The sequence below is a fragment of the Thetidibacter halocola genome (genome assembly GCF_018224955.1).
Lineage (GTDB): Bacteria > Pseudomonadota > Alphaproteobacteria > Rhodobacterales > Rhodobacteraceae > Thetidibacter > Thetidibacter halocola.
Genome location: NZ_JAGTUU010000012.1, coordinates 1 through 57671, shown reverse-complemented (window position 1 = coordinate 57671; position 57671 = coordinate 1). Strand labels below are relative to the sequence as shown.

Sequence of the window (57671 nt, the reverse complement as noted above, 5' to 3'; positions counted from 1 at the left end):
GGCGAGGCCATGACACGATGATGGATGCGCCTCGGTCCGAGGTCCGTGCGATCCTGCTGGAGCCGGTGAACGGGGTGCGGAGGCTGTGCAACGCGGGCCGCCTTTGGGGAACGGCTATGGCACTGACCTGCTGATCGGGGTGGAAACCGGAATCTTCGGCGCCGACACGATGCGGCTGGACGGCCCGAACAATGCGCCGGTCCTTGGCGAGGACACGATCACCAAGGACGAGGACAGTTTCACCCGCTTCCAGATCCGTCCGGCGCTGAAAGCCCTGGCCCCCGGACGCCTGTCTGCCGGTGACGCGTCCTGATGACTGGGGCAGCGCGGGGGCAAGTTGTCTGCGGGCAGTTTCCCAAATCCTGCGGGCGAAGGTACCTCCGGCGCGTAAGGGCACCTTTCCGAGGACGAAACCGCCACCGTCGATTTCACCCAAACGGTCGATGACGGGCGTGGCGGCGTGACGACTGCCACGGTCACGGTCTTAATCGAGGGGTCGACGATCCCTGAACCCCGGGCGCCGACACGATCGCGACACCGGTCTCGCGAACTGACACGCTGTTGTGGAACGAGTTCACAGGACGCTTTATCCAGATGCGCCAGCAGTTCCGCATCCATGATTTCGCTTTTCTCGAGACGATCGGAAGCACGGCGTTTTCTCTGAACGGGGGGCAGGCCGAACGGTGCCGGGCGCATCCTTTGGCCCCTATGGCGGCGACCTGGCCTGGACGGTCGGAAAGGATTTCGGAATGGCCTTTCGCTCGATTGCCGAGCGCGTGGATCTTCAAATGGACTACTTGGTCAAGATCGTTGCCGATCCCGTGGCGACTGCGGGACTGCGCGGACAGCACGGCGGCTGTCGCCCAAGATATCTGCAACATCGACACGAACTGCGGCGACTGGAACAATCACTGCGCCACGCGCCAACGAACTTCGTCTTGCGGGTCGAGATCGGGCAAGTGGACATCGATCAGTATTTCCGTGTCGTCATAGGCTGGAACGGCATCGCCCGATCCGAACGCTGTGCCCGGGACAGCGGTGCGGGCGGGTGGCGGACATGGCCTTGGCGTGCGACGCCTGGGCTCAGTGCCGCAGCGCGTCGATCGGGTCCAACCGTGCCGCCGAGCGTGCCGGGACAAAGCCGAAGACGATCCCCACCGCCGCCGAAAAGACGAAGGCCAGCGCGATCACCCCCGGGTCCGGCACGAAGGGCACCTCCAGCAGCCCCGCGCCCAGTGCCGCGAGAGCCAGGCCCAGCGCAATGCCCAAGAGCCCGCCCAGCGCGGACAGGACGATGGACTCGACGAGGAACTGCATCAGCACCTGGTGCGCCTGCGCGCCCACCGCCATGCGGATGCCGATCTCGCGCGTCCGTTCGGTGACAGAGACCAGCATGATGTTCATGATGCCGATCCCGCCCACCAGCAGCGATACCGCGGCCACCGCCGACAGCAGCCCGGTCAGCACGTTGCTGATGCCGGTCAGCATGGATGACAGCTGTTCCATCGTGTTCACGGTGAAATCGTCGTCCTCGCCCGGGCCGATGCGGCGGATCTCGCGCATCAGGGCGGTCACGTCGCCCACCGCGCGGTCGGTCGAGACGCCGTCGCGCATCGACAGGGTGATCAGCGGCACGTCGGCGCTGCCGGCGATGCGGCGGGCAAAGGTGCGGAAGGGGATCAGCACCACGTCGTCCTGGTCGGTGCCGAAGGCCGAGGCGCCCTTGGCCTCCAGTACGCCGATCACCTGGCAGGAAAGCGTGCCAAGGCGGATATCCTCGCCCAGCGGGTCGGCGTGGCCGAACAGCTCCTGCTTCACGGTATGACCCAGGATGCAGGCCGCGCGCCCGCCTTCCTCGGCGCTGGTGAAGGCGCGCCCCGCAGCCAGCCGCCAGTCCGACACGACCAGATACCGCGAATCCGTGCCGTTGACCGAGGTCCGGTGGTTGGTATTGCCGAAGACCGCCACCATCTGACGGGTTGCGGTGGGTGCCCCGGTCTCGATGCTGGACAACTGGTCGGTCAGGGCATCCACATCCGACAAGGCAAAGGGCCGGGCCGAACCGCTGCCGCTGCCGGGCCCCATCCGGGCCTGACCGGGCGACAGCATCAGGCGGTTTGCACCCAAAGTCTGCACGTCTGCCGTGACCTGCGCGGCGGACCCCCGCCCGATCGTCACCATTGCGATCACCGCCGCCACGCCGATCACCACGCCCAGCACGGTCAGGAAGGACCGCATCGGGTTGCGCAGGATCGCCTGCAAGGCCAGCCGGACCGTCTCCCACAGCATCAGGCGGCGCCTTTCGCGGTCTTGCGGTCGGTCGCCACCTTGCCGTCGACCATCCAGATCAGCCGGTCGGCAAATTCGGCCATGTCCTCTTCATGCGTGACCATGATGATGGTCAGCCCTTCCTCGCGGTTGAGTTGCCGCAGCAGTTCCATGATCTCGACCGAGCGTTTCGTGTCGAGATTGCCGGTGGGTTCGTCCGCCAGCACGACCTGCGGGTGACCGGCCAGCGCGCGGGCGATGGCCACGCGCTGCTGTTGGCCGCCCGACAGTTCCGAGGGATCGTGTGTCGCTCGATGCGCAAGGCCCACACGATCCAGCGCCTCGAGCGCGCGTTCCTCGCGTTCGGCCCGCGCCAGGCCCTTGTAGATCAGGGGCAGTTCGACGTTCTGCAACGCGCTGCTGCGCGGCAGCAGGTTGTAGCCCTGAAAGATGAAGCCGAGGTAGTGCCGGCGCAGCAACGCCCGCTGGTCGCGGTCGAGCCCCGCGACCTCGATCCCGTTGAACAGGTAATGGCCCGAGCTTGGGCTGTCGAGGCAACCCAGCACGTTCATCGCGGTCGATTTCCCAGAGCCGGACGGGCCCATGATGGCGACGAACTCGCCCTTCGAGACAGTCAGCGTGACGCCGTCCAGCGCCCGTACCATGGCCTCGCCGCTGCCGTAGTGGCGGGTGATGTCGCGCAGGGCGATCAGCGGGGCAGGGGCGTCATTGGCCATCGAACCGGTCCGTGATGACCGCGTCGCCCTCAGCCAGATCGCCCGCAAGGATCGCGGTCAGGCTGCCATCCGTCTCGCCGGTCGTGACGGCTACCTCGACGGCGGCATCGTCGCGCAGCACCCAGACGGATTTCTGCGCCGTGGCGACCCCGTTGCCGGGGACCGGCCGTGCGGGCATGATGACGCCCAGCAGGCCGCCGCCGGAGCGTTCCTCGGTCTGGGCCTCCTGCGGCGGGGCATAGCGCAGCGCCGCGTTCGGCACGGCCAGCGCACCCGGCACCTCGGCGACGACGATCTCGGCGGTGGCGGTCATGCCGGGGCGCAGCAGCAGGTCCGCATTGTCGAGCGTCAGAATGCCCTTGTAGGTCACGACCCCGTCCACGGTTTCCGGCGCCAGCCGCAATGCGGTGATCTCGGCCGGAAAGTCACGGTCGTCAAAGGCCTCGACGGTGAAACGGGCCTTCTGCCCCACGGCGACCCGCCCGATATCGGCCTCGTCGATATCGACCTGAAGCTCCATCCGGGCCAAGTCCTCGGCGATGGTGAACAGCACCGGCGCCGAGAGAGAGGCGGCGACGATCTGGCCCTCGTCCACCGCGCGCTTCAGCACCACGCCCTTGACCGGCGAGCAGATGCAGGCCTTGTCGAGATCGACCCTTGCCAGATCGACATTGGCCTGCGCCAGGTCGCGCGAGGCGATGGCTGATTGCAGCTCGGCCTGCGCGCGTTCGAAACTGGCCTGCTGCGCGAGGAAGGTCTGGAAGGATTCGACGCCGCGTTCCTGCAATTGCAGTCCGCGCTCGTAGTCGGCGCGGGCCTCCTTCAATGTCGCCTCGGCGATGGCGATCCGCGCCTCGGCGGCGGCGAGAGAGGCTGTCTGAACCGCCAGTTGAGCCTCGAGCCGAGCGGTGTCGAGCTCGGCCAGCACCGTGCCCGGCTCGACCGTATCGTTGAAATCCACGTGCACCTTGCTGATCGTGCCCGACAACTCGCTTGAGATCTCGACGAAATCGGTGGGCTCTACCGTGCCGGTGGCCGAAACCGTCACGGCGATGTCGGTCCGGCGGACGGTGTCGGTGACATAGGTCACCTTGCCGGCGCCCCCGTCGAACGGCACCAGCAGCCAGATCGCGATGCCGCCCGCGACCAGAACGGCAAGCAGCGGCCATAGACGCCAGCGTTTCCGATGCCGGCCCAGCCCGAGAAGGCGGGCCATTTCCTCGCTGTCCGTGGTCATTGCCGTCCTTTCGCCTCGAGCCCCGTGCATGATCCCCCGACTTGACGCCGCCTGTCCATCCCAGGGGACCCAAGGCGACAGGATGCCGTGCCGTCCTGTTTATACGGAGCGGTGCGCGCGTTCCGTCGTTGCGCGTGTCGAGCGCGCACCTGGCCGGTCATTCGCGGGGCAGGGTACCCCGGGGGTGTGGGCCGGCGGCCTTGCCCCCGGCGCGCGTGGCGCCCCCCCCCGGGATATTCGAGGCCGGAAGAACCCCGCGCCTCAGACCAGCACGATGTCGTCCAGCAGCCCGGCGTTCGAGGTCAGCCCCTCGAAGGTGATGCTGTGGCCGCCGCCGAAATCCAGCACCAGCGTGCCGGAACTCGTGTCGGTCAGCGCCTCCAGCCGCGCCAGGTCGAGGGCGCCGCCCCAGAGGCCCGTGTCGATCTGCAGGGCGTCCTGGCCCAGCTGGTAGTCGCGGATGACATCGGCATCGATGCTGGCGGCGAAGACAAACGTGTCGGCCCCAGCGCCGCCAACGGCGGTGTCGTTGCCGCCGCCCATGCGGATCGTGTCGTCGCCGGTCCAGCCGTCGATGAAATCATCGCCGAACTGCACCTGGTCATTGTCGAACCACTGGTCGTTGCCGGCCCCCAGGAAGGCCCGGTCGCGGCCGTTGCCGCCCGCCACCACGTCATTCCCGTCGCCGCCGCGCAGCGTGTCGTTCTGGTCGCCGCCGAACAGCCGGTCATTGCCCAGACGCCCGAGGATCAGGTCGGCGCCGCCCTCGCCGTAGAACACGTCGTCGCCATTGCCGCCCTGCACCGTGTCGTTGCCGGCATTGGCCCAGACCGTGTCGCGCCCGTTCACGCCGCCCTGCGCGTTGTCGAAGAACAGGTCGTCGCCGCCGCCGAGGTAGGCCAGGTCGCGCCCGTCGCCGCCAACCACCCGGTCATTGCCGTCGCCACCGCGCAGCGTGTCGTAACCCTTGCCGCCCAGCAGCGTATCGGCCCCATCGGCGCCGGCCAGGCTGTCGTCGCCATTGCCGCCATCCAGCCGGTCATCGCCCTCGCCACCCAGCAGCGTATCGTTGCCGGTGTTGCCATAGAGGCTGTCATCGCCCGTGCCGCCGTTGGCCAGGTCGTCGCCATCGCCACCCGAGTAGGTGTCGTTCCCACCCAGCAGCGTCACCGAGTCGGGGCCTGCCGTGCCGAGCAGGTCGTCGGCGCCCTCGGTGGGCAGGTCGGGCGGTGACCCTGCGCCCTCGCGGTCGTCCAGCGAAACCAGGCTGTCCACCGTCAGCGCAAAGCTGCTGCCATCGGCGGAGATCACCAGGTCCTGCGTGGTCAGGCCGCGCAGCGGGCTGGTGCCCGTCCGGGGGTCGATATCCTCGTCCAGCAACTGGCCGGAGGCGTCGTAGGTCTGGATGTGCAGCGCCGCGCTGAGCGTGCTGTTGCCCTGCTGCCGGCCCTGGAAGGCCACGGCATAGCCGCCACCGTCCAGTGCGAAGACCCTCGGCATCTCGAAGACCTGGAGCGCGTTGGCGGTGGGCGAGACCACCATCTCGGGCACCGAGACGGTGCCATTCGGGTTGTGGATCGCAAGGAAGATGCCGCTCTGCGGGTCTCCCGTGCGGGTTTCATCGGCAAAGCGCTCTGTCGCCCAGACCACCGCGATCCGGCCATCGTCCAGCGTGTCGACGTCCACCGCGTAGACCCGCGCGGAGAAATCCGAATTCGCCTCGTGCAGGGTGCTGCCGACCGGCACCTTGACCGCGACCCGGCTGAGATCGGCATTGAACAGGTGCAGCAGCACCGGCGTGTCGTTCAAGGGCGGGCTGAGGCTCATCGTGGCCCAGGCAAAGCCTGCATCGGTCTCGGTTATGGCCTGCGCATAAGGAAAGAGCCGGTCGTTGAAGCTGACCGGATAGACGATCTGCGCGTTCCAGCCTGCATCGGGATCGGGGGCGAAGAGGCTGTCCTGTGCATAGAGGAAGGTGCCGTCGCTCAGCGTCTCGATGCTGGGGCGGGTCTGCGGCATCAGGTGGAACTGCTCGGAGACCAGCGTGGGCGTGCTGGCCTCGCCACTGGCGGAAAAGACCTGGGAATAGATCGAGCCGTCGTCGAACTGGATGAACAGCTCTTCGTGGTAGATCACCCGCAGCCCGCCATCGGCCAGCCCCTCGACGCCCACGACGCTGATCCTGGGATTGCTCCCGGTGGGCGTGATCGCGGCCTGGTCGATCAGGATGGTGCCGTCCGCATCGGCCACCCGGAAAACGACGGTGGCGGGAGAGACGGTGGCATCGGTGCGCCAGGTCACAGTGCGGCCATCGGCCAAGGTCGTCATGTCAGTCATTTGAAAACTCCGAAAAAATCACGCGGACGATAGCCGGTTTTCGGTGACGGGCAAGCACCTGACCCGCTGTTTATGCAGAATTTTTCGGATACATGCCAAACCCGCCCGGCGAAGGCCCGGCCCGTTGCGCGCCGCATCCGGCGCCGGTCTTTTTTTGGCCGCGGCAGGGGGCATTGCGCCGCGCCCGCCGCCGCGCCGCCTGTCAGATGTTGTCGCCGCGGATCGCGTCGCAGACGGCGTCGGTGACCTGCTGCGTCGTGGCGTTGCCGCCCACGTCCGGCGTCAGCACGCCGTCGGCGCAGACCTTTTCGACCGCCCGCATCAGCCGGATGGCCGCTGCCGCCTCGCCGAGATGCTCGAGCATCTGCGCGGCGGTCCAGAAGGTGGCGACGGGATTGGCGATGCCCTTGCCGGTGATGTCGAAGGCCGAGCCGTGAATCGGTTCGAACATCGAGGGATAGCGCCGCTCGGGGTCGATATTGGCGGTGGGCGCGACGCCCAGCGATCCCGCCAGCGCGCCGGCGAGGTCCGACAGGATGTCCGCATGCAGGTTGGTGGCCACGATCGTGTCGAGGCTGCGCGGGTTCTTCACCATGCGGACGGTCATGGCGTCGACCAGCATCTTGTCCCAGGTGACGTCGGGAAACTCCTGCGAGACCTCGGCGGCGATCTCGTCCCACATCACCATGCCGAACCGCTGGGCGTTCGATTTCGTCACCACCGTCAGCAGCTTGCGCGGCCGCGACTGCGCCAGCCGGAAGGCGTAACGCATGATGCGGGTGACGCCGGTGCGGGTGAAGATCGAGACCTCGGTTCCGACCTCCTCGGGCAGGCCGCGATGCGCCCGCCCGCCGATACCGGAGTATTCGCCCTCGGAATTCTCGCGCACGATCACCCAGTCGAGATCGCCGGGTCCGACCCCGGCCAGCGGCGAGGCGATGCCGGGCAGGATCCGTGTCGGCCGCACGTTGGCATACTGATCGAAGCCCTGGCATATCGGCAGGCGCAGGCCCCAGAGCGTGACGTGATCGGGCACGTCGGGCGCGCCGACCGCGCCGAAGAAGATCGCGTCGAACGCCTTGAGCGTCTCGGCCCCATCCTCGGGCATCAGCGCGCCGGTCCGCTTGTAGCGGTCCGAGCCCCAGTCGAATTCGGTCACGTCCAGCGTGAACCCGCCGTCCCGGCGCGCCAGCGCATCCAGCGCCTGAAGCCCGGCAGCGATGACTTCGGGGCCGATCCCGTCGGCGGGAATGGCGGCGATGCGGTAGGTCTGCATGGGTTGTCGTCCTTCATTGGGCTTGGGCCTAGGCCGTTCGCGGTAGGCCGCGGCGGGTTGGTTTCAGTCTAGGCGGTGGTGGATGGACGTCTCAAGGCGCGCATGATTATATAATTAAATGCAATAATGAGATGGATCGAGCTGCGCATGGAGATCGCCCAGATCAAGTGTTTCGTCGCCGCCGCCGATGCGCTGCATTTCGGGCGGGCGGCGCAAGCGCTGGGGATGCTGCCCGCCTCGCTGGGCCGCCAGATACGGATGCTCGAAGATGGGCTGGACACGCGGCTGTTCTTTCGCACGACCCGCAGCGTCGCGCTGACACCGGCGGGTGCTGCGGTTCTCGAGGACATGCGCGCGCTGGTGGCGCAGGCCGATGCGCTGGAACGGCGGGTGCGCGACTTGGGCCGCGATGCGGCGCCGGTGCTGCGGGTCGGTGCCATCGATAGCGCCGCTGCCGGGCTGATGCCGCCGCTGCTGCGCCTGCTGCGCAAGGCGCATCCCGGGATCGAGGTTCGCCTGGTCGAGCAGAAGACGATCCACCTGCTGCCGAGGCTGCTGCGCGGCGGGCTGGACATCGCCTTTTGCCGCCCGCCCGAGACGCGTGACCCGCGCCTGGTCTTCCGCACGCTGTTCCATGAAAGCGCGGTGGTGGCCCTGCCCGAAGGACATCCCTTGGCGGATCGTGCATCGGTCACTGTCGCCGACCTGGCGGATGCACCCCTGATCGTGCCCGACCGCCGCTCGCGTCCGCATTCCCACGACCTGACGATCAAGCTGTTCCTCGATGCCGGGCTGACGGCGCGCATCGCGCAGGTGGCCGAGGAAAAGCACACGATCGTCAGCCTCGTGGCGACGGGTACGGGGCTGGCCATCGTGCCGCGCTGGACCGCGCGGATCGCGGTGCCTGGCGTCCGCTTTGTCCCGCTGGAGATGCCGCCGTCGGCGGCGCACGGCAGGCTGGTGCTGGCTGCGGCCTGGACGCGCGGCACCCGCGACGCGCGGCGCGATGCGCTGTTGACCGTGCTGGAGGAGCACCTGAAGACTATCGCGGACAGCGCCTGACAGGAGCCGGGTCGGGATCGGCCACACGGGTGCGGAGAGGGTGACATGACCGACAGGTCGGAGACAGGCGAAGCGGGCGATCCGACGGCGGCGCGGCCGGGCTGGTTGCGGCTGCCCGCCGGGATCTGGGCGCTGGGTCTGGTGTCGATGCTGATGGACGTCTCGTCCGAGATGATTCACGCGCTGCTGCCGGTCTACCTCGTCGTGGGCCTTGGCGCCTCGGCGCTGACCGTCGGCGTGATCGAGGGTATCGCCGAGGCGACGGCGGCGGTCACAAAGGTCTTCTCCGGCGCGCTGAGTGACCGGATCGGGCGGCGCAAGGGGTTGGCGGCGCTGGGATACGGGCTTGCCGCGCTGACCAAGCCGGTCTTTCCGCTGGCGCCCACGGTCGGCTGGCTGGTCGCGGCGCGTTTCGTCGACCGGGTCGGCAAGGGCATCCGTGGCGCGCCACGCGATGCGCTGGTCGCCGACATCGCACCGCCCGGTCTGCGCGGCGCGGCCTTTGGGCTGCGTCAGACGCTGGACACGGTGGGTGCCTTCCTTGGGCCGCTGTTGGCGGTGGCGCTGATGTGGGCCTTTGCCGACGATTTCACGACGGTGTTCTGGGTCGCCGTGCTGCCGGCCTTCGGCGCGCTGGCGCTGATCCTGTTTGCAGTGCACGAACCGCCACGCCCGGTGGGGCTGCGCCGGGTGCGAAACCCGCTGGCGCGATCGGAATTGCGCCTGCTGGGCGGGCTTTACTGGGCGGTGGTCGCGGTTGCGGCGGCCTTTACGCTGGCACGGTTCAGCGAGGCCTTCCTGATCCTGCGCGCCGAGGGGGCGGGCCTGCCCCTGATGCTGGTGCCGCTGGTGCTGGTGGCGATGAACCTGGTCTACGCGCTGACCGCCTACCCGGTGGGTGCGCTGTCGGACCGGGCGCCGCGCGGGGTCATCCTGGGGGCGGGCATGACCGTGCTGATCCTGGCCGACCTCTGCCTGGCGCTGGCGCAGGGGCTGTGGGGGATCGGCGCGGGCGTGCTGCTCTGGGGGCTGCACATGGGCCTGACGCAGGGGCTGCTGGCGGCTCTGGTGGCCGACGCGGTGCCGGCCGAGTTGCGCGGCACGGCCTTTGGCGTGTTCAATCTGGTCACCGGGGTCGCGATGCTGGCGGCCAGCGTGATGGCCGGGGCGCTGTGGGAGGTCTTTGGCCCGCAGGCGACCTTCCTGGCCGGTGCCGGGTTCGCCGCGCTCAGCCTGCTGGGTATCCTGCCACTCGACCGGGCGCTGCATCGCCGCAGCGCCGCCATGGGGCGCGAGGCCTAGCGCGCGGCGGTTTCCGCCATGTCCAGCCGGATGCAGGCTGCCATGCCGGTCGCGGTGGGCCGGGGCGCCGGGATCGCCTGCTTGCAGGCCTCGGTCATCGCGGGGCAGCGCGGGTGAAAGGCGCAGCCGGCGGGTGGCGAGATCGGGTTGGGGATCTCGCCGCTGACCGGCTTGCGCCGCCGCCCGGACAGCGCCAGGTCCGGCACCGCGTCCAGCAGCATCCGCGTGTAGGGATGGCAGGGGGCGCGGAACAGCGCCTTGGCATCGGCCACCTCGACCAGGCGGCCGAGATACAGCACGCCGATGCGGCTGGCCATGTGACGCACCACCGACAGGTCGTGGCTGATGAACAGGTAAGTCAGCCCGAACTCGTCCTGGAGATCGCGCATCAGGTTCAGGATCTGTGCCTGCACGCTGACGTCCAGCGCCGATGTCGGCTCGTCGCAGACGATGAACTCGGGCTTGGAGGACAGCGCGCGGGCAATGGCGATGCGCTGGCGCTGCCCGCCCGAGAATTCATGCGGGAACTTCTCGGCGTCGCGGGCCGACAGGCCAACGGTTTCCAGCAGGCGGGCCACCTCGGTCGCGGCCTCGGCGCCGGTGGCCAGGCCGAAGGTGCGCATCGGTTCGGCGATGATGTCGCCCACCCGCCAGCGCGGATTCAGGCTGGCGAACGGATCCTGAAAGATCATCTGGAACCGCCGCCGCAGCGCCCGCAGATCGGACGGCGCCATTTCCGTCATGTCCTTGCCGTCGAAGCGGATGCGCCCCTCGGACGCGCCCAGCAGTCCGACGATCATCCGCGCGATGGTCGACTTGCCCGAACCCGACTCGCCCACCAGGGCAAAGGTCTCGCCCCGCGCGATGTCAAAGGACACGTCCGCAACGGCGGTCAGCAATTGCGGTTTCTCGCGTTCGATCACGCGGTTCAGCCATGGCTTGGACACGTCGAAACGGCGCCACAACCCCTCTATCTGCAACAGGGGATCAGCCATGGGCGCTCTCCTTGGCGGCCAGCCAGCAGGCCACCTGCCGCCCGCCCGGGCGGTCCAGCGGCACGGGCCGCTCGGTGCGGCAGCGGTCGAAGGCCTCGGGGCAGCGCGGGTTGAAGGCGCAGCCGGTCGGGATGGACGACAGACGCGGCATCGCGCCGGGGATCTGCACCAGCCGGTCGCTTTCCTGCGTCAGCGTGGGGATCGAGCCCATCAGACCCCTGGTATAGGGATGCGCCGCGTCGAGGATCACGTCGCGCACCGGCCCGATCTCGGCCAGGCGCCCGGCATAGAGCACGGCGACGCGATCCGCCGTCTCGGCGATCACGCCCATGTCGTGGGTGATCAGCATCACCGCCGCGCCGCGTTCGGCGCAGATCTCCTTGATCAGGTCGATGATCTGCGCCTGCACGGACACGTCCAGCGCGGTCGTGGGCTCGTCAGCGATCACCAGTTCCGGCTCCGCGCAGAGCGCCAGCGCGATCACCACGCGCTGCCGCATCCCGCCCGAGAAATGGTGCGGGTAGTCGTCGATCCGCCGCGCTGCCGCCGGGATGCCGACGCGGTCCAGCAGCGCGATGGCGCGCTTGCGGGCGTCGACCTCGGACAGCGGCATGTGGGTGCGGATCGTCTCGACCAACTGCTGCGCGACGGTGTAGAGCGGGTTGAGGCTGGTCAGCGGGTCCTGGAACACCATTCCGATCCGCTTGCCCCGGATGCGGCGCATCTGTTCTGGCGAAAGGGTGTCGATGCGCTGGCCCTTCAGTCGGATCTCGCCCCCGGCGATGCGGCCCGGCGGTTCCAGCAGGCCGATGATGGCGGCGCCGGTCAGCGACTTGCCCGCGCCGGACTCGCCCACCATGCCCAGCACCTCGCCCGGCGCGATGTCGAAGGAAATCCCGTCCAGCGCGGTCAGCGTGCCGCGCCGGTTGGGAAACTCGACCCGCAGGTCGCGGACGGAAAGCAGCGGCTCTGTCATTTCAGCCTCGGGTTCAATGCGTCGCGCAGCCAGTCGCCCAGCAGGTTCACCGACAGGGCCAGCGCCAGCAGCGCGATGGAGGGAAACAGGATGATCCACCATTCGCCCGAGAACAGGAAACCCTGGCCGATGCGGATAAGCGTGCCGAGGCTGGGCTGGGTCGGCGGCACGCCCACGCCGAGGAAGGACAAGGTCGCCTCGGCGATGATGGCCAGCGCCAGGCCGATCGTTGCGATGACCAGCACCGGCCCCATGACGTTGGGCAGGATGTGGGTCAGCACGATGCGCACCGGGTGCACGCCGATCACGCGCGCAGCCTGAACGTATTCGCGTGCCTTTTCCACCATCGCGGCGCCGCGCACGACGCGGGCAAACTGCACCCAGTCCGACAGGCCGATGGCGACGATCAGCACCCAGATCGCCATTTCCTCGCGATAGGCGGGGGGGATCACGCCACGCGCCACGCCGAAGATCAGCAGCGCGATCAGGATCGATGGAAAGGAGAGCTGCACGTCGGCGATGCGCATCAGCAGGCTGTCCACCCAGCCACCGCGCCAGGCCGCCAGCAGCCCAACCGCGATGCCCAGCACCATCGCGAACAGCACCGCCGAGAACCCCACGAAGAGCGAGATGCGTGCGCCGTAGAGGATGGCGGAAAAGATGTCTCGCCCCTGGTTGTCGGTGCCCAGCCAGTAGGTGTTGCCGGTAAAGGCGTTGGGCTCCATCGGGGGGGTGAAGCCGTCCATCAGGTTCAGGCTGGCGGGGTTGAACGGGTCGTGCGGCGCGATCAGCGGCGCCAGGGCGGCGGCCAGGATGATCAGCAGGGCGACGAAAGCGGCGACGACCGCCACGGGCGAGTGGCGAAAGCTGTAGGCCAAATCGCTGTCCCAGGCGCGGGCGATGCGGTTCATGTCCGGGCCTCCATCAATGCCGTGCCGCGGCGCGGTCCAGCCGCAGGCGCGGGTCGACGGCGTAATACAGCAGGTCGACGACCAGGTTGATGACTACGAAGATCAGCGCGATCAGCATCAGGTAGGCGGCCATCACCGGGATGTCGACGAACTGCACAGAGTTGATGAACAGCGCGCCGACGCCGGGCCATTGGAATACGGTTTCGGTGATGATGGCGAAGGCGATGATGCTGCCCAGTTGCAGGCCGGTGATGGTGATGACCGGCACCAGCGTGTTCTTCAGCGCGTGGCCGAAATTCACGGCGCGATCAGACAGGCCACGGGCGCGGGCGAACTTGATGTAGTCGGTGCGCAGCACCTCCAGCATCTCGGCCCGCACCAGCCGCATGATCAGCGTCATCTGGTAAAGCCCAAGCGTGATCGCCGGCAGCACGATCGAGGCGCGCCCCGAGGGCGTCAGCAGCCCCGTGCGCCATGGCCCTACATCCACGGTCTCGCCGCGCCCGAAACTGGGCAGCCATTGCAGCTCGACCGCGAAGACCCAGATCAGCAGTACGCCGATCAGGAAGGTGGGCAGCGACACGCCGACCAGCGAGACGGTCATGATCGTTCCCGACAGCCAGCCGCGCCGGTTCAGCGCCGTGTAGACGCCCAGGCCCACGCCAAAGACAAAGGCCAGCGTGCCAGAGATCAGAGCCAGTTCCAGCGTCGCGGGCAGGCGCGACAGGATCAACTCCATCACCGGCTGTTGCAGCCGGTAGGAGATGCCGAAATCGCCGGAGGCGGCGCGGGCGATGTAGCCGGCGAACTGCACAATCACGGGGTCGTTCAGGCCGAGACGGTCGCGCAGCGCCTCGCGGTCGGCCTGACTGGCCTCCTGGCCCATCATCGTGGCAACCGGGTCGCCGACGAAGCGGAACAGCGAGAAGGACACCAGCGCCACGACCAGCATGACAAGCACGGATTGCACGATCCGGCGCAGGACATAGGCGATCATCGCAATCCCCGGGAGAGGGAAGGGGCCGGAACGATGCCGGCCCCCTCGATGGCAGGATGTGGCGCAGAGCGGGTTCTGCGGCCGGTTACTTGAACGTGACGGTCGTCATGCTCGGCTGGTTTTCCGGATGCACGGCGATCTCGACATTGTCCTTCGCGGCATAGGCGAGAAGCTGGTTGTGCACCATCAGGAAGACGCGGTCCTGCTGGAGGGTCTGCCAGATCTCGGCGATGGTCGCGTCGCGCTTGGCAAGGTCGGTCTCGGTCGCCAGCGACTCGATCTTGGCGTCGATCTCGGGGTTGTTGTAGCGCGAGCCGTTCCAGCCGCCGCGGCCGTCCGCCGGGCTGTGCACGAGGAAGTCGAACACGTACTGGCTGTCGAAGGTCGGAACGCCCCAACCCAGCAGGTAGAAATCTACCTCGCCGTTCTGGATCGCGGGGAAGTGGATGGTGCGCGACTGGCTGACCAGGTTCGCCTTGATCCCGATGCGGCCCAGCATGCCGACATAGGCCTGGCAGATCGCCTCGTCGTTGATGTAGCGGTCGTTCGGGCAGTGCAGGTCGACGGAGAAGCCATCGGCATAGCCCGCCTCGGTCATCAGCGCCTTGGCCGCGTCGTAGTCGGGTGCGGAATACGCATCCAGCGCCGGGTCATGGCCGTTGACGAAGGGCGGCACGTTCTGCCCGCCGGGCACCGACTGGCCGCGCATCACCACCTGGCGGATCGCGTCGCGGTCCAGCGCCAGCGCCATCGCCTCGCGCACCTGCGGGTTCTTGAACGGGTTGTCGCCGGGCACCGATTTCAGGCTGTCCGAGGTCATGTCATAGGCAAAGAAGATCGTCCGGTTCTCGGCACCGGTGGTCACCGAGATTCCGGCGGTGTTCGACAGGCGCTCGATGTCCTGCACCGGAACGTCCTGCACGAAATCGACCTCGCCCGACAGCAGGGCGGCGACGCGGGTCGCGGCCTCCTTGATGGGCGTGTAGACGATCTCGGTCACGGCGGGGGCCGCATCCCAGTGGCCGGGGTTCGCCGCCAGCACAGTGCGCACCTCGGGATCGCGCGAGACCAGCGTGTAGGGGCCGGTGCCGTTGGTGTTGCGGACGGTGAACTTTTCCTCGCCAGCCTTGAAATCCTGCGGCGTCTCGACCCCGTTTGCCTCGATCCAGCCCTTGTCCATGACGAAGAAGTTGGTGAGGTTTTGCACATACAGCGGGCTCGGGCCGCTCATCTTGATGTGCACGGTATAGTCGTCGATGGCCTCGGCGCCTGCGACGGCGGTGTGCAGGCCCTTGAAATCAGAGGTTTCCGAGGTGACGCGGGTGATCGAGGCCACCACGTCCTCGGCGGTGAAGGCCGCGCCGTCATGGAAGGTCACGCCCTCGCGCAGGCGGAACACCCAGACGGTCGGATCGTCGGGATGGATGAACCACTCTGTCGCCAGCCGCGGCTTGAGCGAGCCGTCGGTGTCGCGCCGCACCAGCGTCTCGTAGATGTGGTGCAGCAGCGTCGAGGTCGGCCCCTCGTTGGCCGAATGCGGGTCGAGCGTCAGGGCGTCGCCCACACGCGCCCAGCGCAGCGTCTCGGCCTGGGCGGCGGTCAGGCCGGCTCCCAGCATGGCCGCCGAAAGCATGAGGCTCGTGGCTACGCGGCGCGCGGCCGTTCGGCTGAACGGATGTGTCATCGGTGTTTCTCCTGTCGGATGGGGCCTGATGGCCCCTCTTTGTTGCGACGCCGCAGCGGCGTCGGGTTCGCGTCGTTCGAGCCGGCAGGATAAATCGGGCCTGAGCCCTGTCAACCGGTCGCGGACGACGGGCCGGGCGAACTGCGCCGGAACGGTCAAAAGGCGGGCTGAACGCGGACCAGCGGGCGGGAAGGCTGCTTGACCCGCGTCGGAAATTCGCGACGATCCGGCGTCAGGGCGAACAGGAGGGGCGAACATGCCGACACGTGACAAGGTCATCATCACCTGCGCCGTCACCGGGGCGATCCACACGCCCTCGATGACGCCGCACCTGCCGATCACCCCCGACGAGATCGTCGAGGCCGCGCTGGGCGCCGCCGAGGCGGGCGCCGCGATCCTGCACCTGCACGCGCGCGATCCCCTGACCGGCAAGCCGGACCAGTCGCCCGAGGCGTTTGCCCCCTTCCTGCAGCGCATCAAGCAGGCGACCAATGCGGCAGTGAACATCACCACCGGCGGCTCGCCCTACATGACCGTGGCCGAGCGGGCTGAACCCGCCGCGCGCTACAAGCCCGAGGTCGCCTCGCTGAACATGGGGTCGATGAATTTCGGCTTCTTCCCGCTGCTGGCGAAATACACCGAGTTCAAGCACGACTGGGAACGCGAGCACCTGGAGGGCTCGCGCGACCTGGTGTTCCGCAATTCGTTCAAGGACATCGAATACGTCCTTCAGACCTGTTCCGGCAATGGCACCCGGTTCGAGTTCGAGTGCTACGACATCTCGCATCTCTACAACCTTGCGCATTTTGCCGAGCGGGGGCTGGTCCAGCCGCCGTTCTTCATCCAGTCGGTCTTTGGCCTGCTGGGCGGCATTGGCACCCATCCCGAGGATGTCATGCACATGAAGCGCACTGCCGACCGTCTGTTCGGCAAGGATTTCCGCTGGTCGGTGCTCGGCGCGGGCAAGGACCAGTTCCGCATCGCGACGCAGGCGCTGTCCATGGGCGGCAACATCCGCGTCGGCCTGGAGGACAGCATCTGGATCGCGCGGGGCGAATTGGCGAAGTCGAACGCCCAGCAGGTCGAGAAGGCCCGCCGCTTGGTCGAGGGGCTGGGCCTGCAAGTCGCCACGCCGGACGAGGCGCGCGAGATGCTGGCGCTGAAGGGCGCCGACCAGGTGGCGTTCTGAGGCGCGTCCGGTTGCACGACACCCGCGAACTGCCTAAGCGTCGGGTGCGGATGCTGGACAAACGACCGAAACAGGCAAAGGGGCAGGGCGCATGACCATCGACACGGCAATCATCGGGCTGGGGATCATGGGCCGTCGCATGATCGAGAACATGGCGCGTCATCCCGGCTATCGTCCCGCGACGCTCTGGGATCCCGACCCCGAGGCTTGCCGCGCCGCGCAGGCGCTGGCGCCCGAGGCCCGGATCGCGACCTCTGCCGAGGAGGCGATGGCGGGTGCGGACCTTGTCTACCTCGCCTGCCCGCCGGTGCCGCGCAAGGCCTATGCGCTGGCCGCCGCCGCTGCGGGGACACCGGTCTTTCTGGAAAAGCCGCTGGGCGTGGACGTGGCCGAAAGCGAGGCGCTGGTCGCCGGGTTGAAGGCGGCGGGCGTTCCGGCGGCCGTGAACTTCACCCAGGCGGCGGGCGCGGCGCTGACGGGTGTTTCCGCTTCGGCGCGGGCGGGGGAGCTTGGCGACCTGCAAGGCGTCGACATCGTCGTGACCTATGCGAACTGGCCGCGCGCCTGGCAGGTGGCCGCGGACTGGCTGCGGTTCCGCGACGAGGGCGGTATGACGCGCGAGGTGATCTCGCATTTCCTGTTCTTCTCGGAACGCATCCTCGGGCCGCTCTCGGTGGTCTGGGCGCGGCCCTCCTTTCCCGCCGACCCGGCGCTGTGCGAGACCCACATGCTGGCGCGGCTGGAAAATGCCGATGGCCTGTCCGTCACCATCATGGCCAGCGTCGGCGGCGCCCAGCCCGACCGGCAGGAGGTCACTGTCAAGGGCTCGGCCACCAGCCGCCGCATCACCGATTTCTACGTCGATGCGGTGTCCGAAGGCGGCCCGTTCGAGGAACGCACCGAACGCCCCGCCGATCCCCGCGCGGTCAGCCTGCGGGCGCAACTGGACGACCTGCTGCTGTGCCTGAAGGTTCAGCCGAACCGGCTGGCCACGCCGGACGAGGCGCTGCGCGTGCAGAAGCTGGTGGAAACCATGCTGGCGGGCAAGGGCTGAGGCCCGCCGTCAGGCCGGCGATCCCTCCAGCAGGTCGCACACGGCCTTTCGCAGAACCGCCTCGTCCTCGGGGTTGAACACCGGGTTGCCCGCGCGATGGCCCCAGATCGACTCGATCGGTCGGTATTCCGCGTTGGGCATCATCGCGGTTTCCAGCGCGCTGTCCTCGGGCGTGAAATAGAGGTCGGTGCGCGATGGCATGACGATCGACCGCGCGGTGATCGCCCCCAGCGCGCGTTTCAGGTCGCCGCCGTAAAGCGCGTTGTCCGATATGTCGGACGCCAGCCAGGTGTCGAGGCTGGCCAGCAGGTCGTGTGCGTCGCGGCGCAGGAAATTCGCCTCCCATGAGCGGACGATGAAATCCTCGACCGAGGCGAAGCCCGCCTTTTCGAACAGCCTCTCGCGGTAGAAGGCCTGCGACATGGCCCAGCCGGCATAGACCCGGCCCATCGCCCGCAGACCGCGCACGGGGTGCTCCGCGAAATGATCGCCGCGCCACGCAGGGTCGCCGGTCAGCGTCGCGCGCACACCCTCCAGGAACACCCGGTTGTGGATCGAGGTGCGGGCAGAGCCGCAGACCGCGCAGATGCGCGCCACCCGGTCGGGATGGATCGCGCCCCAGTGCAGCGCCTGCTGCGCACCCATCGACCAGCCATAGGCCATCGCCAAGTTCTCGACGCCGAAAACCTGTTCCAGTAGAAGGCGCTGCGCCTCGACATTGTCCCAATGGGTGATCTGCGGGAACCGACCGGGGCCATAGGGCGGCTCCACGTTCGATGGCGAGGTCGACAGGCCGTTGCCGAACATGTTCGGGATCACGATGAACCATTCGGTCGGGTCCAGCACCCGGCCCGGCCCGATCAGCCACTCGGTATCGCCGTGCTGCGCTCCGTAGGAGGTGGGGTAGAGAATGACGTTCGACCGGTCCGCCGCCAGCTTGCCATAGGTCTTGTAGGCGAGAGTCGCGCGGGGCAGGGTCATGCCCCGTTGCAGGCGAAAGCCACGTATCTCGAAAACCTGGTGATCCGCCTGCGCCATCGTCTCTCTCTCCTCAGCTCGCCAGCACGTTGCGGAACTGCCAGGGATCGCTTTCGTCGATATCCTCGGGGAACTGCGTCCAGCGATCCTGCAGCGGGGTCCAGTCGGTGTAATGCGCCTCGACCGGGCCAAGGTAGGGTCGCTGTACCTCGAGACAGCGAAGGTGATCCATCTCGTCGGTCTCGACGATGCCGGCCTGCGGGTTCTCCAGCGCCCAGACCATGCCCGCCAGCACCGCCGAACTGACCTGGAGCCCGGTCGCGTTCTGGTAGGGCACGAGGTCGCGCGCCTCTTCGTTGGACAGGCGCGAGCCATACCAAAGCGCGTTCATGGCGTGGCCGTAAAGCAGCACGCCCAGCTCGTCGATGCCTTCGACGATCTCGTCCTCGGTCAGGATGTGGTGTTTCGTCTGCTGCCGGCCCGAGCCGAACATTTCGTGCAGCGACAGGACTGCGTCGTCGGAAGGATGATAGGCGTAATGACAGGTCGGGCGGAATTCCGGCTGCGCGCCCTGGCCCACGGTATAGTAGTCCGAGATCGAGATCGCCTCGTTATGGGTCACGAGGAAGCCGAATTGCGGCCCCGGCGTCGGGCACCAGGTGTGGACGCGGGTGATCGCGCCGGGCCGTTCCAGCCAGATGCCGGCCTGGCAGCCGGTCTCGTGGCGATGGCCGTTCTCGGGGAACCAGGTCTCGTGCGTGCCCCAGCCCAATTCGGCGGGCTGGAACCCTTCCGAGATGAAGCCCTCGACCGACCAGGTGTTGACGAAGGTGCCGCGCGGTTTCGGCACGCGGCGGGCCTGGGTGTCGCGCTCGGCGATGTGGATGCCCTTGACGCCCAGCGACTGCATCAGGCGGGCCCAGCCGCCTCGGTCGGCGGGCATCGCCGCGTCGCGCCCCATGTCGGTGGCCAGGCGCATCAGCGCCTCCTTGACGAACCAGCTGACCATGCCGGGATTGGCGCCGCAGCAGCTGATGGCGGTGGTGCCGCCCGGGTTGCGCGCCTTCTCGTCCTGCACCGCCTGGCGCAGCGCGTAGTTGGTGCGCGCGGCATTGTCGGTCTCGCCGAAATAGTAGCCGGCCCAGGGTTCGACCACCGTGTCGATATAGAGAACGCCCAGTTCGCGGCAGTATGTCATGATGTCGAGCGACGAGGTGTCGACCGACAGGTTGACGCAAAAGCCCCGGCCTTCGGCGAACAGCTCTCCCAGGACCTCACGGTAATTCTCTTGTGTCAGGGCGACCTGAAGGTGCTTCAGCTTGTGCTGGCGTAGAAAGGTCGCGGCGGCGGGGTTCGGTTCGATCACCGTCAGCTTGTCGGCGTCGAAGTCGAAATGCCGCTCGATAAGCGGCCAGGTGCCCTTGCCGATAGAGCCGAAGCCGATGATGACGATGGGGCCGTCGATCCGGCCGTATACTGGATGCGCCTGGGTCACGTCTGTCTCCCTCTCTGGTCGTCCTGCCATAGGGGCCAAGGCGCGCCGACGCAATCATCTTGCCGGGCGGGACGGTGTTGTACGGCGGACGCGCTCAGACCGCGCCCTCATGGGTGATCCGCCCGCCGCAGACGGTCAGCGCGACCGGGTGGCGGTCGATCTCGTCGGGTGGCGTCGTCTCGATGTCGCAGCCCAGCATGACCACGTCCGCCGCCATCCCCGGCCGCAGTGTGCCGGTCACGTGGTCGCGATGCGCCGCCCAGGCGCCGCCGGCGGTATAGGCGCGCAGCGTCTCGGCCAGGGGCAAGCGTTCGTCGCGCGCGCCCTCATAAGGGCGCCGGGTCAGCGCCGCCTTGATGCCGCGCATCACCGAGACATCGGTCACCGGCCAGTCGCTGGCAAAGGCCAGGGGCGCGCCGCCCTCGGCCAGGCTGCGCCACAGATAGGCGTCGCCCCAGCGCGCCCGGCCGACCCGGTCCATCGTCGGTTGAAGCGGGAAATCCATCGCCCCCGGCGGATGCGAGGGTTGCAGGCTGGCGGTGATTCCCAGCGCGCCGAGACGCGGGATGTCGGCGGGGTCGATCATCTCGATATGCTCGATCCGGTGGCGGCTGTCGCGCGGGCCGTTGGCGCGGAGGGCGGCCTCGTATCCGTCGATCGTGCTGCGCACCGCGGCGTCGCCGATGGCATGCACCGCGATCTGGAGGCCGCGGCGGTCGATCTCGGTGGCGATGGCGGCAAAGCGGGCGGCGTCGAACAGCGGTTCCGACCGGTGGCCCGGCTGGTCGGGATAATCGTTCAGCATGAAGGCGGTGCCGCTGTCGATCACCCCGTCCATGAACATCTTGACGAAGCGGCAGCACAGCCAGTCGTCGTCGAATTCGGCGCTCATGGCATCGGCGCGGTCCAGTTCGGCCATGTCCATGTGCGGCTTGAAATGAAAAGGCACCTTGACCCGGCCAAGCAGGTCGCCCGCGTCGCGCATCTCGGCCAGCAGCGCCAGCGTGTAGCGGTTGCCGTCCATGTTCACCAGCGAGGTGATGCCGTGGCTGGCGCAATGGCGCAGCCCGGCCAGGACCTTGGCCTTGTCGATGGCGCGCGCCGCGGCATCAGGCCAGGGCGCGGGTTCGCCCCCGGTGGCGATGCCAATGTTCAGCCGGGCCTCGCCGCCCAGCGCGATCACGGGGGCGAAGGCCTCGAACTCACGCAACTCGCCGGTGGCGAGGCCGTCGCCGCCCATCATCACCTCGTGGCCATGCGGCGTGGCAAGGCCCGACAGGATGCCGGCCGCCTTCAGCGCGGCGGTGTTGGCCCAGACCGTGTGGTGATCGGCGGCGGTGATCGCGATGGGACGGTCGGGCAGGATCGCATCCAGGTCGTGGCGCGTCATTGGCCGCCCGATCATGCCGTAATCCGCACCCTGCGCCATCAGCAGCGGACGGTCGGGGTGGCGGTCGGCAAAGCCGCGAAAGGCGTCGCGCAGCGCGTCGATCCCGTGCAGGCCGCCGACCTGGAGATGCGCCAGTTCCGCCCCGCCCAGCACCAGGTGCAGGTGGCTTTCGACAAAACCGGGCAGCACAGTGCGCCCCTGCGCGTCGATGATGCGGGTTTCCAGGCCGGCCAGCGCCTCGATCTCGCCCCGCGGGCCCAGAGCCTGGATGCGGCCGCGGGCCAACGCGACGGCCTCGGCCCGGGGGCGGGCCGGGTCCATGGTCAGGACACGGGCATTGGAAACGATCAGGTCGGGGGGCATGGCGGGCCTAGCATGACAGGGGGACGGCCCCGCCGCAGGGGCAGGACCGTCCAGTTCGGCGTCACTTCTGCAGTTCGGTCCAGATCGCGGTGATGTATTCCGTCGCCTTGGCCGAGCAGGTCGGCAGGAAGCGCCCCGATGCCTTGAACTCCTCGGGGATCACCACCTCGGGGGCGTCCTTCATGTCGTCGGGCATGAAGGCCTCGGACCCGGAGATGCCGTTGGCATAGCGCGCAAAGGCCGACAGCATGGCGGCATTCTCGGGTTCCATGATGTAGTCGAGGAAGGCATAGGCGTTGTCGGCGTTCTGCGCATCCGCCAGCAGCGCGACCGAGTCCATCCACAGCGGATAGCCCTCTTTCGGATAGCCGTATTGCACCGGCGGGTTGGCCAGCCGCGCCCGCATGGTCGAACCGTTCCAGTTGACCGAGGCCGCCCAGTCGTTGTTCGACAGCTTTTCGGTCGCGCCGTAATCCATGCTGATCCAGTGCGGCTTGGCTGCAACCAGCCCGTCGCGCACCTTTTTCAGCACCTCGAGATCCTCGGTGCAGGGCTCGCCGCCGTAATAGAAGATGGCGAGGTTCACCACGTCGTTCATCTCGGGCACGACGTTGATCTTGCCCTTCAACTCGTCCGGCACGTCGAGAAAGACCGCCGAGGTGTTGATGTCGCCGGAATAGACAGAGGTATTGACTGCCACACCGGTCGAGCCCCACTGCCACGGCACGGTATGGGCGCGGCCCGGATCCCACGGCACGTCGCGCCATTCGGGGGCGATGTTGGCATGGTTGGGCAGTTTCGACAGGTCGAGCGGCTGGATCAGCCCCTTTTCCACCCAGATCGGCACGTAGTTTGCCGAGGGCACCACCAGGTCGAAACCGTGACCGCCGGCCTCGACCTTGGCCAGGGCTGCGTCGTTGCTGTCATAGTCGGTGACGATGACCTTGATGCCGGTGTCGGCCTCGAACTTTTCCAGCAACTCGGGGCTGGTGTAGTTGCCCCAGTTGAACAGGTTCAGCACCCCCTCGGCATGGGCGAGGCTCGTCGTCGCCAGCAGCGTGGCCAGTGCGGTCAGTGTCGTTTTCATCTCAGTTCTCCCTGGTTTGGTCAGTTTCTCTTTCGGGTGAGTAGAAAGAATGCGGTCAGCAGGAGCACGGTCAGCGCCAGCAGCGCGGTCGAGATCGCGTTGACCTCGGGCGTGACGGCGCGGCGCAGCTGGCCCAGCATGTAGGTAGGCAGCGTATCCTGCCCGCCGGACTTGACGAACTCGGTAATGATGACGTCATCGAGGCTGATGACGAAGGCCAGCATCGCCCCCGCCGCGATGCCCGGCGCCAGCAGCGGCAAGGTCACGTGGCGAAAGGTCTGCCAGGGCGTCGCGTAAAGATCGGCCGCTGCGGTCTCCAGCGTCATGTCCATCCCCTCCAGCCGCGCCCGTATCGGCAGGTAGGCGAAGGGGATGCAGAAGGCCGAATGCGCCGCGACCAGGTAGCCAAGGCCCTGGTACCCGGTCGCCACCTTGATCGAGGCGAAGAAGATCAACAACGCCACGGCGGTCACGATCTCTGGCACCATCAGCGGCTGGTTGATCATCACGTAAATGAAGGTCTGGCCGCGAAAGGCCGCGCGCCGCGTCGTGCCCAGTGCCGCCATCGTCGCCAGCGTGGTCGCGATGGCACTGGCCCAGGCCGCCACGATCAGCGAGCGCAGCGTGGCGTCCTGCACCGCGCGGTTGCCCCAGGCCTCGGTATACCAATGCAGCGAGAACCCCTGCCAGACGGCGATCGATGGCCCGCCGTTGAAGGAATAGACCACCAGCGTCACAATCGGCAGGTAGAGGCAGACGAACACGCCCAGCGCGATGGTCGCAAAACCGGGCAGCCCGGCGACGGAGAAGCGACGCTCAGCCATGGCTGCCGCCCCCGGACCCGCTGCGATTGATCGCGCGGACATAAAACAGCAGCGCGACGGTCACGATCACCAGCAGCGTCATCGACAGCGCCGCGCCCAGCGGCCAGTTGCGGCCCTGGCCGAATTGCAGCTCGATGAAGTTGCCGATCATCATGTTCTTGCCTCCACCCAGGATGCGCGGCGTCACATAGGCGCCGAGCGAGGGCACGAAGACCAGGATCGACCCGGCCACGATGCCCGGCTTGACGATGGGCAGAATCACGTGGCGCAACACCTGCATCCGGCTGGCATAAAGATCGTATGCCGCCTCGAGCAGCCGCATGTCGAAACGTTCGATTGCCGCGAACAGCGGCAGCACCATCAGCGGCAGGTAGACATAGGCCATGCCCACCAGCACCGCACCCTCATTGTACAGCATCTGGATCGGCGCGGCGATCAGCCCGGTCTTGAGCAGCGCGGTGTTGATCAGCCCCTCGGTCCGCAGGATCTCGCCGATGGCGAAGGTCCGGATCAGCAGGTTCGTCCAGAACGGGATGGTCATCAGGAACAGCCACAGCGCGCGCTGCGCCGGCGGCCGGGTGGCGATGAACCAGGCGGTGGGAAAGCCCAGCGTGAAGGTGATGAGCGTCGTCAGCAGCGACAGCTTCACGCTGCGCCAGAAGATCGTCATATGGGCGTCGGCCAGGTTCAGCGTGCCGTCGAATATGTCGCGTGAAAACAGGATGCCGACCCAGCCGTCCAGGCTGAATTCCCAGATAACGTTGCCATACTGGCCCTTTTCCAGGAAGGAATAGACCAGCACGATCATCAGCGGCCCCGAGGCGGCAAACACCAGTAGGGCCAGCGCGGGCGCCGAGAGAAGCCAGCCGTTGCGGTCGGATCTTCGGCGCAGCGTGTCCTCGGGGCGGCTCATGCGTCAGTCCCCGATCAGACGCGCCGCGCCCGGCGCAAAGGCGACGCCCACGCCGTCGCCCGCCGCGATTCCCGGATCGCCGCCCGGCGGCAGCGGCAGCCGCGCAACCAGCGCGGCGCCGTCGGACAGGCGCAGGTGCACATGCATGTCGGTGCCGAAATAGATCAGGGTGTCGACCGTGGCGGCGATCGCGCCGGGCTGGTCGGTGGCGACGACGCCCACCTGTTCGGGCCGTACCGTCAGCACCGGGCCTTCGCCCAGCGCCGTCACCTCGGCGCCACAACCCAGCCGCGCGCCGTCCGCGCCTTTCGTCACCGGCAGGAAATTCGTCTCGCCGATGAACCCGGCGACGAAGCGGTTGATCGGGGCAGTATAGATCTCGCGCGGGGTGGCGACCTGTTGCAGCCGCCCCGCGCTCATCACGCCGATACGGTCGCTCATGGTCAGGGCTTCTTCCTGGTCATGGGTCACGAAAACGAAGGTGATTCCGGTTTCCTTTTGCAGGCGCTTCAGTTCGACCTGCATTTCCTTGCGCAGCTTCAGGTCCAGCGCCGACAGCGGTTCGTCCAGCAGCAGCACCTTGGGTTGCGGCGCCAGCGCCCGGGCCAGCGCGACGCGCTGCTGCTGCCCGCCCGACAGCTGTGCCGTGGCGCGGTCGGCGAGCTCCTCCATCTTGACGAGGGCCAGCATGCGATTGGTGCGGTCCTCGACCTCGGCCCGGTCGCGCCCCTGCATCTTGAGGGCGAAGCCGACGTTCTCGCGCACGGTCAGGTGCGGGAACAGCGCGTAGGACTGGAACACCGTGTTCACCGGGCGGCGGTTCGGGGGCAGGGTGGTCACGTCCTGCCCGTCCAGCAGGATCGTGCCGCCGCTGGGCATCTCGAAGCCCGCGATCAGTCGCAGCAGGGTTGTCTTGCCGCAGCCCGATGGCCCCAGCAGGGTAAAGAACTCGCCCTTGCGGATGGACAGAGAGACGTCGTCCAGCGCGCGGACTGCAACCTTGCCCTGGCCGAAGCTCTTGACCACGTTCTGTGCCGTTACGGCGTCCTGGGATGTCAATTGGCAGCGCCCCCTTTCCGCCAGCTTGGCGGATCAACCCCCGCGCCCGCAACCGGAATCTGCGCATGAGGGGTGTTTGGGGCGGGGGCCGCCGCCTTGGCGGGCAGGGCCGGCTGGTGCGGCCCGGCTCAGTCCTCGGGGCCGATGCCGCAGAACGCGAGATACCTGTCGATGGCCCGCGCGATGGCCTCGTCAGGATCGTCGGGCGGCGGCATGCGGTAGATGTGCTGCCGGATGCCGATATAGACGATGCCGCCATGCAGGTTCCAGATATCCTCCATGGTCGGTTGCGCGCCGGGCGTGGCCAGCGCCTCTGTCTCGGCCAGCAGCGGGCGGAGAATCACATCGCCCAGGTGTTTCAGGTAGCGATGGTTCAGCGCGGCCCCGGCGAGGCCCGAGAACATGAAGATCCGCATCCATTCGCGCTGGAAGATCAGCGCGCTGTATTCGTTGTAGAAGGCCAAAAGCCGCGCCCGCAGCGGCACCGAGCGGTCGGTAAGCCGGTCCGGCCAGTCGGGCGAAAGCCGGCCCAGGTAGACCCGTTCGTAGACCGCCTCGATCAGATCATCCTTGGTCGCGAAGTATTTGAAAAGAAGGGATTGTGTCACGCCCAGCCGGCGCGCCAGGTCACGCGTGTTGCCGTCCAGCCCGACCTCGGCGAAAAAGCGCACGGCCTCGTCCAGGATCTGCTGGCGGCGTTCCTCGGGCGGCAGGCGGCGGCGTGTGCCGCCATCCTCGGTCTCGGCCCGGGATGTTTCGGTCTGTCCGTCCATGTCATGCGCCTCCCACGAGGTTCCCTAGCGCAACTTTGTGCTTGCAACGACTCGATAATTATAGATCATCTGCTCAACAAGATTGAGCAAATGCTCAACAACGGGCGCGGTCCAGTGCCGCACCCGAGGGGAGGGGAGAAGGCCATGAAGGCATCGGTTGGCGGCTATGCCCGCGCCAGCAGTCTTGACCATGCGCTGCAGCTTCTGGCGTCGGCCGAGGGGGCCGGGCGCGTTCTGGCCGGGGGGCAGAGCCTTGTCGCCGCGATGAACATGCGGCTGTCGACGGGGGACCTGCTGGTCGACATCTCGCGCCTGTCGGAACTGTCGGGCGTTTCGGACGAAGGCGATACCCTGCGCATCGGCGCACTGAAGCGGCATGCGGATGTGGGGCGCGACGCGCTGGTTTGTGCCCATGCGCCGCTGCTGGCCGAGGCCGTGCACTACATAGCCCACGCCGCGATCCGCAATCGCGGCACCATCGGCGGCGCCTGCGCCCATGCCGACCCGGCGGCGGAGTTTCCGGCCTGCGTGCTGGCCCTGGGCGCGACGATGCACGTTGCCGGGCCGCACGGAAGCCGCGCTATCCCTGCCGAGGATTTCTTCGAGGACGTCTTTGCCACCGCCATCGAAGAGGGAGAGATCCTGACCGCCATCACGGTTCCCAAGGCCGGATCGGGCGAGGCGCAGGTGATCGAGGAAGTGGCGCGTCGTTCGGGCGATTACGCGTTGGCGGGGCTGTGCCTGGTAAAGCGCGACGCGGGGCATCGCGTGTCGCTGTTCTCGGTTGGGCCCAAGCCGATCCTTGCCACGGGCGCCATGGCCGCGCTGGATGCGGGCGACCTGGACGGCGCCGTGGCCGCGCTGGCGGGTGAACTGGACCCGCCGTCGGATACCCAGGCCAGCGCCGCCTATCGCCGGCACCTGGCGGGCGTGTTGCTGCGCCGGGCCGTAGCCCGGACCGAGGGAGGGAAAGCATGACCGAGATGTTCCGCGACAAGGTGGACGTGGCGCTGACCGTGAACGGAGAACCCGTCGAGGCTCGGGTGCCTGCAGGCCAGCACCTGATCGACTTCCTGCGCCAGACGGTCGGCCTGACCGGCGCGCATGCCAGCTGCGAACACGGCGTTTGCGGCGCCTGCACCGTTCGGGTGAACGGCGAGGCCGTGCGCGGCTGCCTGATGTTGGCGGCCCAGGCCGATGGCGCCGAGGTCTGGACGGTCGAGGGCCTGTCGGACAGCGCAGCCATCGCCGACCTGCAAGAGGCCTTTGTCGCGCGCAACGCGGCGCAATGCGGTTTCTGCACGCCGGGGATGCTGGTCGCCGCCGAGGAACTGCTGTCGCAGGGCGGCCTGCCCTCGCGTGCGGAAATCCGGGAACACCTCTCGGGCAATTACTGCCGCTGCACGGGCTACGAGGCCATCGTGGATGCGGTCGAGGACGTGGCGCGCGCACGCGGCGGCGAGGACGTGGCGCGCGCACGCGGCGGAAAGGGGGCGGCATGAGCATCGCATTCGGCAACCCGGACCGCCCGAATTCCTACATCGGCAAGACGGTTCCCCGCCCCAATATCACCAAGCTGGTGCAGGGGCGCGGGCGTTATGTCGACGATATCGTGCTGCCGCGCATGGTGCATGTGGCCTTCGTGCGGTCCCCGGTCGCGCATGGAAAGATCACCGGGATCGACATTGAGGCGGCGAAAACCGTGCCGGGTGTGCTGCGCGTCTTTACCGGCGCCGACCTGGCCGAGGTCTGCACGCCCTGGGTCGCGGTCCTCGCGCATCTCAAGGGGCTGAAATCGCCGCCGCAGCATCCCATGGCCTTGGATCGCGCCTGTTGGGTGGGTGAGCCGGTTGTGGCCGTTGTTGCCACCACCCGCGCCGCCGCCGAAGAGGGCGCGGCGCTTGTCGAGGTCGATTACGAGGCTCTGCCCGCCGTCACCGACACGATGACCGCGCTGGACAAGACGACGCCGGTCATCCACCCCGACATGGGTGACAACCTGGCCTTCCGCCGCCTGCACGAAGAGGGCAACGTGGACGCGGCGCTGTCCACCGCCCACAAGGTCGTCACCGCAAGCTTCCGCACCGCCCGGCACACCGGCGTGACGCTGGAGCCGCGCTCGATCCTGGTCGACTGGAACCCCGCCGAAGGGCAGATGACCGCGTATCACGCGACGCAGGCGCCGCACATGATGCAGACGGTCTTTGCCAAGCACCTGGACATCCCCGAAAGCCGCGTGCGGGTGATCTGCGGCGACGTTGGCGGCTCCTACGGCATCAAGGTGCATGTCTATCCCGACGAGGTCGCCACCGCGACCATCGCCAAGATCATGGGCCGCCCGGTCAAGTTCATCGCAGACCGGCTGGAAAGCTTCACCACCGACATCCACGCCCGCGACCACGAGATCGAGGCGAAGATCGCGGTGGATGCCGAGGGCAGGATCCTCGCCATCGACGTGGACGACTGGACCGGGATCGGCCCGTATTCGGTCTACCCCCGCACCTCGGCCATCGAGGGCAACCAGGTGGTGAACCTCTGCGGCGGGCCGTATGACTTCGCCAATTACCGTGCGCAGACCACCGTCGTCTTCCAGAACAAGACGCCGACCTGCCAGTATCGCGCCGTGGGCCACCCGATCGCCGTGGCGATCACCGAGGGGCTGGTCGACATGGCCGCCGCCGCCATCGGCATGGACCCGGTCGAGATCCGCCGCCGCAACATGTACCGCGATGACGCCTATCCCGTGACCTCGCCCGCCAAGATGCGCTTCGAGGGGCTGTCGCACCATGCCTCTATGGACAAGCTCATGGAGATCATGGATTACGACGCGCTGCGCGCTGACCAGGCCGAGGCGCTGAAGCAGGGCAAGCGGCGCGGCATCGGCATTGCTTCCTTCATCGAACTGACCAACCCCTCGCCCTTCATGTACGGCATCGGCGGGGCGCGCATTTCGGCGCAGGACGGCTGCACCGTGCGGATGGACCCGGACGGGTCGGTCGTGGCGCTGTCCGGCGTGACCGAGCAGGGGCAGGGGACCGAGGCGATGCTGAGCCAGGTCGTGGCCGAGGGCGTCGGGGTCAGCCCGTCCAAGGTGCGCGTCATCACCGGCGACACCCAGGTGACACCCTATGGCGGCGGCACCTGGGCCTCGCGGGGCGCGGGCATTGGTGGCGAGGCGGCTTTGCAGGCGGCCCGCGCGCTGCGGTCCTCGATCCTCGAGGTCGCGGCGGCGATGTTGCAGGCCGATCAGGGCCTGCTGGACATCCGCGACGGCCAGATCGTCGATACCCAGACAGGCGAGACGCGCATGCCTTTGGAGGAGTTGGGCCGCATCGTCTATTTCCGGGGGGACACCCTGCCCAAGGGCCTGCCGCGCGAACTGGTGCAGACCCGGCACTTCATCACGATGGACTACCCGTTCGCCTTCACCAACGGCGTGCAGGCGTCTTACGTCGAGGTCGATACCGATACCGGCGTCGTCACGCTGCTGAAGCACTGGTGTGTCGAGGATTGCGGCCGGGTGATCAACCCGCAGCTGGTCGACGAGCAGATCCGCGGCGGCATCGTGCAGGGGCTGGGCGGCGCGCTGTTCGAGGAAATCCACTATGACGAAGACGGGCAGTTGCTGAACGGCTCGATGGCGGATTACCTTGTGCCGATGGCGGCCGAGATGCCGGACATGGTCATCGCGCATGTGGAAACGCCCACCAAGGAAAGCGAACTGGGCGCCAAGGGCGCGGGTGAGGCCGGAACCGCAGGCGCCCCTGCTGCCGTGATGAACGCGATCAACGACGCGCTTCGCCCGCTGGGGGCGCAGGTGACAGAAATGCCCTTCACGCCGGAACGCATCCTGCGGGCGCTGGGCACGATCCACGACTGAACCAATCGGGCGCACGGGGAGCGCGCCCATCCAAGGGAGGAAAACCAATGAAACTCATGACCATCACCACGGTCACCGCCATGCTGCTGGGCAGCGCGGCCTTTGCGCAGCAAAGCATCACCGTCAACATCGGCTCGTCGCATCCCGAGGCCAACATCTGGGTCTACGCGATGAAGAACACCTTTCAGCCCGAGGTAAACCGGATCCTCGCCGAGGGCGGCAACGAATACCAGGTCAACTGGGTCGAGAACTATGCCGGCACGCTGTACAAGTTCACCGACACCCGCGAGGCGGTGATGGACGGGATCGTGGACGTGGGCATGGTCGGCACGGTCTGGGAAGGGGCGAACATGCCGCTCCAGAACGTGACCTATTTCACGCCCTTCGCCACCGAAGATCACCGCATGATCATCGAGATCTTCGACGACCTGTCGGAAAGCCTGCCCGAGCTGAAGAACAGCTGGGCCGAGAACGGCATGGTGCACCTGTCCTCGCTGATCACCGACAGCTACGACATCTACGCAAACTTCCCAGTCGCCTCGATGGCCGACCTGCAGAACCGCAAGCTGAACGCGCCAGGCACCTCGGCGAACTGGCTGCAGGGCACCGGCGCGACGCCGGTGGATGGCGCGCTGACAACCTATTATACCAACATCCAGACCGGTGTGACCGAGGGCGCGCTGTCCTTTGCCTCGGGCATCCTGCCGACCCGCGTCTACGAGGTCGCCCCGGAACTGACCCGCGTCGGCATCGGCTCGATGTATTTCGGCGGCATCGCCGCCAACAAGGCCTTTTTCGAGGGTCTGCCCGAACCGGTTCAGGCGGCCTTCCGCGAGGCGGCCAAGGCGACGTCTGTCGCGCATGGCGACTATGTGGGCGACCTGGCCGCCCGCGCCCTGACCGAGATGCAGGCCGCCGGCCTGACCATCCACCAGCTGCCCGACGAGGAAAAGGCGAAGTGGGTCAGCGGCCTGCCCAACATCATCGAACCCTGGCTGGAACAGACCGGCGATGCGGGCAAGACCGTGCTCAAGGCCTATTTCGCCGCTCTGCGCGAGCGCGGCGCAACCCCGCTGCGCAACTGGGACGAAGGTCTCTGACCCACAGGTGACACGTTGCGCCCGCCCGGTCATGATGGCCGGGCGGGCGTTACTTTGACGGCAGGAGACGGGCATGAGCGACGACAGCGCGGCAGAGCTTGACGACGGGTTCGTCCCGGCCTTTTCGCAGGCGCCATACGGCGCCGTGCTGGGCAGCCTCGCCGCGGCCATGTCGGCGGTCGGCACGGCCTCGATCGGGGCGCTGATGCTGCTGATCGTGGCGGACGTGATCGGGCGGAACTTCCTGAACATGCCGATCACCGGCGTCTCCGAGATCGCGGCGCGCGGCGTGGTCGCCATCGTCTTTCTCCAGGTGCCCGCCGCCATCCTGCAAAGGCGCCTGACGCGGGCGGATTTCCTCGTGCGCCGGATCGAGCGTGCCTCTCCCCGCGCCGTCGCGGTGATCGAGGCGCTGTTCTGCCTGTCGGGCGCGGTGGTCTTCGGCCTTGTCCTGTGGGCGTCCTGGCCGAAATTCCCCGAGGCCTGGGCGACGGCGGAATTCTTTGGCGTCCAGGGCGTCTGGACCATCCCCACATGGCCCTTCCGCGGCATCACCGTGCTGGGCAGCGCCGTGGCCGTGCTGGCCGCGCTGTATCGCGCGACCGAGGAACTTCGCACCCTGAGGACCCCTGCATGACCACGCTTGTCTTCGGTTTCGTGCTGATCGGCCTGCTGGTCGCGCTGGTCCTGCTGGGCATGCAGATCGCCTATGCGCTGTTCGGCGTGGCCTTTCTCGGGATCTGGTTGATCCGCGACAATATCGGCCTGGCCTTCCGCATGCTGGAACTGACCGCCTATTCCGGTATCGCGGACTATCTCTTTGCCACCATTCCGCTTTTCGTGCTGATGGGGCTGCTGGTCAGCGTGTCGAACGTGGGGCGCGACACGTTCGAGGTGGCCGAGGAACTGCTGCGCCGGATGATCTGCGGTCTGGGCGTCGCGACCGTGGCCGCGAACACGATCTTTGCCGCCGTCACCGGCGTCTCCATCGCCTCTGCCGCTGTGTTCACGCGCGTCGCGGTGCCGGAAATGGTGCGGCACGGCTATCGTCCGGCCTTTTCGGCGGGCACCGTGGCGGGATCGTCGGTGCTGGGCATGCTGATCCCGCCCAGCCTGCTGCTGATCATCTACGGCGTGCTGGCCGAGGTCTCCATCGGGGGCATGTTCATCGCCGGCGTGGTGCCGGGGCTGATGCTGGCGGGCGGTTTCGTCGCGATGCTGGTCTGCGTCACGCTGCTGTTCCCGCGCTTCGTGTTGACCGATCCCGACAGCGCCCGCGAACGGCGGCTCGACCGCGATTTCGAGCGGATGCCGCTGCGCGTGATGATCGGCAAGCTGATCCCGATCCTGTTGCTGGTTCTGCTGGTGCTGGGCGGACTTTACACTGGTTTCTTCACCCCGACAGAGGCGGGCGGCATCGGTGCCTTCGGCGCGCTGCTGATCGCGCTGTCGAGGCGCAGCCTGGACCGGCACAAGCTGTGGCAGGTGATGAAGCAGACCGGCGTGATCTCGGTCTCGATCCTGCTGCTGCTGATCGCGGCCTCGTTCTATTCGCGGATGCTGGCCATCGCGGGCCTGCCCAACGCCATCGCGGGGCTTGTCACCGACTCGGGTTTTGGCCCTTTGGGCTTCATCTTCTTCTACGCGGCGATCATTTTGCTGATGGGCATGATCCTCGACAGCACGTCGATCCTGTTGATCATGGTGCCCATCGCCACGCCCATCGCGCAGGGCATGGGGATCGACCTGATGCACTTCGGCATCGTCACGGTGCTGGCGGTCGAGATCGGGCTGCTGACGCCGCCCTTCGGGATTTCCGTCTTTACCGTGCACAACACGCTGAACGATCCGGATGTCTCGGTGGAACAGATCTTTGCCGCGACGCTGCCGTTCATCGGGGTGATGCTGCTGGTTTTGGTGATCGTGGCGCTGGTGCCGTCCACGGTGACGGTCTTTCTTTAGCGGGTCGGGGGCTGGGCGGCCGCGCGACAGAAGGTCGCCGCGGCCGCCTCTGTCACGAAAGGCCTGCGATCCCCAGTTATGGTGTTGTCACCGACTGACCGGAAGGCGTGCAGACCATGACCAGGCCCCTGAAGACATCCGCTTCCGAAAGACCATTGGCCGAGCCGGCACCTCACGCCCTTCCGGTCCCGGCCGTGTCGTCCGACCTGCCGCCGCCCCCGGTCGAGCCGGACAGCGGCGAGCGGCGGTTTTCCACGCTCGACCGCACGGTGCGCGCCCTCGAGGCGCGGGTTTCCGGTGGCGCCTCTCCCCATGCGGTGTGGGCCGCGTGGGAGGATTGGGCACGCCACCTGTCGCGCGCGCCGGGCCGGCAACTGGACTTGGCCATGCGGGCGCAACAGAATTTCTCGAAGCTGGCCGCCCATGTGACGACCGGTGCGCCAGCCGGAACGCGCCCCTTTGCGCCCAAGGCCAATGACAGCCGGTTCGACGATGCGGGCTGGGAAAAGCCGCCCTTCGCGCTGTGGCAGCAGGGGTTCCTTGCCGCCGAGGACTGGTGGGATTACGCCACCGGCGAGATTCGCGGCATGCGCTCCAAGACCGCGCAACGGGTGAATTTCATGGCTGGTCAGATGCTGGACGTGCTGTCGCCCTCAAACTTTCCTGCGACCAATCCCGAGATCCTGCGCCGCACGGCAGAGACGGGCGGCCAGAACCTGGTCGAGGGCGCGCGCCACGCCTGGGCCGACGCAATGGACCGCTTGACCGGCGAGGGGGCGCTACCCGAGACCGAATTTGCCGTGGGTCGCGACATCGCCGCGACGCCGGGCGAGGTCGTCTGGCGCAACACGCTGTTCGAGCTGATCCAGTATGCGCCACAGACCGACAATGTGCAGGCCGAACCGGTGCTGATCGTGCCAGCCTGGATCATGAAATACTACATCCTCGATCTCAGCCCGCAGAATTCGCTGATCAACTATCTGGTGGGGCAGGGGTTCACCGTCTTTGCCATCTCGTGGCGCAACCCGGGGGCCGAGTGCCGCGACCTGTCGCTGGACGATTACCGCAAGCAGGGCGTCATGGCGGCGATCGACGCCGTGGGCCGGATCGTTCCGGGGCAGAAGATACATGCCTGCGGCTATTGCCTCGGCGGCACGATCCTGTCCATCGCCGCCGCCACCATGGCGCGCGACGGCGACGACCGTCTTGCCTCGCTGACGCTGCTGGCCGCGCAGGTCGATTTCGCCGAAGCCGGCGAACTGGGCCTGTTCGTCGACGAGGCGCAGGTCGCCTTCCTCGAGGACGCGATGTGGGACCAGGGATACCTGGACAAGCGGCAGATGGTGGGCGCCTTCCGTGCGCTGCGGTCGCACGACCTTGTCTGGTCCCATGCGGTGCGCCGTTATTTCCTGGGCGAGGACGACGCGCAGAGCGACATCGGCACCTGGAACGCCGACGCGACGCGGATGCCCGCGCGGATGCATTCGGAATACCTGCGCGGCCTGTTCCTAGAAAACCGCCTGTCGGCGGGCCGCTTTGCCGTCGAGGGGGCGGTCATCGCGCTGGGAGACATCACCGCGCCGATCTTTGCGCTGGGCACCGAAAAGGACCACATCGCGCCGTGGCGCTCGGTCTACAAGCTGGCGCTGTTCACCGACACGGAACTGACCTTTGCGCTGACCAGCGGCGGGCATAATGGCGGTGTGGTGAGCGAGCCGGGCCACCCGCACCGGCGCTACCGCATCGGCTGCCGCAAGCCGGGCGACCTGTATCAGCCGCCCGACCGCTGGGCGGCTGCGCATCCGCCGAAGGACGGCTCGTGGTGGCCGGACTGGCGCGACTGGCTGAACCGTCATGGCAGCGGGATCCGCGTCGCGCCGCCGTCGATGGGCGCCGCCAGCGAGGGTCTGCCGCCGCTGGGGCCAGCGCCCGGAACCTACGTCTTTCAGCGCTAGGCCTTGACGCAGGTCATGCCCCGCCGCCACCGCTTTCGATAGCTGTCGGAGGGGTGGGGCGCCGATCGCCTCCGACCGGCAAGGGACGCAATGGCAGAACCGCACATGATACAGGACCCGCAGGGGCTGACAGGCGCCGAGATCCATCGCCTGCGCGCCGAACATGGCTGGAACGAGCTGCCGAGGGGCAAGCGCGTCTCGGCCGCTGTCGTCCTGCTGCGGCAGTTCACCGGCGTTCTCGTGCTGATGCTGATCGTTGCCGGGCTGATCGCGCTGGCGCTGGGCGAGCGGGTCGATGCTCTGGCGATCGGAGCCGTCGTGGTGCTGAACGGCGTGCTGGGCTTTACCCAGGAATGGCGGGCCGAACAGGCGATGCGCGCGCTTCAGGCGATGCTGTCACCCCATGCGACGGTGATCCGCGACGGCCAGGAACGGGTGATCCCCGCGCGCGAATTGCTGCCCGGCGACCTGATCCTGCTGGCCGAGGGCGACCGGGTTCCGGCCGATGCCGAGACGCTGCGCGAGGTGGGTCTCCAGATCGACGAAAGCGTGCTGACGGGCGAATCCGTGCCGGTGTCCAAGATCACGGCGGAACCGCTGTTTTCGGGAACCACCGTCACCTCGGGCCATGCCGAGGCGCGCGTCACCGCCATCGGGACAGAGACAGAATTCGGCCGCGTGGCCCTGCTGACCGGCTCGGTCGAAGACACGCCCACCACGCTCCAGCGTGAACTGGGGATCCTCGCGCGTCAACTTGGCTGGGTGGCGATCGGGGTCGCGGTGCTGGTGGCGGCGATGGGCGTCTGGCGCGGGCTCGAAACGCTTCAGGTCTTCATGCTGGGCTTGTCGATGGCGGTCGCCATGGTGCCCGAGGGCCTGCCCGCCGTGGTGACGGTGACGCTGGCGCTGGGGGCAGCGGCGATGGCGCGGCAGAACGCGCTGGTGCGCAACCTCCAGGCCGTCGAGACGCTGGGCGCGGCCAGCGTGATCTGCACCGACAAGACCGGCACCCTGACCGAGAACCAGATGACCGTGCGCGAGATCTGGACCCGCGACGCGGCCTACGAGGTCACGGGCAGCGGTTATGACCCGGCGGGCCACGTCGCTCAGGGCGGCCACAAGCTGCGCTGGGGCGACGACCCGGTGCTGGACCGCGCCTGCCATGTCGGGCTGGTCTGCTCCCACGCCCGGTTGTCGCGCGAGGGCGAGACCTGGGTCGCCCATGGCGATCCGACCGAGGCCGCGCTGATCGTGCTGGCGCACAAGGCCTGGGCGCCGACCGACGCGCGCGCGCCGGTGATCGCGGAACTGCCCTTCACCAGTGACCGCAAGCGGATGAGCGTGCTGGAACTGGGCGAGGGCGGCGGCACGGTGCTGACCAAGGGCGCGCCAGAACTGGTCATCGGCATCTGCGACCGGGTGTTGACCGCCCATGGCCCGGCGCCGCTGACCGACGAGGGCGCCGATGCCGCCCGCGAGGCCGCCCACCGCATGGCCGAGCGCGGCTTTCGCGTGATCGCCCTGGCCAGCCGCGAGGCCTCGGGCGAGATGATCGAGGAAAGCCGCATGGTCCTCGTGGGGCTTGTCGGCATGATCGATCCGCCCCGGATGGAGGTCGCGGGTGCCATCCGCGCGGCGCGCGGCGCGGGCATCCGCACGCTGATCATCACCGGCGACCACCCCGCCACCGCGCGCAATGTCGCCGACCAGTTGGGCATCGGTGCCAAGCGGATCGTCACCGGGGCCGAACTGGCCAAGATGGACGACGCGGCGCTGGCCGAGACCCTGTCGCAGCCGGTGGGCTTCGCCCGCGTCTCTCCGGCGGACAAGCTGCGCATCGTCGGCGCGCTCCAGGCGCTGGGCGAGACGGTGGCGATGACCGGCGACGGGGTGAACGACGCCCCCGCCCTGCGCAAGGCCGATATCGGCGTCGCAATGGCGATCCGCGGCACCGAGGTCGCCAAGGACGCCGCCGACCTGATCCTGCTGGACGACAATTACGCCACCATCGTCGGCGCCATCCGCGAGGGGAGGCGGCAGTTCGACAACACGCGCAAGTTCGTCCGCTACCTGTTGTCCTCTAACGCGGGCGAGGTGGTGGCGCTGATCGTCAACACGATCATGCTGGCGCCGCTGATCTTCCTGCCAACGCAGATCCTGTGGATGAACCTCATTACAGACGGGGTCACGGCGGTCGCGCTGGGGCTGGAGCCTTCGGAAAAGGCGCAGATGCGCGACCCGCCCCGCGCCTCGACCGACCGGGTGCTGTCGCTGGGCAGCGTGACGGTGATCATGGCCTTTGGCCTTTATACCGGGGCCGCGGCTGTCCTGCTGTTCGAGATGCTGCGCCCGCTGGGCGTGGATGTCGCCCGCACCGCGGCCTTCACCGGCATGGTCGTGTTCGAAAAGGTCAGCGTCTTTGCCTTTCGTTCGCTCAGGACGCCGAACTGGCGGCTGGGGCTGTCGGGCAACCCGGTGCTGCTGCTGGCCTTCGCTGCGATGATCTCGCTCCAGGTCGCGGCGGTCTACTGGGCGCCGCTCCAGACGCTGTTGCAGACCGTGCCGCTGGGCTGGAATGAATGGGGCATGATCGCCGCGCTATCGCTGCCGCTGCTGATCGTGCCCGAGATCCTCAAGTCGCTGGGCCTGTTCCGGGGCCGCGCCGCCTGACGCCGCCTTGATCTGCGTCATTCCGGTGTCGCCCTGCTTGCCGCAGGCTGTCTGGCGGGAGGACGGCCATGACAGAGGATACCGGAACGAAGCCCGCGTCGGATGACGGCTGGGGCGAGGCCCGCGCCATGCTGGACGGCTGGAAGGGTGGACTGAACATCTGCCACGAGGCGCTGGACAGGCATGTCATCGCGGGCCATGGCGAGCAGGTGGCGCTGCGCTGGCTGGGCAAGGAGGGCGAGCGACGCGACCTGACCTATGCCGATATGGCGAGTATGGCCGCGCGCTTTGCCAACGTGCTGGCGGCGCATGGGCTGGACAAGGGAGACAGCCTGTTCGCGATGGCAGGCCGCGTGCCGGAACTGTACGCCGGTGCGCTGGGAACTCTGAAGGCCGGCATGGTCTTTACCCCGCTGTTTTCCGCCTTCGGTCCCGACCCGATCCGCATGCGGATGGAGATTGGCGGCGCAAACGCCTTGCTGACCACCGAAAGCATCTATCGCCGCAAGATCGCGCCGTGGCGGGACGAGATAAAGACGCTGAAACTGGTGCTGATCCTCGGCGACGAGGCGCCCGATGGCTGCGTCGCGCTGGGCCCCGCCATGGCGGCGGCCTCGCCAGTATTCGAGACCGTGGCGACCGCACCCGAGGACCCGGCACTGATCCATTTCACCTCCGGCACGACCGGGCGGCCCAAGGGCGCGGTGCATGTGCACCAGGCGGTGCTGTATCACGCCTTTTCCGGGCGTCACGCGCTCGACCTGACGCCGGGCACGCGGTATTGGTGCACCGCCGATCCGGGCTGGGTCACGGGCACCTCCTACGGGATCATAGCACCGCTGGTGAACCGGGTGACGATGCTGGTGGACGAGGCCGAGTTCGACCTCGACCGCTGGTATTCCATCGTCCAGAACGAAAAGGTTCAGGTCTGGTATTCCGCGCCCACCGCGATCCGAATGATGATGCGCGCCGGGCGCGAGGCGGCGGCGTCATACGATTTCTCCGGCCTGCGGTTCCTCGCCTCGGTGGGTGAGCCGCTGAACCCCGAGGCGGTCGTCTGGTCGGAACAGGTCTTTGGCCAGCCCTTCCACGACAACTGGTGGCAGACGGAAACCGGCGGCATCATGATCGCCAACCGCCCGGGAATGGAGGTGCGTCCCGGCTCGATGGGCAAGCCCTTGCCGGGAATCGAGGCCGGGATCGTCGAGCGCGAGGACGGGACGCTGCGCGAACTGGGCACTGGCGAAGTGGGCGAACTGGCCCTGCGCCCGGGCTGGCCGTCGATGATGCGGGCCTACCTGCATGAACAGGCGCGCTACGACAAATGCTTTGTCGATGGCTGGTATCTGTCGGGCGACCTCGCGATGCGGGACAAGGACGGGTATTTCTGGTTCGTTGGCCGGGCCGACGACCTGATCAAGACATCCGGCCACCTGATCGGCCCGTTCGAGGTGGAATCCGCCCTCATCGAACACCAGGCCGTGGCCGAGGCGGGCGTGATCGGCATCCCCGACGAGACCGCGGGCGAGGTGGTCAAGGCCTATGTCACGCTGAACCCGGGCTTCACCCCGTCCGAGGACCTGGAACGCGAAATCCGCGGCCATGCGCGCAAGAAACTCGGCCCCGCCGTGGCGCCGCGCGAGGTCGTCTTCCGCAACACCCTGCCCAAGACACGGTCCGGCAAGATCATGCGCCGCCTGCTGAAGGCGCGCGAACTGGGCCTGCCCGAGGGCGACATTTCCACGCTGGAGACGGACGAGACATGACCAGTTCCGACAAGATACGCCTCGACCGCGCCCATGTGCTGGACCTGCTGGGCCACATGATCCGCATCCGCCGCTTCGAGGACAAATGCGCCGAGATGTATACGCAGGAAAAGATCCGCGGCTTTCTGCATCTCTACGACGGCGAAGAGGCCATTGCCGCCGGCGTCATCCCGCTGCTGACCGAAAAGGACCGGATCGTGGCGACCTACCGCGAACACGGCCACGCGCTGGTGCGCGGCGTGCCGATGACGGGCGTCATGGCCGAGATGTATGGCAAGCGGTCGGGCTGTTCCGGCGGACGGGGCGGGTCGATGCACCTGTTCGACGCGGAACGGAACTTCTACGGCGGCAACGCCATCGTGGGCGGCGGGTTGCCACTGGCCGGCGGGCTGGCGCTGGCCGACCGGATGATGGGGACGGGCGGCGTGACCGCCTGTTTCTTCGGCGAGGGCGCGGTGGCCGAGGGTGAGTTCCACGAGACGATGAATCTTGCCGAGCTTTGGGACCTGCCGGTGCTTTTCGTCTGCGAGAACAACGGCTACGCGATGGGAACGGCGCTCGCACGGTCGGAATCGCAGACCGACATCCACGCCAAGGCGGCCGCCTATGGTGTCGAGTCTCAGGTCGTGGACGGCATGAACGTGGTCGAGGTCGAACGCGCCGCGCGCCGCGCGCTGGCGTCGATGCGCGAAACCGGGCGCCCGGTGCTGTTGGAATGCCGCACCTACCGGTTCCGCGCGCATTCCATGTTCGACGCCCAGTTGTATCGTGACAAGGCAGAGATCGAGGAGTGGCGCTCCAAGGGGCCGATCGTGCGCTTTCAGGGCTGGCTGCTGGAAAACGGCCTGATCCACGACAGCGACGTGGCCGACCTGACGGCGAAGATCGACGCCGAGATCGCCGAGGCCGTGGCCTTTGCCGAGGCCGCCGAGTGGGAGTCGGTCGAAGACCTGACGACACATGTCCTCGGGCCGCAGCCCGAACCACCCGCGCCCACGCAGCCCTCTGGCGAGACGGTCGAGATCACCTATCGCGAGGCGGTGAAGCAGGGCATCCGCGACGCCATGTTGCGCGACGAGCGCGTCTTCATGATGGGCGAGGATGTCGGCGCCTATGGTGGCTGCTACGCGGTGTCCAAGGGGCTGATGGCCGAATTCGGCGAGGATCGCATCCGCGACACGCCGCTGTCCGAGAGCGGCTTCACCGGCGCGGGGATCGGCGCGGCGGCGGCGGGGATGCGACCCATCGTCGAGTTGATGACGGTGAACTTCAGCCTTCTGGCGCTCGACCAGATCATGAACACCGCCGCCACGATCCGCCACATGTCTGGCGGTCAGTTCGGCGTGCCGGTGGTCATCCGCATGGCGACCGGGGCGGGCAAGCAGCTGGCGGCGCAGCATTCGCATTCGCTGGAAGGCTGGTATGGCCATATCCCCGGCCTCAAGGTGCTGGCCCCCGCCACGGTCGAGGATGCGCGCGGCATGCTGTGGACCGCGTTGCAGGATCCCGACCCGGTGCTGATCTTCGAGAACGTGATGCTGTATAACCGGACGGGGATGCTGGATACCGCTGCCGGGGCGGTGGACATCACCCGCGCGGCGGTGCGTCGCGCGGGCAAGGATCTCAGCCTCATCACCTATGGCGGATCGCTCTGGAAGACGCTCGAGGCGGCCGAGGAACTGGCCAAGGATGGCATCGAGGCCGAGGTGATCGATCTGCGCAGCCTGCGGCCGCTGGACGACGAAACCATCATGGCCTCGGTGGCCAAGACGCGCCGCGCGGTGATCGTGGACGAGGGGTGGAAGACCGGCTCGATCTCGGCCGAGATCGCGGCGCGGATCATGGAACAGGCCTTCTGGTCGCTCGACGGGCCGGTGGGCCGGGTCTGTTCGGCCGAGGTGCCGATCCCCTATCCGAAACACCTCGAGGACGCCTCGATCCCGCAGGTGCCCGCCATCGTCGCGGCGGCCCGCGGACAGATGGGGCGCTGAGGATGGCGGTCTTCAAGATGCCCTCTCTCGGCGCCGACATGGAGGCGGGCCGGCTGGTGGAATGGATGATCGCGCCTGGCGACACGGTCCATCGCGGCGACGTTGTGGCGGCGGTCGAGACGCAGAAGGGCGCAATCGAGATCGAGGTGTTCCAGGACGGCACGGTGCAGGAATTGCTGGCCGATCTGGGGCAGGAATTGCCGGTGGGCGCGCCGCTGGCGGTGATCCTCGGCGAAGGAGAGGCACCGTCCGAAGCGGTTCCGACGCCGAAGCCCGCGCCGGGCGCGGCACCGAAACCTGAACAGACCACACTGACGCCGGAGCCCGAGGCCGCGAAGCAACCGGTAGGGCAACCTGTGCCGCCGCCCACGCCGCCCGCGGCACCGGAACCTACGCCGACGGTGCCCGAGGCCGCAAGGAAGCCGGCGGCGCAACCCGTGCCGCCCGTCGCCCCCGCGACGCCGGGCGCCCTGCGCATCTCGCCCGCCGCCCGCGCGCTGGCGGCAGAGCGGGGCGTCGATCTGGCATCCCTGAAAGGCAGCGGGCCGGGCGGGGCGATCCTTTATGCTGACGTGGAGCATGCTGCGAAACCGGCGACGCAAAAGACATCCTCGCCCTTGGCCGAGATGCGCAAGGCCATCGCCGCCGCCATGACGCGGTCGAAACAGACGATCCCGCATTTCTACCTGTCCGAGACCATCGACGTGGACCCGGCCATTGCCTTTCTCGAGGCGCGCAACGCGGATCTGCCCCCGGCCGAGCGCGTGCTCTTGGGTGCGCTGTTCATCCGGGCGACGGTGCTGGCGGCGCAGCAGGTTCCGGCGATCAACGGGCATTACACCGACGAGGCGGGGTTCAAACCGTCCGACATGGTGAATCCCGGCATTGCCATTGCCCTGCGTGGCGGCGGGCTGGTCGCCCCGGCGCTGCGCGATGCGAGCGGGATGACGCTGGACGAAACCATGGCGGGCATGCGCGATCTTGTCACCCGCGCCCGTGCGGGGCGGCTGCGCGCCTCGGAGATGACGCAAGGCACGATCACCATCTCCAGCCTCGGCGAGACCGGAGCCGAGTCGATGACGGGCGTCATCTTTCCCCCGCAGGTCGCCATCGTGGGCATCGGCGCGCCGCACCTGCGGCCCTGGGTGGTCGAGGGCGCGGTCGTGCCGCGCCACGTGGTGACACTGACCCTGTCCGCCGATCACCGCGTCAGCGACGGCCGTGTCGCCGCGAAATTCATCGCGGCATTCGAGGAACTCATGCAGAAACCGGAGGCCCTATGACCGATTATCGCGCGATCTACCTCGAGGAACTGGTGCGTGTCGCACCCGATATCGACCCGGAAACCGTGGGTGAAAACGACCACCTCCAGGACGATCTGGAATTGGATTCGATGGATGTGCTGAACCTCGTCACGGCGCTGCACGAAAGGCTGGGAGTCGACATCCCGGAACGCGATTACCCGCGCATCGCGACGCTGGCGCAGGCGGTGGTCTACCTGGCCGAGAAGTCGGCCTCGGGCTGACGACGCCGTACGTCCTTCCCCGATCCTGATGGGTTTGTCGCGCAAGATGTTCATTTTGCGCCTTGATCATCCTGTGTCTGGCTGCATTACTGTCCGTGCTACGGGAATTTTGCAGAGATCGGGAAATTTTGCAGAACATCGCAGAAGCCTTCTCGCTGGCCTTCGCGCTGGTTCTGTCGGGCGACGCCGACCTGTTCGAGATCGTCGCCCTGTCGCTTCAGGTCAGCCTGACGGCGACCCTGCTGTCCTGTCTGATCGGCTTGCCGCTGGGCGCGCTGGTGGCCATTGCCCGTTTCCCGGGGCGGGGCGCGGTGCTGGTCGTGATGAACGCGCTGATGGGCCTGCCGCCGGTCGTCGTGGGTCTGCTGGTCTACCTGCACCTCTCGCGCTCGGGGCCGCTGGGCTTTCTCGGGCTGCTCTATACGCCAACGGCGATGATCATTGCGCAGACGATCCTGATCGCGCCCATCGTCGCGGCGCTGTCGCGGCAGGTGCTGGAGGATCTGCACGGCGAATATGCCGAGCAGTTCCGGTCCTTCTGCCTGACGCGCCGACAGATCGTGCGCGCGCTGCTGTGGGACGGCCGCTATTCGCTGCTGACAGTGGGTCTGGCGGGCTTTGGCCGGGCGGTGGCCGAGGTCGGCGCGGTGATGATCGTGGGCGGCAACATCGACCATCTGACGCGGGTCATGACCACCGCCATCGCGCTGGAAACCTCGCGCGGCGAACTGGCGTTGGCTTTGGCCCTGGGGATCGTCCTGCTGGTGATCGCGCTGGGCGTGAACGCCGGCGTGCAGGCGCTGCGCATGAGTGCTGTGAGGCAGGCCTATGTCTGAGGCGCGCCCCCTGCCGGCATCCCTGGCAACCGCACGGGCTGTCGCCGTGCCGATCCTGCCGCTGCGGTTGCGCGGCGTGGGGCTGCGGCTGGGCGGGGCGGTCATCCTGGACGGGGTGGACCTGGATCTTGGCGCCGGCGGCTGCACGATGGTCATGGGGCCCAATGGCGCGGGCAAGAGCCAGCTGCTGAAGCTGCTGCACGGGCTGACCGCGCCCAGCGCCGGCACGATCGACTGGAACGGCCACGCGCCGCAGGCGGTGCGGGCGCGGCAGGCGCTGGTGTTCCAGAAACCGGTTCTGCTGCGGCGGTCGGTGGCCGCGAACGTCGATTTCGTGCTGCGCGCGCGGGGGTTGGACCGCAGCCGCGTCTCGGCCCTGCTGGATCACGTGGGTCTTGCGCACAAGGCCGCGCAACCCGCCCGGCACCTGTCGGGCGGCGAGGCGCAACGGCTGGCCCTGGCTCGTGCGCTGGCCACCGATCCCGAAATCCTGTTCCTCGACGAGCCGACCGCCAGCCTCGACCCCGCTTCGGTACAGGCGATCGAGCGGATCGTGGCGCGGGCGCGCGAGGGGGGCACACGGGTGATCTTCGTCACCCATGACATCGGGCAGGCGCGGCGCCTGGCCGATGACGTGGTGTTCCTGCATCGCGGGCGCGTGGCCGAGCATGGCCCCGCGCGTGACTTCTTCCGCCAGCCCCGGACAGAGGCGGCGCGGCGGTTCCTCGACGGCCAGTTGGTCGTCTGACAATGACAATGGGAGATCAATGATGAAACACACCCTGTCCGGCCTCGCGCTGGCGCTGGGCCTTGCGGGCGGTGCCTGGGCGCAGGATCAATCGATCCTGGTGCAATCGACCACATCGACCGCCAATTCCGGCCTTTACGACTACCTGCTGCCGATCTTCACCGCCGAGACCGGTATCACCGTGAACGTGGTGGCGGTCGGAACCGGGCAGGCGATCAAGAATGCCGAGAATTGCGACGGAGACGTGCTGCTGGTCCATGCCAAGCCCGCCGAGGAAAAGTTCGTGGCGGCGGGGTTCGGCACGATCCGGACCGACCTGATGTACAACGATTTCGTCGTCGTCGGCCCGGCGGCCGATCCGGCGGGTGTCGCCGGCATGACCGATGTCGAGGCCGCGCTCGACAAGATCGCCAAGTCCGGCGCGCCCTTTGCGTCGCGCGGGGACGATTCCGGCACGCACAAGAAAGAGGTCTCGCTGTGGAACGCCGCCGGCATCGACCCCAAGACCGGGTCGGGCGACTGGTATCGCGAAACGGGTTCGGGCATGGGCGCCACGCTGAACGCCGGCATCGGCATGGGGGCCTATGTGCTGACCGACCGCGCCACCTGGATCAGCTTTGGCAACAAGCAGGATTACACCGTGCAGGTGCAGGGCGATGAGGACCTGTTCAACCAGTATGGCGTGATCCCGGTGAACCCGGCGAAATGCCCCAGCGTAAAGGCCGAGGCGGCGCAGACCTTTGCCGACTGGCTGGTGTCCGGGGCGGGGCAGGCGGCCATCGCGGGCTTTGCCATCGACGGCCAGCAACTGTTCTTCCCGAACGCGCCGAAGATGTAAGGCGCAACGCCTAGCACGCAGGGGCCACCCGCAGCGCGCGCCGCGGGTGGCCCTTTTCCGTTTCGGCGTGGTCGCGTGTCAGTCGCTGATGGAACCTTCCTCGTCGCGCCGCTCGTGCATCTGCGCCTTGACCCGGCGGCCGAACACCAGCGGCAGGATGAAGCCGATGATGGCCACCGCCCACAACGTCAGCGACAGCGGGCTGTCGATCAGCGTGCCCCAGTTGCCGTTGTCGATGGTAATGGCGCGGCGCAGGTTGTTCTCCATCGAGTTGCCCAGCAGCGTGCCCAGGATGATCGGCACCAGCGGCACATCCATCTTGCGCAGGCCCCAGCCCATGATCCCGAAGCCGATCATCACCATCAGGTCGAAACTCGACCCCGAGATGCCGTAGATCCCGACAAAGCTGACCATCGCCACGATGGGCATCAGGATTCGCGGCGGGATCAGCAGCAGGCGCGTGAACAATCCCACCATCGGGATGTTCATCGCCAGCAGCATGAAGTTGGCGATGAACAGCGCCGCGATAAGGCCCCAGACCACGTCCGGATTCTGCGTGAACAGCAGCGGCCCCGGCGTGATGTTCAGCGCCAGAAGCACCGCCAGAAGGACCGCTGTGGTGCCTGAACCCGGCACGCCCAGCGCCAGCATCGGCACCAGCGCGCCACCGGCGGCGGCGTTGTTGCCCGCCTCGGGCGCGGCCACGCCGCGCGGGTCGCCCTTGCCGAAGGTCTTGCCCTCCTTGTCGACCAGCCGCTTTTCCATCGAGTAGGAGATGAACGATCCCAGCGATGCGCCCGCGCCGGGCAGCACGCCCGCGAGGAAGCCGAGGAACGAGGTGCGCAGCATCGTCGGCATACACTGTTTCACCATCGACATCGGCGGATACAGGCGGCCGATCTCCATCTTGCGGCCTTGTGCGTCCGACCCGCCGTGGCGGGTCTCCAGGAAGATGAACACCTCGGACAGCGCGAAGAGACCGACGATGGCCACGAGGAAATCCAGCCCGTCATACAGGTGCACCTCACCGAAGGTGAAGCGCGGCACGCCGGTCTGGCTGTCGACGCCGACCATGGCGAGGCCCAGGCCCAGCGCCGCTGCAAAGGCCGATTTTGCCTGGTTGGTCGAGGACACGCCGCCCAGCGTCATGAAGGCCAGCGCGAAGAGTGCGAAATACTCGGCCGGGCCGAACAGCAGCGCGATCTTGACCAGTTGCGGCGCCAGCAGGATCAGTCCCCAGGTCGCCAGGAAGGCGCCAATAAAAGACGCAATGCCCGAAAGGCTCAGCGCCTCGCCGGCAAGGCCCTTCTGCGCCATGGGATGGCCGTCGAGACAGGTCATCATGGCCGGTTCGTCGCCGGGGATGTTCAGCAGGATCGAACTGATGCGCCCGCCATACATCGCGCCATAATAGACGCTGGTCAGCAGGATCAGCGAGGGGGTGGCCCCCAGGCCCAGGGTAAAGGCCAGCGGGATCAGGATCGCCACGCCGTTCGACGGGCCGAGGCCGGGCAGGGCGCCCATCACCGTGCCCAGGAAGCAGCCCAGCAGCGCGAGGCCGAGGTTCTGCCAGGTCAGCGCGATGGCAAAGCCGTCGGCGAGATTTGCAAAGGTTTCCATGTCAGCCCCTCAGAAGCCCCAGGGGCCGCGGGCCAGCGACAGGCCCAGAACCAGGTGAAAGATGGCGTAGATGCCGACCGAGGTGCCGATGCCGGTCAGCACCGCCTCGAGCGGTTTCGAACCCAGCCGCCAGGCCAGGTATCCGGCGGCGACCGCGGTGGCCGCGACGAATCCCGCCTCTGGCAGGAACTGGGCGTAGAGGATCATCACCACGGCGGCGGCGGCGAGTTCGGCCAGACGCGCGAGGGCAGGCCAGTGCGGCTCGGGATCGGGGCGTAGCGCGATCACGGCCGAGGACAGGCCCAGCACGGCGGCGATGATCAGCGGAAAGGCCTTTGGGCCGACGGCATCGGAGAGAAAGCTTTCCTCGATGGCCAGCGCGGACAGCGCGAACCCGATGGCGAGGAGGATGCCGAAAAGCCCGAAGATGCGATCGCTCACGGCGGATCTCCTTCTTTGGGTCTTTGAGGGGGGAGGGGGCGGAAACCGGGCGCCGCGCGTTGGCGGCACCCGGCCCGGCGCGGGATGCGCTTACTTGATGATGCCGATCTCTTTCGAGATCGACTCGATCTGAGCGACCGAGTCGGCCACGAACTGCTGGAACGCCTCGCCTTGCAGGTCCAGCGGTGCCAGGCCGTTGGCCTCCATCACGGCTTTCCACTCATCCGACGCATACAGCGCGCCGATCTTTTCGACCCAGGCTGCATAGGCCTCGTCCGACATGCCGCCCGGCGCGTAGAAGCCGCGCCAGTTGGCGCCGATCGCGTCCACGCCCTGTTCGCGGGCGGTGGGCATCTCGGCGAACTCGCCGCCCAGGCGCTCGGGCGCCAGAACCGCGATCACCTTGATGTCGCCGCTGTCGACAAAGCCCTTGGCCTCGGAAATGTCGCCGGTGAAGGCCTGGACCGAGCCGGCCAGCAGCTGTGTCACAGCCTCGCCGCCGCCGTCGAAGGCGATGTATTTCACCGAGCGCACGTCATCAATGCCATAGGCATTGGCGGCGATCAGCACCTTGAGATGGTCCCAGCCGCCCACTGCGGAGCCGCCGGCGATCGAGATGCTGGTCGGGTCGGCCTTGATCTGGTCCAGCAGCGCGGGCAGCGTGTCAATGGCGCTGTCCTTGGACACGGCGATCACGCCGTAATCGGCGCCGACAGAGGCCAGCCAGCGAACCTGGCCCATCGTGTTGCCCGGATAGGCGCCTTGCGCGAGGCGAGTCGCGGTGGCGGAACTGGCGGCCACGACTAGGTCGTTGCTGTCGTTACGCTTGTTCACCACCTCGGCATAGGCGACACCACCGCCGCCACCGGCGAGGTTCACGACCTGCATGGTCTTTTCGATCAGCCCGAGGTCCTGGAGCGACTTGCCCACCTGCCGGCAGGTAAAGTCCCAGCCGCCGCCGGGATTGGCCGGGGCGATGCATTCGGGGTTTTCCGGGGTAAAGCCCTGCGCGCTGGCGGTCAGCGCCGAAACGCCCAGGATGGCGGCGACAAGCGCGCCGCGGGTTGCGGTGAGAATCATGGTCTTCCTCCTTATTGTCTTGCGGGCAGCCAGACCGCTGACCCGTGACCTTTTCCCCGCATGTTCGGCCGCGCTGGCGGCCCTCCTCCTTGCGGGTTAGGCTGGAGGCATACAGACCCAAGCTGTCATGAACCTGTCAGGCACAGGACAGGACGGGCGGGGCGGGCCGGCGCGGGGGGAGAGATGCGCGTTCTGATGGTCGAGGACGCGGCCGATCTGGCCGAAACCGTCGCCGCGCGGCTGGCGCGGGCGGGAATCGTCTGCGACCTGGCGGGCAGCCTTCAGGCGGCGCAGGATTTCCGCGCGGTGCAGAAATACGATGCGCTGGTTCTCGACATCAATCTGCCGGACGGCTCGGGGCGCAGCCTGCTGCGCGACATGCGCGCCGCGGGCGACCGGACGCCGGTGCTGATGCTGACGGCGCTGATCTCGGTCGAGGACCGGGTGGGCGCGCTGGATCTCGGCGCCGACGACTACCTGGTGAAACCGTTCGATCAGCGCGAACTGGAGGCGCGTTTGCGCGCGCTGGTGCGGCGCGAGGCGGCGCAGAAGGGCGACCGGATCGTTCTGGGGCCGCTGGCCTTCTCGCCCGCCGAGCGCAGCGCGACGCTGGACGACCGCCGGCTGGACCTGACCCCGCGCGAGGCGGCGCTGCTGGAACTGCTGCTGCGCCATGAAGGGCAGTACCTGAACAAGACGCGGCTTTACGATTCGCTCTATGGCTTCGACGACGCGGATGTGGGGGTGAACGCGATCGAGCTCTATGTCGCCCGCCTGCGGAAGAAGCTGGCGGACAGCCCGGTCTCGATCACCACGCAGCGCGGCGTTGGATACCGGATCGCGCTGGATGGCTGAGCGCGCCGCTCCCCGCCCGCACAGCATGGCCGGCCGGGTGCTGTCGGCGGTGCTGCTGATCCTGCTGCTGGGCGGGGTGCTGGTGTCGGTCTCGACCTGGATGAACGGGCGGCAGGCGGCGCGGCAGGCCTATGACCGCATCCTGCTGGGCGCAGCCAGCGACATCGCCGAGTCGATCCGCATCCAGAACGGCGAGCCCTTTGTCGATCTGCCAGTGTCTGCCTTCGAACTGCTGTCGCAGGCCCCCGACGACCGGGTGCATTATGCCGTGCGCGGGCCGGGCGGGCGTTTCGTCACCGGGCTGGATGCGACGCCGATCGCGCCACCCGACCCGCGCCCGGCGCATTTCGACGGCGCCTTGCAAGGCGAACCCGCGCGGTTCGTGCAGGTCACTCGCCGCTTTGCCGAGCGCGAGTTCTCGGGTGACGTGACGGTGGTGGTGGGCCAGACCCTTCGCGCGCGCCGGGCGATGGCGCTGGGGCTGATGCTGGACGCGCTGGTGCCTATGGCGCTTGCCGGGGTGGCGCTGGTGGTCATGGCATGGCTGGCGATCCGGTCGGCCGTGCGGCCGCTGGGTGCGCTGGCCGAGGACCTGTCGCGCCGCGACCCCCGCGACCTGACGCCGATGGCGACCGGCGGCCTGCCACGCGAACTGGCGCTTGTGCAGTTGGCGATGAACCGGTTCATGCAGCGGCTCGACCGGCAGATGAGCGCGACGCGGACGCTGATTTCCGACAGCGCGCACCAGTTGCGCACGCCGGTCGCGGCAATCCGCGCGCAGGCCGAGACGATCCTCGAGGAACCCGACCCGCAGGCGCGCGACCGGGCGCTGGGCCGCCTGCTGGGGCGCACCCGGTCGTTGGGGGCGCTGCTGGACCAGCTTCTGTCGCGGGCGCTGGTGATCCACCGCACCGACAGCGCGCCGCGCGTGGCCTTCGACCTGCGCGAGACCGCGCTGGATCTGGTCGAGCGGCGCGACCACGACCTGATCGCGCCGGGGGCCGAGGTGCGGCTGGACCTGGGCGAGGCGCCGGTGATCGTGCATGCCGATGCCTTTTCCGTGGGCGAGGCGGCACGCAACCTGATGGTCAACGCGCTGAAGCACGGCCTGCCTCCCGTGGTGATCGGCGTTTCCCGGCAAGGCGACTCTGCCGTGCTGTGGGTACAGGATACCGGGCCCGGCCCTGATCCGGCGATGGCAGAGCGCCTCGGCCAGCGGTTCGAGCGCAGCGCCACCTCGGGCGAGGATGGCAGCGGGCTGGGGCTGTCGATCGTGCACGCGGTCGCCGCCGCTTTTGGCGGACGGGTCGAGATGACGCGCGAGGCAGAGGGTTTCCGCGCCGCGCTGGTCCTGCCCTCCGATCCTATGGAGGACAGGGAATGAGGGCGATGGCTCTGCGCCTTGCACTGGCCCTGATCGCACTGTTGCCCGGAGCCGCCCCCGCGCAGGAGGCGGTGGCGAGTTTCGGCGCGGGGGCCACGCGGATGGTTCTGCGCTCGACCACGGATATCGCCATCATCGCGCCGGTGATCGAGCGCTTCGTGGAGCGCAACCCGGACCTGTCGGTATCCTATGAGCAATGGGGTTCGAACGACCTGTTCGACGACAGCCGCGCCGCCTGCGACGGGCGGCGCGCGCCTGCGGACGCGGTGTTTTCCTCGGCCGCGCACCAGATGGTCTGGCTGGTCAACGCCGCCTGCGCGCAATCCCATGTCTCGGCCGCGACCGGGGCGCTGCCGCCGACGCGGCGCTGGCGCGACGAATTGTGGGGCATCACCGAGGAACCGGCAGCCATCGTCTACAACACCGCCGCCTTTGCCGGTCAGGACGTGCCGCATGACAGGTTTGCCCTGCTCGACCTGATGCGGGCCGATCCCGACCTTCTGCGCGGACGCATCGCCACCTATGACATCGCGGCCTCTGGGCTGGGCTATCTTTTTGCCCATGCCGACAGTCTCGAGGCGACGACCTTTGGCGCGATGCTGGAAGCCTTCGCACGGGTGGGCGCGGTCGCCACCTGCTGTTCGGCCGAGATCATCGAGGGCGTGGCCGAGGGTCGCTTCCTGATCGCCTACAACGTGCTTGGCTCATACGTGGCGAACCGCCAGTCGCAGGCGGTGGGGATCATCCTGCCCGAGGATTACACGCTGGTCCTGTCGCGCAGTTACATGATCCCGCGCGGCGCGGCCCATCCCGAGGCCGCGCGCCGCCTGCTGGATTTCCTGTTGTCGGACGAGGCGCAGCGCATTCTCGAGCGGATCGGCCTGCTGCTGCCGCGCGACGGTGCCGAAACCGGGCTGTTGCCCAGTGCGCCGCGGGCCATCGCCCTGGCGCCGCCGCTGCTGGTGGCGCTGGACGGCCATGCCCGCCGCCGCCTGTTCGGCCTGTGGGAGGATGCGTTCCGACCGGCCCAACTGCCCTAGCTACAGGGTAAAGGCCGCGCGGAACGCCTCGAGCGCGGCCTCGGGCGTGTCGCGGGCATAGGCCTCCAGTCCGACCGGGCCATCATAGCCCATGTCGGCCAGCGCACGGGCAATCACCGGCCAGTTCATCTCTCCGGTGCCCGGCTCGAACCGGCCCGGGTTGTCGGCGACCTGGATCTCGCCGATCCAGGGCAGGCAGGCCTCGGCCCAGCGGATCACGTCGCCCTCGCCGATCTGCGTGTGATAGAGGTCGAGGTTGATGCGCAGCTGCGGGCGGTCGACGGCGGCAACCAGCGACAGCACGTCGGCGGTCGAGTTGAACGGGCAGCCCGGGTGTTCGCGCAGGTTGAGGTTTTCCAGCGTGAAGGTCACGCCCTCTTCCTCGGCCATGTCGCAGATGCGGTGCAGCGTGTCGCGCGCCCGCAGCCACATGCCGGGCGCCACATGCGCCGACTGCTGGATCGGCAGGCCCATGTCGCCCAGCCCGGTGCCATGCAGGTTCAGCCGGTGCACGCTCAATCGCTTGCCCACCTGGGCTGTCTCCCGGGCCGATGCCAGCAGTAGGTCGGCGCCCTCGGTATCGGCCAGCCGGCCGTGCAGGTAGCCGTTCATGATGGTGAAGGTCGCGCCGGTCCTCTCCAGCGCCTCAAGGTCCCAGGCGGGCCAGTTCCACAGGCCCACGCCGAACCCCATCTCGTGCAGGCGGGCGGCGCGCCAGGCGATGGGTCTGTCTTGCCAGAGCATCTCGGCGCAGGCGGCAAGCTGAAAGGCCATCGGGTGTCTCCTGTCCCCTGGGTGTCTGCCCCATGTCTAGCCGGTGCCCGGCGCCACGGGAACCGGGCGGGGTGCGATTCGCAGCATTTCCCGTCAGCTGGGGCGGGTGTTGCTGAGGGTTTCCTTGCACCGTTCGGTGCCCTGCTTGCGGCAGTTCGGGGTGCGTGCCATGGTCCTTTCAACCGCAAGGGAGGCACGCCATGAAGATCGAGGGCCAGCACTACCGGTCGCTGTGGTGGAACGCGGGCGAAGCCGTGCTGGAGATCATCGACCAGCGCTGGTTGCCGCATGACTTGCGCATCCAGCCCGTGCGCACGCTGGCGGATTTCTCCGATGCCATCGTCGAGATGCGGGTGCGGGGCGCGCCGCTGATCGGGGCGACGGCGGCCTATGGCATGGCGCGGGCGATGGCCGATGATCCCTCGGACGCCAGCATGGATACCGCCCGGGATGTCCTGAACCGCACCCGGCCCACGGCGATCAACCTGCGCTGGGCGCTGGATCGCTGCCGCACCGCCCTGCGCCCTTTGCCAGAGGCGAACCGGGCGGCGGCGTCGCTGGCGCTGGCCCATGCCATCGCCGACGAGGATGTCGAGATCAACCGCAGGATCGGCGAACACGGCCTGACCCTGATCCGCGAGATCGCCGCGCGGAAGCCGGCCGGAGAGCCCGTGCGCCTGCTGACCCACTGCAACGCCGGCTGGATCGCCACGGTCGACTGGGGCACCGCAACAAGTCCGATGTACCAGGCGCATGATGAGGGCATCCCGCTGCATGTCTGGGTGGACGAGACGCGCCCGCGCAATCAGGGCGCGCTGACAGCCTGGGAACTTGGCAGCCACGGCGTGCCGCACACCTACATCACCGACAATGCTGGCGGGCACCTGATGCAGCATGGCCTCGTCGACATGGTCATCACCGGCACCGACCGCACCACGCGGCGCGGCGATGTCTGCAACAAGATCGGCACTTACCTGAAAGCATTGGCCGCGCGCGACAACGGCGTGCCCTTCTACGTGGCGCTGCCCTCTCCGACCATCGACTGGACGGTCGAGAACGGCGTGGATGAGATCCCGATCGAGGAGCGCTCTGCCCGCGAGACGACCCATATCCAGGGGCGGGGCGAGGGCGGCGGCATCGCCACCGTGCAGGTCACGCCCGATGGGACGCCGGGCGGTAACCCCGCCTTTGACGTGACGCCCAATCGCCTTGTCACCGGCCTTATTACCGAGCGCGGCATCTGCCCCGCCACACCTGAGGGGCTGGCGGCGCTGTTTCCCGAGATGGCACGGGAGGTGGGATGACGGTGCCAAATGACACGGCCGCCCTGCGCCAGTCGATCATCGACGCCTGCCTGTGGCTCAACGCGCGGGGCATCAACCAGGGCACGGCGGGCAATGTGTCTGTCCGGGTGCCCGACGGCATGCTGATCACGCCATCGGGCATCCCCTATGAGACGATGACGCCGGACATGATCGTGTTCATGCCGCTGGACCGCGACCCGCCTATCGGGTTGCGCCCGTCGAGCGAATGGCGCTTTCACCAGCGGCTGCTGGCGGCGCGACCCGACATGATGGCGGTTGTCCACGCGCATCCACCGTATTGCAGTGTCTTGGCGGTTCAGCGGCGGGCGATTCCGGCGGTGCATTACATGATCGCGGCCTTTGGCGGGCATGATGTTCCGCTGGTGCCCTATTCCCTGTTCGGCGGCGAGGAACTGGCGACCAACGTCGCGGCGGCGATGGCCGAGCGGCATGGCTGCCTGATGGCGAACCACGGCGCGACCGTTCTTGGCGAGAGCCTGGACCGTGCGCTGTGGCGGATGGAGGAACTCGAGACGCTGGCGCGCACCTACCTGTTCAGTGCCATCGGCGGCGCCCCGCACCTCTTGAACCGCGCCCAGATCGACGAGGCGCTGGTGGCCTTTGCCAGCTACGGGCCAAGGCGCAACGATGGTTGACGCGGTGCTGGCCGTCGATGGCGGGGGCACGCGCTGCCGCCTTGCGCTGGAGCGCGGGGCCGGGAGGATCGCGGTGACGCTGGGTCCGGCCAATGTGTTTTCCGATTTCGACGCTGCGCTGGCCGTGCTGAACGACGGTCTTGCGCGGCTGTCGACGCAGGCGGGTCTGCCGCTGGCGGCGCTGTCTGACATGCCCGCCTATCTCGGCCTCGCCGGGGTGATCGATGCGCGCATCGCCGACCGGGTGCGTGGCGCGCTGCCCCTTCGGCGCGCGGTGGTCGAGGATGACCGTCGCTCCACCGTCCGGGGGGCGCTGGGCGCGGCCGACGGCGCGCTGGCCGCGCTAGGCACTGGTTCTTTCTTGGCACGGCAGGCGGATGGGCGGATCCGGCTGTGCGGTGGCTGGGGGGCGCGGCTTGGGGACGAGGCGTCGGGCTACTGGATCGCACGCCGGGCTCTGTCGCGGACACTGGATGCGGTGGATGGGCTGGCCGAACAGACCGACCTGGCCGGCGGATTGCTGGCGCGATGCGGCGGCGCGACCGGGATCGTTGCCTTTGCTGCGCGGTCGCCGACGGCCGAGATGGCAGCCCTGGCGCCACTGGTCATCGAGGCGGCGGGGCAGGGGGATGCGCTGGCCTGTTCCGTGCTGGAGGAGGGTGCCGCGCATGTTGCCCGCACGTTGCGCGCGCTCGGGTGGCGGGATGGAGAAATGCTTTGCCTGACGGGCGGCGTGGCCCCGGCCTATCCCCCCTTCCTGCCGGCCGAGATGACGGCGGCGCTGACGCCGCCAAAAGGCAGCGCGCTGGACGGGGCGCTGGCCTTGGCGCGGGATCTGGCGGGGGAGGGATAGATGGGTGTGACGGTGTTCCGTGGCGGACGCATCTTTGACGGTGAGGCGCTGCACGAGGGATGGTCGCTGTGCCTGACCGATGGTGCCGTCACCGCGCTGGGTCCGGAAGGCCAGACGCCAAAGGGCGCGCAGGTCGTGGACCTGCAAGGCGATATCCTGTCGCCGGGTTATGTCGACCTCCAGGTCAATGGCGGCGGTGGCGTCCAGTTCAATGACGTTCCGACCGTCGCGGGGCTGACGCGGATCGCGGCGGCGCACCGGGCGCTCGGCAGCGCGGCGATCCTGCCCACGCTGATTACCGACCGGCCCGAGGTGACGGCTTCGGCCATCGCCGCCTGCATCGCCGCGGTCGGGCAGGGCGTTCCAGGGATCGCCGGGCTGCACCTCGAAGGGCCGCATCTGTCGCTGGCGCGCAAGGGGGCGCATGACCCGTCCCTGATCCGCCGGATGGAGGCAGCTGACCACGCGCAGCTTTGCGAGGCCGCGCGGCGCCTGCCCGTGCTGATGGTGACGCTCGCGCCCGAAAGCGTGACCCTCGAACAGGTGGCATCCCTGGCGGCGGCAGGGGTGATCGTCATGCTGGGGCACAGCGACACCGACCATGAGACAGCCATGGCCTATGCGGCGGCAGGCGCGCGCGGCGTGACCCACATCTTCAACGCCATGAGCCAGTTGGGCAGCCGTGCGCCGGGACTGGTCGGCGCGGCGCTCGATTGCGGGGGGCTGTCCGCCGGGCTGATCGCCGACGGCATCCATGTCCACCCGGCGGCGATCCGGGTCGCGCTTGCGGCCAAGCGGGGGGCGGGGCGAATCTTCCTCGTCACCGATGCGATGGCCCCCGCGGGAACGCAGGATGACGGGTTCACCCTGAACGGACGCACAGTGTTCCGGCAGGGAGGCGCGTTGCGGCTGGCCGACGGTACGCTGGCCGGGGCCGACCTCGACATGACCCGGGCGCTGGACGTGATGACACAAGACGTGGGGCTGGGCGTGGCCGAGGCGCTGGCCATGGCCACGGCGGTCCCGGCGCGCTTCGCCGGGCTGGGCCCGGATCTCGGCGGGATCGTGGTCGGCGCGCGCCCCTATCTGATCTGGCTCTCGACCGCACAGGATGGTCCGGCCCTGATCTCCGTCCTGACTCGGCAGACAGGCAGCACCTGATTCCGGGGCTAAAGTCCGAGGTTGAGAGGGCACAGAGGGCCGATTCAGCGGCGCAAATCACCCGATGATGGGCGATTTGGGGGCCAAACACCGGGTTGAGTCGCCGCCCTGGCCGTGTCCGACCCGGCAGGCGGCGGCCAAACGCCAAAAATATGGGCAAATAAACCAATGAAAATCAGTGATTTGCAAGATTTTTTGCGCCTCCCTGTAAAAAGCACTTGCGGGTGTTTGGAGTGAACCGTAAATAGCCCCTCACCGGCGGCGCTGAGGCGCACGACGGGGCGCCAGCGGGGCGGCGACGGACGGATCGGAAGATTGGTTGGTT

Annotated in this window: 50 protein-coding genes (1 of these 50 running past the window's edge); 28 read left to right on the top strand and 22 right to left on the bottom strand. The window is 67.9% G+C overall.

What is annotated here, in order from left to right:
- Positions 1 to 134, top strand: the end of a protein-coding gene (locus KB874_RS22190; RefSeq protein WP_212538760.1) for a hypothetical protein. It extends 241 nt beyond the left edge of the window; the window shows 134 of its 375 coding nt (coding positions 242-375); the start codon falls outside the window, past its left edge; the stop codon is at positions 132 to 134.
- On the top strand, positions 104 to 313 hold the full coding sequence (locus tag KB874_RS22185; RefSeq protein ID WP_212538759.1) for a hypothetical protein: 210 nt from the start codon (positions 104 to 106) through the stop codon (positions 311 to 313). Before KB874_RS22190 ends, KB874_RS22185 begins: the two co-directional genes overlap by 31 nt.
- Before the next feature lie 770 nt (positions 314 to 1083).
- Here KB874_RS22185 and KB874_RS22180 read toward each other — a convergent pair.
- The 5 genes from KB874_RS22180 to KB874_RS22160 form a co-directional block, all read right to left on the bottom strand.
- Positions 1084 to 2289, bottom strand: coding sequence for an ABC transporter permease (locus KB874_RS22180; RefSeq protein ID WP_212538758.1), 1206 nt, complete (start codon positions 2287 to 2289; stop codon positions 1084 to 1086).
- The gene (locus KB874_RS22175) at positions 2289 to 3005 is read right to left on the bottom strand and encodes an ABC transporter ATP-binding protein (protein WP_212538757.1); all 717 of its coding nucleotides are present in this window, start codon (positions 3003 to 3005) and stop codon (positions 2289 to 2291) included. Before KB874_RS22175 ends, KB874_RS22180 begins: the two co-directional genes overlap by 1 nt.
- Positions 2995 to 4242, bottom strand: coding sequence for an efflux RND transporter periplasmic adaptor subunit (locus KB874_RS22170; RefSeq protein WP_212538756.1), 1248 nt, complete (start codon positions 4240 to 4242; stop codon positions 2995 to 2997). The genes KB874_RS22175 and KB874_RS22170 overlap by 11 nt, the downstream gene beginning before the upstream one ends.
- A 261-nt stretch (positions 4243 to 4503) precedes the next feature.
- On the bottom strand, positions 4504 to 6579 hold the full coding sequence (locus tag KB874_RS22165) for a calcium-binding protein (RefSeq protein WP_212538755.1): 2076 nt from the start codon (positions 6577 to 6579) through the stop codon (positions 4504 to 4506).
- Positions 6580 to 6781: 202 nt separating this feature from the next.
- Positions 6782 to 7855: a tartrate dehydrogenase gene (locus KB874_RS22160; RefSeq protein ID WP_212538754.1), complete on the bottom strand. Its 1074-nt coding sequence runs from the start codon at positions 7853 to 7855 to the stop codon at positions 6782 to 6784.
- A 126-nt stretch (positions 7856 to 7981) separates the two neighbouring features.
- On the opposite strand from KB874_RS22160, the gene KB874_RS22155 reads away from it, so the two are divergent.
- Positions 7982 to 8917 (top strand): LysR substrate-binding domain-containing protein, encoded by a 936-nt coding sequence (locus KB874_RS22155; RefSeq protein WP_212538753.1) that lies wholly within the window; start codon positions 7982 to 7984, stop codon positions 8915 to 8917.
- Between the two features lie 45 nt (positions 8918 to 8962).
- On the top strand, positions 8963 to 10219 hold the full coding sequence (locus tag KB874_RS22150) for an MFS transporter (RefSeq protein ID WP_212538752.1): 1257 nt from the start codon (positions 8963 to 8965) through the stop codon (positions 10217 to 10219).
- On the opposite strand, the gene KB874_RS22145 is transcribed toward KB874_RS22150, so the two are convergent.
- The 5 genes from KB874_RS22145 to KB874_RS22125 all read right to left on the bottom strand — a co-directional run bounded on the left by KB874_RS22145 (position 10216) and on the right by KB874_RS22125 (position 15782).
- Complete coding sequence (locus tag KB874_RS22145) at positions 10216 to 11214, bottom strand: ABC transporter ATP-binding protein (RefSeq protein ID WP_212538751.1); 999 nt, start codon at positions 11212 to 11214, stop codon at positions 10216 to 10218. The two genes, KB874_RS22150 and KB874_RS22145, sit on opposite strands and share 4 nt — an antisense overlap.
- Positions 11207 to 12190, bottom strand: coding sequence for an ABC transporter ATP-binding protein (locus tag KB874_RS22140; protein WP_212538750.1), 984 nt, complete (start codon positions 12188 to 12190; stop codon positions 11207 to 11209). Before KB874_RS22140 ends, KB874_RS22145 begins: the two co-directional genes overlap by 8 nt.
- Entirely contained in the window at positions 12187 to 13101 is a 915-nt protein-coding gene (locus tag KB874_RS22135; RefSeq protein ID WP_212538749.1) for an ABC transporter permease, read from the bottom strand. Before KB874_RS22135 ends, KB874_RS22140 begins: the two co-directional genes overlap by 4 nt.
- A 13-nt stretch (positions 13102 to 13114) precedes the next feature.
- Positions 13115 to 14098: an ABC transporter permease gene (locus KB874_RS22130; RefSeq protein WP_212538748.1), complete on the bottom strand. Its 984-nt coding sequence runs from the start codon at positions 14096 to 14098 to the stop codon at positions 13115 to 13117.
- 85 nt (positions 14099 to 14183) lie between these two features.
- A complete protein-coding gene (locus tag KB874_RS22125) occupies positions 14184 to 15782 on the bottom strand; it encodes an ABC transporter substrate-binding protein (protein ID WP_249200744.1) in 1599 nt (532 codons plus the stop codon).
- 256 nt (positions 15783 to 16038) lie between these two features.
- Here KB874_RS22125 and kce point away from each other — a divergent pair, with 256 nt between their 5' ends.
- Positions 16039 to 16971: a 3,5-dioxohexanoate:acetyl-CoA acetone transferase gene (gene kce, locus KB874_RS22120; protein WP_212538747.1), complete on the top strand. Its 933-nt coding sequence runs from the start codon at positions 16039 to 16041 to the stop codon at positions 16969 to 16971.
- A gap of 91 nt (positions 16972 to 17062) precedes the next feature.
- Positions 17063 to 18025 carry a Gfo/Idh/MocA family protein gene (locus KB874_RS22115; protein ID WP_212538746.1) on the top strand — a complete coding sequence of 321 codons (963 nt, stop codon included), beginning with the start codon at positions 17063 to 17065 and terminating at the stop codon, positions 18023 to 18025.
- A gap of 9 nt (positions 18026 to 18034) precedes the next feature.
- Here KB874_RS22115 and KB874_RS22110 read toward each other — a convergent pair whose 3' ends face one another.
- The 8 genes from KB874_RS22110 to KB874_RS22075 all read right to left on the bottom strand — a co-directional run bounded on the left by KB874_RS22110 (position 18035) and on the right by KB874_RS22075 (position 26907).
- Positions 18035 to 19063 carry an alpha/beta fold hydrolase gene (locus tag KB874_RS22110; RefSeq protein ID WP_212538745.1) on the bottom strand — a complete coding sequence of 343 codons (1029 nt, stop codon included), beginning with the start codon at positions 19061 to 19063 and terminating at the stop codon, positions 18035 to 18037.
- Positions 19064 to 19076: 13 nt separating this feature from the next.
- Positions 19077 to 20528 (bottom strand): homospermidine synthase, encoded by a 1452-nt coding sequence (locus KB874_RS22105; protein WP_249200743.1) that lies wholly within the window; start codon positions 20526 to 20528, stop codon positions 19077 to 19079.
- A gap of 64 nt (positions 20529 to 20592) precedes the next feature.
- Entirely contained in the window at positions 20593 to 22251 is a 1659-nt protein-coding gene (locus KB874_RS22100; protein WP_212538743.1) for an amidohydrolase, read from the bottom strand.
- A 61-nt stretch (positions 22252 to 22312) separates the two neighbouring features.
- Positions 22313 to 23338 carry an ABC transporter substrate-binding protein gene (locus tag KB874_RS22095; protein ID WP_212538742.1) on the bottom strand — a complete coding sequence of 342 codons (1026 nt, stop codon included), beginning with the start codon at positions 23336 to 23338 and terminating at the stop codon, positions 22313 to 22315.
- A gap of 20 nt (positions 23339 to 23358) precedes the next feature.
- Entirely contained in the window at positions 23359 to 24162 is an 804-nt protein-coding gene (locus KB874_RS22090) for an ABC transporter permease (protein ID WP_212538741.1), read from the bottom strand.
- On the bottom strand, positions 24155 to 25075 hold the full coding sequence (locus KB874_RS22085) for an ABC transporter permease (protein ID WP_212538740.1): 921 nt from the start codon (positions 25073 to 25075) through the stop codon (positions 24155 to 24157). The genes KB874_RS22090 and KB874_RS22085 overlap by 8 nt, the downstream gene beginning before the upstream one ends.
- A gap of 3 nt (positions 25076 to 25078) precedes the next feature.
- Positions 25079 to 26134 (bottom strand): ABC transporter ATP-binding protein, encoded by a 1056-nt coding sequence (locus tag KB874_RS22080; protein WP_212538739.1) that lies wholly within the window; start codon positions 26132 to 26134, stop codon positions 25079 to 25081.
- 128 nt (positions 26135 to 26262) lie between these two features.
- Positions 26263 to 26907, bottom strand: coding sequence for a TetR/AcrR family transcriptional regulator (locus tag KB874_RS22075; RefSeq protein WP_212538738.1), 645 nt, complete (start codon positions 26905 to 26907; stop codon positions 26263 to 26265).
- Between the two features lie 144 nt (positions 26908 to 27051).
- On the opposite strand from KB874_RS22075, the gene KB874_RS22070 reads away from it, so the two are divergent.
- From KB874_RS22070 to KB874_RS22000, 15 genes are all read left to right on the top strand, one after another.
- Positions 27052 to 27885, top strand: a complete 834-nt coding sequence (locus tag KB874_RS22070) for an FAD binding domain-containing protein (protein WP_212538737.1) — start codon at positions 27052 to 27054, stop codon at positions 27883 to 27885.
- Positions 27882 to 28409 (top strand): (2Fe-2S)-binding protein, encoded by a 528-nt coding sequence (locus KB874_RS22065; RefSeq protein WP_212538736.1) that lies wholly within the window; start codon positions 27882 to 27884, stop codon positions 28407 to 28409. Before KB874_RS22070 ends, KB874_RS22065 begins: the two co-directional genes overlap by 4 nt.
- On the top strand, positions 28406 to 30787 hold the full coding sequence (locus KB874_RS22060) for a xanthine dehydrogenase family protein molybdopterin-binding subunit (protein WP_212538735.1): 2382 nt from the start codon (positions 28406 to 28408) through the stop codon (positions 30785 to 30787). The genes KB874_RS22065 and KB874_RS22060 overlap by 4 nt, the downstream gene beginning before the upstream one ends.
- 47 nt (positions 30788 to 30834) lie before the next feature.
- On the top strand, positions 30835 to 31887 hold the full coding sequence (locus KB874_RS22055; RefSeq protein ID WP_212538734.1) for a C4-dicarboxylate TRAP transporter substrate-binding protein: 1053 nt from the start codon (positions 30835 to 30837) through the stop codon (positions 31885 to 31887).
- A gap of 73 nt (positions 31888 to 31960) precedes the next feature.
- A complete protein-coding gene (locus tag KB874_RS22050) occupies positions 31961 to 32524 on the top strand; it encodes a TRAP transporter small permease subunit (RefSeq protein WP_212538733.1) in 564 nt (187 codons plus the stop codon).
- Positions 32521 to 33849 carry a TRAP transporter large permease gene (locus tag KB874_RS22045; RefSeq protein ID WP_212538732.1) on the top strand — a complete coding sequence of 443 codons (1329 nt, stop codon included), beginning with the start codon at positions 32521 to 32523 and terminating at the stop codon, positions 33847 to 33849. The genes KB874_RS22050 and KB874_RS22045 overlap by 4 nt, the downstream gene beginning before the upstream one ends.
- 194 nt (positions 33850 to 34043) lie before the next feature.
- On the top strand, positions 34044 to 35804 hold the full coding sequence (locus tag KB874_RS22040; protein ID WP_346346589.1) for a PHA/PHB synthase family protein: 1761 nt from the start codon (positions 34044 to 34046) through the stop codon (positions 35802 to 35804).
- Positions 35805 to 35909: 105 nt separating this feature from the next.
- Positions 35910 to 38474, top strand: a complete 2565-nt coding sequence (locus KB874_RS22035; RefSeq protein ID WP_249200742.1) for a cation-translocating P-type ATPase — start codon at positions 35910 to 35912, stop codon at positions 38472 to 38474.
- 68 nt (positions 38475 to 38542) lie between these two features.
- The gene (gene acsA / locus KB874_RS22030) at positions 38543 to 40240 is read left to right on the top strand and encodes an acetate--CoA ligase (RefSeq protein WP_212538729.1); all 1698 of its coding nucleotides are present in this window, start codon (positions 38543 to 38545) and stop codon (positions 40238 to 40240) included.
- Positions 40237 to 42231 (top strand): pyruvate dehydrogenase (acetyl-transferring) E1 component subunit alpha, encoded by a 1995-nt coding sequence (gene pdhA / locus KB874_RS22025; RefSeq protein ID WP_212538728.1) that lies wholly within the window; start codon positions 40237 to 40239, stop codon positions 42229 to 42231. Before acsA ends, pdhA begins: the two co-directional genes overlap by 4 nt.
- A 2-nt stretch (positions 42232 to 42233) precedes the next feature.
- Complete coding sequence (locus KB874_RS22020; RefSeq protein WP_212538727.1) at positions 42234 to 43514, top strand: dihydrolipoamide acetyltransferase family protein; 1281 nt, start codon at positions 42234 to 42236, stop codon at positions 43512 to 43514.
- Positions 43511 to 43756: an acyl carrier protein gene (locus KB874_RS22015; RefSeq protein WP_212538726.1), complete on the top strand. Its 246-nt coding sequence runs from the start codon at positions 43511 to 43513 to the stop codon at positions 43754 to 43756. The genes KB874_RS22020 and KB874_RS22015 overlap by 4 nt, the downstream gene beginning before the upstream one ends.
- Before the next feature lie 128 nt (positions 43757 to 43884).
- A complete protein-coding gene (locus KB874_RS22010) occupies positions 43885 to 44592 on the top strand; it encodes an ABC transporter permease (RefSeq protein WP_212538725.1) in 708 nt (235 codons plus the stop codon).
- Positions 44585 to 45340 (top strand): ATP-binding cassette domain-containing protein, encoded by a 756-nt coding sequence (locus KB874_RS22005; protein WP_212538724.1) that lies wholly within the window; start codon positions 44585 to 44587, stop codon positions 45338 to 45340. Before KB874_RS22010 ends, KB874_RS22005 begins: the two co-directional genes overlap by 8 nt.
- 22 nt (positions 45341 to 45362) lie before the next feature.
- On the top strand, positions 45363 to 46178 hold the full coding sequence (locus KB874_RS22000) for an ABC transporter substrate-binding protein (protein ID WP_428849256.1): 816 nt from the start codon (positions 45363 to 45365) through the stop codon (positions 46176 to 46178).
- Positions 46179 to 46256: 78 nt separating this feature from the next.
- Here KB874_RS22000 and KB874_RS21995 read toward each other — a convergent pair whose 3' ends face one another.
- The 3 genes from KB874_RS21995 to KB874_RS21985 form a co-directional block, all read right to left on the bottom strand.
- Positions 46257 to 47798: a tripartite tricarboxylate transporter permease gene (locus KB874_RS21995; RefSeq protein ID WP_212538722.1), complete on the bottom strand. Its 1542-nt coding sequence runs from the start codon at positions 47796 to 47798 to the stop codon at positions 46257 to 46259.
- 9 nt (positions 47799 to 47807) lie between these two features.
- The gene (locus KB874_RS21990) at positions 47808 to 48239 is read right to left on the bottom strand and encodes a tripartite tricarboxylate transporter TctB family protein (protein ID WP_212538721.1); all 432 of its coding nucleotides are present in this window, start codon (positions 48237 to 48239) and stop codon (positions 47808 to 47810) included.
- A 90-nt stretch (positions 48240 to 48329) separates the two neighbouring features.
- A complete protein-coding gene (locus KB874_RS21985) occupies positions 48330 to 49319 on the bottom strand; it encodes a Bug family tripartite tricarboxylate transporter substrate binding protein (RefSeq protein WP_212538720.1) in 990 nt (329 codons plus the stop codon).
- 183 nt (positions 49320 to 49502) lie between these two features.
- Between KB874_RS21985 and KB874_RS21980 the strand changes: the two genes are divergently transcribed.
- The 3 genes from KB874_RS21980 to KB874_RS21970 are packed head-to-tail and all read left to right on the top strand — an operon-like array spanning position 49503 to position 52598.
- Positions 49503 to 50174, top strand: a complete 672-nt coding sequence (locus KB874_RS21980) for a response regulator transcription factor (RefSeq protein WP_212538719.1) — start codon at positions 49503 to 49505, stop codon at positions 50172 to 50174.
- Positions 50167 to 51558: a sensor histidine kinase gene (locus KB874_RS21975; protein ID WP_212538718.1), complete on the top strand. Its 1392-nt coding sequence runs from the start codon at positions 50167 to 50169 to the stop codon at positions 51556 to 51558. Before KB874_RS21980 ends, KB874_RS21975 begins: the two co-directional genes overlap by 8 nt.
- Positions 51555 to 52598 (top strand): ABC transporter substrate-binding protein, encoded by a 1044-nt coding sequence (locus KB874_RS21970; RefSeq protein ID WP_212538717.1) that lies wholly within the window; start codon positions 51555 to 51557, stop codon positions 52596 to 52598. The genes KB874_RS21975 and KB874_RS21970 overlap by 4 nt, the downstream gene beginning before the upstream one ends.
- On the opposite strand, the gene KB874_RS21965 is transcribed toward KB874_RS21970, so the two are convergent.
- Positions 52599 to 53372: a TIM barrel protein gene (locus tag KB874_RS21965; protein WP_212538716.1), complete on the bottom strand. Its 774-nt coding sequence runs from the start codon at positions 53370 to 53372 to the stop codon at positions 52599 to 52601.
- A 200-nt stretch (positions 53373 to 53572) separates the two neighbouring features.
- On the opposite strand from KB874_RS21965, the gene mtnA reads away from it, so the two are divergent.
- Genes mtnA through nagA form a run of 4 tightly spaced genes read left to right on the top strand, consistent with a single transcriptional unit; the run spans position 53573 to position 57346 of the window.
- The gene (gene mtnA / locus KB874_RS21960; protein ID WP_212538715.1) at positions 53573 to 54676 is read left to right on the top strand and encodes an S-methyl-5-thioribose-1-phosphate isomerase; all 1104 of its coding nucleotides are present in this window, start codon (positions 53573 to 53575) and stop codon (positions 54674 to 54676) included.
- Complete coding sequence (locus KB874_RS21955; RefSeq protein ID WP_212538714.1) at positions 54673 to 55332, top strand: class II aldolase/adducin family protein; 660 nt, start codon at positions 54673 to 54675, stop codon at positions 55330 to 55332. Before mtnA ends, KB874_RS21955 begins: the two co-directional genes overlap by 4 nt.
- Complete coding sequence (locus KB874_RS21950; protein WP_212538713.1) at positions 55325 to 56185, top strand: glucosamine kinase nucleotide-binding domain-containing protein; 861 nt, start codon at positions 55325 to 55327, stop codon at positions 56183 to 56185. The genes KB874_RS21955 and KB874_RS21950 overlap by 8 nt, the downstream gene beginning before the upstream one ends.
- Positions 56186 to 57346: an N-acetylglucosamine-6-phosphate deacetylase gene (gene nagA / locus KB874_RS21945; protein WP_212538712.1), complete on the top strand. Its 1161-nt coding sequence runs from the start codon at positions 56186 to 56188 to the stop codon at positions 57344 to 57346.
- Positions 57347 to 57671: the final 325 nt, after the last annotated feature.

Coding starts and splice junctions, on each gene's coding strand:
- KB874_RS22045 (WP_212538732.1), top strand. CDS start 32,521: ATGACCACGCTTGTCTTCGGTTTCGTGCTGATCGGCCTGCTGGTCGCG.
- KB874_RS22175 (WP_212538757.1), bottom strand. CDS start 3,005: ATGGCCAATGACGCCCCTGCCCCGCTGATCGCCCTGCGCGACATCACC.
- KB874_RS22150 (WP_212538752.1), top strand. CDS start 8,963: ATGACCGACAGGTCGGAGACAGGCGAAGCGGGCGATCCGACGGCGGCG.
- KB874_RS22015 (WP_212538726.1), top strand. CDS start 43,511: ATGACCGATTATCGCGCGATCTACCTCGAGGAACTGGTGCGTGTCGCA.
- KB874_RS22165 (WP_212538755.1), bottom strand. CDS start 6,579: ATGACTGACATGACGACCTTGGCCGATGGCCGCACTGTGACCTGGCGC.
- KB874_RS21965 (WP_212538716.1), bottom strand. CDS start 53,372: ATGGCCTTTCAGCTTGCCGCCTGCGCCGAGATGCTCTGGCAAGACAGA.
- KB874_RS22090 (WP_212538741.1), bottom strand. CDS start 24,162: ATGGCTGAGCGTCGCTTCTCCGTCGCCGGGCTGCCCGGTTTTGCGACC.
- KB874_RS21970 (WP_212538717.1), top strand. CDS start 51,555: ATGAGGGCGATGGCTCTGCGCCTTGCACTGGCCCTGATCGCACTGTTG.
- KB874_RS22075 (WP_212538738.1), bottom strand. CDS start 26,907: ATGGACGGACAGACCGAAACATCCCGGGCCGAGACCGAGGATGGCGGC.
- mtnA (WP_212538715.1), top strand. CDS start 53,573: ATGAAGATCGAGGGCCAGCACTACCGGTCGCTGTGGTGGAACGCGGGC.
- KB874_RS22105 (WP_249200743.1), bottom strand. CDS start 20,528: ATGGCAGGACGACCAGAGAGGGAGACAGACGTGACCCAGGCGCATCCA.
- KB874_RS22115 (WP_212538746.1), top strand. CDS start 17,063: ATGACCATCGACACGGCAATCATCGGGCTGGGGATCATGGGCCGTCGC.
- KB874_RS22145 (WP_212538751.1), bottom strand. CDS start 11,214: ATGGCTGATCCCCTGTTGCAGATAGAGGGGTTGTGGCGCCGTTTCGAC.
- nagA (WP_212538712.1), top strand. CDS start 56,186: ATGGGTGTGACGGTGTTCCGTGGCGGACGCATCTTTGACGGTGAGGCG.
- KB874_RS22060 (WP_212538735.1), top strand. CDS start 28,406: ATGAGCATCGCATTCGGCAACCCGGACCGCCCGAATTCCTACATCGGC.
- KB874_RS21975 (WP_212538718.1), top strand. CDS start 50,167: ATGGCTGAGCGCGCCGCTCCCCGCCCGCACAGCATGGCCGGCCGGGTG.
- KB874_RS22065 (WP_212538736.1), top strand. CDS start 27,882: ATGACCGAGATGTTCCGCGACAAGGTGGACGTGGCGCTGACCGTGAAC.
- KB874_RS22020 (WP_212538727.1), top strand. CDS start 42,234: ATGGCGGTCTTCAAGATGCCCTCTCTCGGCGCCGACATGGAGGCGGGC.
- KB874_RS22180 (WP_212538758.1), bottom strand. CDS start 2,289: ATGCTGTGGGAGACGGTCCGGCTGGCCTTGCAGGCGATCCTGCGCAAC.
- KB874_RS21955 (WP_212538714.1), top strand. CDS start 54,673: ATGACGGTGCCAAATGACACGGCCGCCCTGCGCCAGTCGATCATCGAC.
- acsA (WP_212538729.1), top strand. CDS start 38,543: ATGACAGAGGATACCGGAACGAAGCCCGCGTCGGATGACGGCTGGGGC.
- KB874_RS22125 (WP_249200744.1), bottom strand. CDS start 15,782: ATGACACATCCGTTCAGCCGAACGGCCGCGCGCCGCGTAGCCACGAGC.
- KB874_RS22005 (WP_212538724.1), top strand. CDS start 44,585: ATGTCTGAGGCGCGCCCCCTGCCGGCATCCCTGGCAACCGCACGGGCT.
- KB874_RS22050 (WP_212538733.1), top strand. CDS start 31,961: ATGAGCGACGACAGCGCGGCAGAGCTTGACGACGGGTTCGTCCCGGCC.
- KB874_RS22095 (WP_212538742.1), bottom strand. CDS start 23,338: ATGAAAACGACACTGACCGCACTGGCCACGCTGCTGGCGACGACGAGC.
- pdhA (WP_212538728.1), top strand. CDS start 40,237: ATGACCAGTTCCGACAAGATACGCCTCGACCGCGCCCATGTGCTGGAC.
- KB874_RS22155 (WP_212538753.1), top strand. CDS start 7,982: ATGAGATGGATCGAGCTGCGCATGGAGATCGCCCAGATCAAGTGTTTC.
- KB874_RS22170 (WP_212538756.1), bottom strand. CDS start 4,242: ATGACCACGGACAGCGAGGAAATGGCCCGCCTTCTCGGGCTGGGCCGG.
- KB874_RS22110 (WP_212538745.1), bottom strand. CDS start 19,063: ATGGCGCAGGCGGATCACCAGGTTTTCGAGATACGTGGCTTTCGCCTG.
- KB874_RS22085 (WP_212538740.1), bottom strand. CDS start 25,075: ATGAGCCGCCCCGAGGACACGCTGCGCCGAAGATCCGACCGCAACGGC.
- KB874_RS22055 (WP_212538734.1), top strand. CDS start 30,835: ATGAAACTCATGACCATCACCACGGTCACCGCCATGCTGCTGGGCAGC.
- kce (WP_212538747.1), top strand. CDS start 16,039: ATGCCGACACGTGACAAGGTCATCATCACCTGCGCCGTCACCGGGGCG.
- KB874_RS21980 (WP_212538719.1), top strand. CDS start 49,503: ATGCGCGTTCTGATGGTCGAGGACGCGGCCGATCTGGCCGAAACCGTC.
- KB874_RS22160 (WP_212538754.1), bottom strand. CDS start 7,855: ATGCAGACCTACCGCATCGCCGCCATTCCCGCCGACGGGATCGGCCCC.
- KB874_RS21985 (WP_212538720.1), bottom strand. CDS start 49,319: ATGATTCTCACCGCAACCCGCGGCGCGCTTGTCGCCGCCATCCTGGGC.
- KB874_RS22135 (WP_212538749.1), bottom strand. CDS start 13,101: ATGAACCGCATCGCCCGCGCCTGGGACAGCGATTTGGCCTACAGCTTT.
- KB874_RS22035 (WP_249200742.1), top strand. CDS start 35,910: ATGATACAGGACCCGCAGGGGCTGACAGGCGCCGAGATCCATCGCCTG.
- KB874_RS22130 (WP_212538748.1), bottom strand. CDS start 14,098: ATGATCGCCTATGTCCTGCGCCGGATCGTGCAATCCGTGCTTGTCATG.
- KB874_RS22140 (WP_212538750.1), bottom strand. CDS start 12,190: ATGACAGAGCCGCTGCTTTCCGTCCGCGACCTGCGGGTCGAGTTTCCC.
- KB874_RS22100 (WP_212538743.1), bottom strand. CDS start 22,251: ATGCCCCCCGACCTGATCGTTTCCAATGCCCGTGTCCTGACCATGGAC.
- KB874_RS21995 (WP_212538722.1), bottom strand. CDS start 47,798: ATGGAAACCTTTGCAAATCTCGCCGACGGCTTTGCCATCGCGCTGACC.
- KB874_RS21950 (WP_212538713.1), top strand. CDS start 55,325: ATGGTTGACGCGGTGCTGGCCGTCGATGGCGGGGGCACGCGCTGCCGC.
- KB874_RS22000 (WP_428849256.1), top strand. CDS start 45,363: ATGAAACACACCCTGTCCGGCCTCGCGCTGGCGCTGGGCCTTGCGGGC.
- KB874_RS22070 (WP_212538737.1), top strand. CDS start 27,052: ATGAAGGCATCGGTTGGCGGCTATGCCCGCGCCAGCAGTCTTGACCAT.